The organism is Cedecea sp. B1(4), from assembly GCF_059414925.1.
Window position 1 is genome coordinate 168,951 of record NZ_JCAHMZ010000003.1, and the last position, 56,379, is coordinate 225,329.

Genomic DNA, 56,379 nt, shown 5'->3' on the forward strand with positions numbered 1-56,379 from the left:
TTCCCTGAAACCGACGTGCTGATGTGTACCCGCGGCATTCTGCGCAGCGTGGTCCCGCCTGCCACCAACAAACCTGTTGTGCTGCGCGCCTCCGGCGGCAATTCGATCCTCAGCGAACTATCGCGCGAAAGCGTCGCCGTGACGATGGAGGATGCTTTGCGCCTCAACGCCTGCGCGGTGGCCGCGCAGATTTATATCGGCAGCGAGTATGAGCATCAGTCGATCAACAACATCATCAAGCTGGTGGACGAGGGAACGCGCTACGGCATTCCTACGCTGGCGGTTACCGGCGTGGGCAAAGAAATGGCTCGTGACGCGCGCTACTTCTCGCTGTCTAGCCGTATTGCCGCCGAGCTTGGGGCACAGTTTGTAAAAACCTACTTCGTTGAGGAAGGTTTTGAGAAAGTCGCCGCCAGCTGCCCGGTGCCGATCGTTATCGCCGGAGGTAAAAAACTGCCGGAACAGGAAGCGCTGGAGATGTGCTTTAAGGCGATAGACCAGGGCGCATCCGGTGTGGATATGGGGCGCAACATCTTCCAGTCTGAAGCACCACTGGCGATGCTGCAGGCGGTGAAGAAGGTGGTGCACGAGAAAGCATCTGCCCGCGAAGCCTATCAGTTCTGGCTTGAAGCGAAGCATCAGGGAGGTAAGGCATGAACGTCACGCTAGTGGAGATCAACATTAAGCCAGAGCGGGTCGACGAGTTTCTGGACGTGTTTCGGGCGAATCACGAAGGCGCCATCAAAGAGCCCGGTAACTTACGCTTTGATGTGCTGCAGGACCCGGAGGTTTCAACGCGATTTTATATCTACGAGGCCTATCAGGATGAGGCCGCGGTGCTGGCGCATAAGAAGACCCCGCACTATCTCGCCTGCGTTGAGAAGCTGGATGAGATGATGTCTGAGCCGCGTAAGAAGCAGAGTTTTATTGGGCTGCTGCCGTAGGGAATGCCCCCTCACCCTGGCCCTCTCCCAGTTAGGGAGAGGGTTGGGGTGAGTGTCACTCAGCTTTCCTGCGCCTCTGCCGTTTCATCCTGCGTCACTCTCAGCCTGTAAAGCGCGCGCTTCGCGCACTCAAGCACATGCTCGCACTGCTCAATGGTCATCGTCAGCGGCGGTTCGATCCGAATGGTTTTTGAATTATTCAGCGTCCCGGCCACCAGCACCTGCTGGCGGAACATCTGGCTGGCAAACTCGTAGCCGATGTCGTTGTCGCGGAACTCAATCGCCATTAACAGCCCCTGGCCGCGTGCCTCAACAACCAGATCGGGGAACTCACGGGCCAGCGCCCGGAAGCCATCCAGCAGCAGTTGCCCTTTCTGAGACGCCTGAGCGGGCAGGTTCTCTTCCAGCAGGTAGTGAATGGTCGCCAGCGCCGCAGCACAGGCTAGTGGGTTGCCGCCAAACGTGGTGGTGTGCAGGAACGGGTTATCAAACAGCACGGAAAACACCTCTTCCGTCGCAACCGTGGCACCAATCGGCATCACGCCGCCGCCCAACGCTTTTGCAAGGCAGAGAATGTCCGGCTGCACGTTTTCGTGCTCGCAGGCAAACATCCTGCCGGTGCGGCCCATCCCGGTTTGCACTTCATCCAGAATCAGCAGCACGCCGTACTCGTCGCAAAGTTGACGCACCGCAGGCAAATAGCCTGACGGCGGCAGAATCACCCCGCCTTCGCCTTGGATGGGCTCCAGGATCAGCGCGGCTACATCATCACCGGTTTTACGACATTCGCTGAACTGCGTGCGTAATGCCTCGATATTGCCAAAGGGCACGTGGCGGAATCCCGGCAGCAGCGGCATAAATGGTTTACGGAAAGTGGATTTCGCCGTGGCCGAAAGTGCGCCCAGAGACTTGCCGTGGAACGCGCCGCTGGTAGCAATAAAGGTAAATTTCCCTCGTGGCGACTGGTACGCTTTGGCCAGTTTTATTGCGGCTTCCACGGACTCAGTACCGCTGTTGCTAAAGAAGCTGTATTTGAGTTTACCCGGAGTCAGTGTGGCAAGCGTTTTAGCGAGCATCGCCCTCAGAGGGTCGAGCAATTCCTGGCTGTGCAGGGGCTGCTTTTCAAGTTGATGCTGGACGGCGGAAACAACGACTGGATTACGGTGCCCCACGTTAAAGATGCCGAACCCACCCAGGCAATCGATATACTCTTTGCCCTGGGTGTCGACAAGCGTATTCAGGCTGCTCGCTTGCCACTCTACGGCTCCGTAATCCCCGCCGGCGGTAACGGACTTGCGGTACTCAAGAAAACCCGGATTAACGTGCTGCTGGAAGCTATCAACCACCTCCCGGTTTAGCGCCTTCATCTCCTCATGGCTAAGTGACTTCTTTTCAATAATGTTCAGTGCGTGCGCCGTACAGGCAAGGGCCGAGGCGCTGGAAGGTAACCTGTTCAAAATGTGCTCCTGGGTGTGGCGTATCACGCGATACACAAAATAAGTATTGCAGGGATTGCGCCAGGTAGCGCGCCGTAAGTGAAATCGGGATAAACGCCCGCAGGAGTACATCTGTGCAATAATTAATCACAATAGATTACATTTTGCGTGTTTTAATGCTGAAGGCCGATTGAGTGGGCATGACCTTGCTGAGAAGAGATTCGCACCATTTTGGAGCGACATGTTTCCGTATGGCGCAAAAAGGAAAATAAAGATCGGGCTTATTATTGTTTAGCATTTCTTAATGGTTAATAGATGCTTATTTATTCTGAAATACCGTATAACAATAAATGTCCTTATTCGTAAAGTTTTTAATATGGATTGCCTGTTTAGGCTTTGTTTAAGTTATGATTCGGCGTGAAAATTAACCCACGATATTCGTTATCATCAGGTGGTGGATATTAACTTGACCCGTTAAACACAAGGTGTGCATAGCGTGACTATCAATATAAAGGACATCGACAGCTCTTTATCAGAGCTAAATATTGCCATCCGCGATCATTATAACTGGGCAAATAAGTGCCTGCGCCTCAGCCTGCTGGGCGGTGAACCCGATAAAGAAATCAACGATCTGCATTCCCATCAGCATTGTCGTTTCAGCCGCTGGCTGGGGCAGCGTTTGCAGGGTGTGAGTCTGGACCGGGAGTTGATTCTGCTGATTGATAAGCACCACACCGATATGCACGATGCCGCCCGGGTACTCATGTTATCTATTATCGGCAGACAGGTTAGTGAAGAATTGCTGAATCATTACAATGAAGCGCAGCAAAATTTTATTTCCAGTATCGACCGGTATAAAGAATACCTTTTTTCCTACCGCAATTTGTACGACGCGTTAACCGGCCTGCCGTTACGCCATTTAATGTATCAGGAATTTCCGCTGATACGCTCTCGCTGCGAGCGTGCGGAGCGCAGCCTTTATTTGCTGATCATGGATATTGACCGTTTTAAAACGATCAATGACACCTGGGGACATAACGCCGGAGATGATGTGTTGCGCAGCGTCGCGTCCATTCTTAAAGGGGCTACGCGTAACGAAGAGCGCATTTATCGCTTTGGCGGCGAGGAGTTTATTATGCTGCTGGAAGCGACCAGTCGTGAGCAGGCAGAGCAGGCTGGGCAACGCATTTGCCAGCACTTAGCCAGCCAGCCCATCAGCGTGGACGACCAGGCAATCCGCGTGACGGTAACAGGGGGGCTGACCCTCGTCAGTGCGAATGACTCTCTGCACAGCGCCATTGGTCGGGCAGACAAAGCCATGTATTACGGCAAAAACACGGGCCGCAATCGCTGTATTCTGGCTTTGTCTGACGAAGAAATGGTCACGCTGGAATAATGCGTTACGCGTTCGCCATCCTGTGTTCCCCGTTCACCAGCGCAGCACGATCGAAGCTGCGCTCAATCACCCCGTTGGCCATAAAAGCCGCCCGGTCGGACATATGCGCAATCACGTCGGCATCGTGGCTGACCAGCAGATAGGTCATGCCGTGCTGCTGCTTCAGACGATTGAGCAGGTTGAGGATCTCCGCCTGGACCGACATATCCAGCGCGGAAGTGGGTTCGTCGAGCAGCAGAATTTTGGGGCGAAGCAGCAGCGCACGGGCAATCGCCACGCGCTGACGCTGGCCGCCGGAAAGCTGGTGCGGGTAGCGTTTTGCCGCCTCGGACGGCAGGCCGACCTGCTCTAATGCTTCCGCCACTCGGGCTTCAATCTCGCTTTCACCGTGGATTTTCAGCGGCTCGGCCAGCGTGCGCCAAATCGTGTGGTTGGGGTGCAGCGAGGCATACGGATCCTGAAACACCATCTGCACTTCGCGACGCAGCGCGCCCTGGAAGCGTTTCCCTGCCGCAATGCGGTTGCCCATCAGCTCCACATCCCCCTTCCAGTCACGCTGTAGCCCGGCCAGCACGCGCAGGATGGTAGATTTCCCGCAGCCGGAAGCGCCAATCAGGCTAAATGTCTCGCCCTGCTCAAGAGAGAAACTGGCTCCGGCGACGGCGGTTTTGATCCCGCCTTTGGCGGCAAACTGCACGCTTAGATTATCAACCTTAACGATCGCCATAGGTTTCTCCTGGCTGGAATTCGCTGCGGTTCAGCGTCGGTAGCATCTGCCCGTAGGTGTCGGCATTTGGACGGCAGGTCCAGAGCGTGCGCGTGTAAGGGTGCGTGGCCTGCGGCAGCTCGCTTGCCGCCATTTCATCGACTTTTTGGCCCTGGTACATCACCAGCACGCGGTGACAGTGTTCCGCCACCAGCGGCAGATCGTGGCTGATCAACAGCAGCGCCATTTGCCGCTGTTCGCACTGGGCTACCAGCAGCTCAAGGATTTGGTTGCGCAGGCGGGCGTCGAGCGCCGACGTAGGTTCGTCCGCGATCAGCACTTTGGGATTATTGGCGAGCGCAATGGCGATCATCACGCGCTGGCCCATGCCCCCGGACAGTTCGCCGGGGTAACGCATCAGAACCGCATCCGGCAAACCAACGGATTGCACCAGTTCGCGGCAGCGATCGCGGCGTTCGGCAGTGGACAGCTTCTGGTGCAATCGTAGCGCTTCGTCAATTTGCTGCTGCACGCTTTTGACCGGGTTCAGCGCATAGCGCGGGTCCTGCAGCACCATGGCGATGTCACTGCCGCGCAGCTGGTTCCAGCTCCGGGCATTCATGTCGAGCAGGTCGTGCCCCATCACGCTGAGCTGCTCTGCACTCACTTTACCTGGTTTACGCACCAGCCCCATCAGCGCGCGAGCCGTCATGGATTTGCCTGAGCCGGATTCGCCGACCAGCGCCAGGCGTTCATTGCCCAGCGTGAAGGAGAGGTTGCTGACTACCCGGCTGTCGGGGTAGTCGATATTCAGCCCGGAAACGGTAATTCTGTTAGTCATGTTGCGGCTCCAGCACGTCGCGCAGGCCATCGCCCAGCAGGTTAAACGCCAGGCTGCTCAGCAGAATGGCGGTGCCCGGAATGGCGGCAATCCACCATTGGTCGAAAATGACCTGCATTCCGTCGGCAATCATCGCGCCCCATTCGGACATCGGCGGGCGGGCGCCTAAGCCGAGGAAACCCAGACCGGCGGCGGCAAGAATAATCCCAGCCAGATCCAGCGCCAGGCGCACGATGGCGGAAGGCAGGCACAGCGGCAGAATATGGCCGACCAGCAGCCGCAAGCCTTTGATGCCCATCATTTCTGCGGCCGCAAGATAATCGCTGTGGCGCAGGCGCTGTATTTCACTTCTTGCCTGGCGGGCATAGGCGGGCCAGGTGGTCAAAGCCAGCGCCAGCGCGCCGTTAACCAGCCCTGGGCCGAGCATTGCCACAAAGGCAAAGGCCAAAATCAGGCGGGGCATCGACATGACTACGTCGGTAAAGCGCATCAGGATACGCTCCAGCCAGCCGCCGTAATAGCCGGACAGAATCCCAATCAGCAGCCCAACCGGCAGGGTAATGACGGTCACCAGCAGCACCAGACCCAGCGCCGGGCGAGTGCCGTAGAGCAGGCGAGAAAGCAGGTCGCGGCCATAGCTGTCGGTGCCCAGCAGATGTTGGGCGTTGGGCGCCTGCAGGCGCGCGGCGGCATCCTGCCAGTTGGGATCGAACGGAGCCAGCCACGGCGCAAACAGCGCGATAAGCACCAGCCCGGCAATGATAATCAGCCCGCTAAGGGCAGCCGGGGAGCGCAGCATGCGTCGCAGAAAAAGAGAAGACGGCATCAGCGGATCCTCGGGTCGGTGGCGCGCACCAGTATGTCGGTCAGGTTATTGATCAGCACAAACGACACGCCGATCAGCAGCGTACCGCCCATGATGGCGGTGGTATCCCCGGCAAACAGCGCGGTGGTGAGATAGCGGCCAATACCCGGCCAGGAGAAGACGGTTTCCGTCAGCACCGCACCTTCGAGCATGCTGGTGTAAGCCAGAGCGATCACGGTGAACAGCGTGCCGCGAATGTTGGGCAACACATGGCGCAGCAGAATCGCCATGTCGCCTGCGCCCTTCGCGCGGGCGAGCGTAATGTACTCTTTGTTCATTTCGCTCAGGCAGGCCGTGCGGGTCAGGCGGGTGATGCTGGCGAGAGAATAATAGGCCAGCAGCAGTACCGGCAGAATCAGGTGGTTAATGGCGTTGAGAAACGCGCCTTTATCGCCGGAAAGCCAGGTATCGATCAGCACGAAGCCGGTTTTGGCCTCGACGCTGTACTGGTAAATATCGTCGAGCCGCCCAGGCCCGGCGCTCCACTGCAGACGAGCATAGAAGAGTGCCAGCATCAGCAGACCCAGCCAGAAAATAGGCACGGAGTTGCCCAGCAGGGTAAAAGTGCGCACCACGAGATCCAGCGGCGAACCGGCGAACCGGGCGCAAAGCACACCAAAAAATACGCCAAGTACGCTGCCGACGATAAGCGCCAGGGTGGCGAGTTCCAGGGTGGCGGGGAAAGCTGAAAGCAAATCATGCAGCACCGGCTGGCCTGTTGAGCTGGCTATGCCTAAATCGCCGTGGGCGAGATTGACCAGATAATGCCAGAACTGCACGGGCAGCGACTGATCCAGCCCCAACTGATGGCGAACCTGATCGTAAGTTGACTGGCTGGCGTGGTCGCCGACGATTTGCAGCACTCTGTCCACCGGGGACAGCGCAGACAACGCGAAGGTAATCAGCAGCAGGCCAATCAGGGTCAGAGCAAGGGTAAATATTCCCTGAAGCAGGGTGAGCAGCGGACGCCGCAGGCGCTGCGACGAAGGCGAGACTTCGGACATGGGTAACTCTTTTATGCGCTAATGGTGATTAACCCCCCGACCGGCCTCTTTCACGATGGAAAGGGCGGGGCGAGGGGCCGTTCAGTTATTTCGTGACGTTATCGTAATACACCATATCCGCATTCAGGCCCTGCTGGTAGCCTTTGATGTTATCTCGGACCACAACCTGAGTTTTACCCTGGTCAATAAACACGTACGGGGAGCTACGCTGCAGCTCTTCCTGCAGTTTGGTATAGAGATCTTTGCGCTTGGCCGGATCGGCCTCTGCTACGGCAGCCAGCGTTTGTTTATTCAGCTCCGGGATCTGCCAACCGTTCAGCCCGGCCACGGTGCTGGCTTTGCCGTCGTTATAGGCGAAGGCGCTGGCGTTGGAGTGGGCGTCGAAGTAATCCGGGATCCACAGGCGAATGGCGGCCTGGTGCTGTTTCGCGCGCACACGGGCATACACCTGGCTACCGGCGGCTGGCAGCAGATCAACCTTCACGCCGCCCTGGGCAAAGCTTGCCTGCATCGACTGAGCGATGGTGATAAACGGCGGTTTGTTTTCCACATCCAGCGAGAAATGCGCGTCTTTGATGCCCGCTTTCGCCAGAATTTCTTTCGCTTTCGCCGGGTCAAATTTGAACGGGGTATTTTCCAGCGCGCCCGCGAAGCCGACCGGCAGGAAGCTTTGGTGAACGAAGTACTGGCCTTTCAGCAGATCTTTAGTAATGCCCTGGTAATCCACAAGGTAGCGAGCCGCTTCCCACAGCGCCGGGTTTTTCAGCAGCGGGTTGGCGTTGTTGCCGACGTTAAACACTAAATAGTTCTGCTCGGCTGAAGGAATGCTCAGCACCTTCACGCCCGGCTTGCCTTCCAGCGCGCTGGTCTGGTCAGACCCTAAATCACGGGCGATATCGGCGTCACCCTGCTGAATCAGCAGGCGGCGAGCGGCCGGATCGGGCACATTTTTAATAATAATGTTCTTCACTTTAGGCGCATCGCCCGGAGAAGTCGGGTTGGCATCCAGCACGATAGCCTGATGTGGCTGATAAACGCGCATTTTGAACGGGCCGCTACCGGCAGAGTGCATTTTCAGCCATTCGTTGCCGAAGTCACCTGCTTTCACGTTTGGCTCAACCGCTTTTTCATCCACGATAGATGCGATAGGCGTGGAAAGAATATTCAGCGCAACCGCCGGACTGACGTCCGCGGTCCAGTGCACTTCCAGCGTGTGGTCATCCACTTTCTTCAACTGGCTGGAGATGTTGTCCGGCTGCCAGCCCAGTACGTTCAGGATAAAGGCCGGGGATTTGTTCAGCGTGACCGCGCGGGTGTAGGAGAAGATCACGTCTTCCGGGCGCAGCGGGTTGCCGGAGGCAAATTTAGCGTCCGGGCGCAGCTTGATGGTCAGTTTCTTATTGGCCGCATCGCCTTGCCAGCTGGCTGCCAGAATCGGCACGACTTTGGCCGGGTCCGTGCGGTCTGCCTGCACCAGGCGCTGATAAAGGCTCGGCACGGTCTGAATACTTGAGAGTTCGTTGGCTTCAGCCGGGTCAAGGCTGACGATGTCATCCAGCCCCTGAGCTACCACCAGGGTATCCGGCGGCGTGGCAGCGTGGGAAGCGGCAGACAGCGCCGCCAGCAGCAGTAATGGCAGAACTTTTTTTTGCATGTGTGTACCCTGTAATTGTGTTTTTTATCGACTTTTCTCTGTGTATTTACGTTAGGTGAGTTATCTCAATTCACAAAGTCAAAATTGCGCTTTGCATATAAATATACGATATATCCAATGCGATAAAGTGCTGAGAACCTGACGGCCACTTGCTGTATGGGAGCGTCAATATCGACGATGATGAAGGTTCGGTTAAGCTTCCGTTCACCGTACCTGTTTTCTCCCTCGCCCCTTTGGGGAGAGGGCCGGAGTGAGGGGCGTGGCGTAATGCCACCTGAGACATTCACATGTCCGGTAGCGGAAGATAAAACTGAACGGACCCCGATCCGCCCCAGCACAATCGCTTGTGTTTGTGTTTGTGTTTGTGTTTGTGTTTGTGACGAAGAGGCGAAACAGAAAAAAGGCCAAAAAAAAGCCCCCACGCGCTGGTGAGGGCTTCTCTATTCATCCCCTCTCCCGCATGGGGAGAGGGTCAGGGTGAGGGGAAAAACTACTCGTTAATCCTCGGATGCTGATCCACCAGCAGAGCACGCTTTGCCTGCAGAGTTTCGATTTCCTTATCCAGGTCCTCAATTTTCTGCTCGATATTGTCGTGATGCTCCTGCACGATTTCACGCGCTTCGGCAATATCAGACGCCGCAGGCGTCGCGCCTTTCAGCGGCTTATTGGCGGTCTCTTTCATGGTGATCGCGGTAATCAAGCCGATAATCGCCACCACCATCAGGTAGTAAGCCGGCATCATCAGATTTTGCGTACTTTCGACCAGCCATGCGGCAAGCGTTGGTGTCAGGCCGGCAATCAGCACCGAAATGTTAAAGGCGCTCGCCAGGGCGCTATAGCGGATGTGGGTCGGGAACATCGCCGGTAAGGTCGAGGCCATCACCCCAATAAAGAAGTTCAGCACCACCGCCAGCACCAGCAATCCGGCAAAAATCAGCCCAATGGCGCCGCTGTTAATCAGCATAAAGGCCGGGATAGCGAACGCGAACAGGCCAATACTGCCGAGGAAGACAAACGGGCGACGACCAAAACGGTCGCTCAGCAGGCCGATCATTGGCTGCACGAACAGCATCCCCACCATAATGGCGATGATGATCAGCACCCCGTGCTCTTCCGAGTAATGCAGGTTGTGGGACAGGTAGCTCGGCATGTAGGTCAGCAGCATGTAATAGGTCACGTTGGTTGAAATCACCAGACCAATACAGACCAGCAGACTGCGCCAGTGCTTAGTGGCAATCTCTTTGAACGAGACTTTTGGCCCTTCGGCCAGGCCTTCGCGGTCGCCTTGCTCCATTTTCTCAACGTGCTGCTGGAATGCCGGGGTCTCTTCCAGCGCATGGCGCAGATAAAGCCCGATGATACCTAACGGCAACGCGAGGAAGAACGGAATACGCCAGCCCCAGTCGAGGAAGTTTTCTTCGCCAACGATAGCGGTAATCAGCACAACCACGCCCGCGCCGCAGACGAACCCTGCAATCGAACCGAAGTCCAGCCAGCTGCCCATAAAGCCGCGTTTACGGTCGGGAGAGTATTCGGCCACGAAAATAGACGCCCCGGTATATTCCCCGCCGACCGAGAAGCCCTGGGCCATTTTTGCCAGCAGCAGCAGGATAGGCGCCCAGATGCCGATAGTGGCGTAGGACGGGATAAGCCCGATGGCAAATGTACTGAGTGACATGATGACAATGGTGATAGCCAGGATTTTCTGACGACCGTATTTATCCCCTAACATCCCGAAGAACAGTCCACCTAGCGGGCGAATCAGGAAAGGAACAGAGAAGGTCCCCAGCGCGGCAATCATCTGCACGCTTGGGCTGGCATCCGGGAAGAAGACTTTACCCAGCGCGTAAGCAACAAAACCGTAAACACCGAAATCAAACCATTCCATCGCGTTGCCCAGTGAAGCGGCAGTGATGGCTTTTTTCAGACGCGCATCGTCAATGATAGTGACGTCACTGACCTTGATCGGTCTGACTTTCTTTTTCCTTTTTAACATTCTTTATCCTCGTGTTTTCCTTGCGGGGGTAAAAATTCCCTCTGTAAGTGTAGTGCGCCGCGCAATAAGCGCTGGCGAAAACTGCAGCACTCAGATGAGGCGGCAATAAAGCGAAGTGAAAAGTAATAACCTATTGAAACTATGTGAAATGCAACGCTTAAACTAGTCTCATAAATTATGTGGCTAATACTTAGAACTGTGATCAATATCAAATTTTTTAACTAAAGTAAAATTTCGCTACGCCGAAATAACATGCATACCACCAAAGAATTAACATCTGGATAACCTCTCAAAGGGAGTTGCTATGTCCGCCCATGTGCCGGTCACCCAGCGTGAATACACGCTTGATGACGATACGACCCTGATGTCCACCACCGATCTGAAAAGTTACATTACGCACGCGAACGATACCTTCGTGCAGGTCAGTGGCTACTCGCTACATGAGCTAAGCGGCGCCGCGCACAACCTCGTGCGACATCCCGATATGCCCAAAGCGGCCTTTGCCGATATGTGGTTCACCCTGCAGCAGGGCGAGCCGTGGACGGGCATCGTGAAAAACCGCCGTAAAAACGGTGACCATTATTGGGTACGTGCCAATGCGGTGCCGGTGGTGCGTCACGGCAAAACCACAGGCTATATGTCTATTCGCACCAAAGCCTCGCCGGAAGAGATTGCAGCTGCGGAGCCGCTCTACAAGGCGCTGAACGAAGGCCGCAGCAACAAGACCGTTTATAAAGGCCTGGTACTGCGTAAAGGCTTGTTCGGCAAGCTGCCGACCCTGTCACTGCGCTGGCGTATTCGTGGGCTAATGAGCGGTTTGTTCGTTCTGCTGCTGGCCTCGGCGTTTGCCCTCGGGCAAAGCCCGCTCCAGATGTTAGCTATTGCGGCATTTACCGCCTTAGCTTGTGTATTACTGGAGTGGCAAATTGCTCGCCCGCTGGAAAACGTGGCTCGCCAGGCGCTGGAAGTGGCCACTGGTAACAGCCATCGCGTGAAGCATCTTCAGCGCAGCGATGAAATCGGGGTGATTTTGCGTTCCATTGGCCAGCTTGGGCTGATGTGCCGCTGGCTTATCAACGACGTCAGCAGCCAGGTGGCGAACGTGCGCAGCGGCAGCGAGGCGATGGCGAAAGGGAATGACGATCTGAATGAACGTACCCGCCAAACGGTGGTTAACGTGCAGCAAACGGTGGCGACCATGAACCAGATGGCGGCATCGGTCCAGACCAACTCGGAAACCGCTTCGGCGGCAGACAAACTTTCCAGCTCCGCCAGCGACGCGGCGGCGCAGGGCGGGCAGGCGATGGAAACCGTGGTCACCACCATGGACGACATTGCCGACAGCACCCAGCGCATCGGCTCCATCACCAGCCTGATTAACGACATCGCCTTCCAGACCAATATCCTGGCGCTTAACGCGGCGGTAGAGGCGGCTCGAGCCGGTGAGCAGGGCAAAGGGTTTGCCGTGGTGGCCGGGGAAGTGCGTAACCTGGCGCAGCGTAGCGCCAGTGCGGCCAACGATATCCGCAAGCTGATTGACGCCAGCGCCAGCAAGGTGCAGTCCGGCACGGTGCAAGTGCATGAGGCGGGGCGCACCATGCAGGATATTGTCGCTCAGGTGCAGAACGTCACTCAGCTTCTCGGGCAGATAAGCCACGCCACGTCAGAGCAGGCGGATGGCCTGGCGGACATTACCCGCGCGGTGGCAGAGCTGAACGCGATAACGCAGAAAAACGCTGCGCTGGTGGAAGAGAGCGCGCAGGTCTCGGCGATGGTGAAGCACCGCGCTACTCGCCTGCAGGATGCGGTCACGGTTCTGGGTTAAGGTGTTTCCGGCGGTTAGCCAGCGCTATCCGGCTGGCTCCGCTTATACAGGCGGCGAGGGTGACCAATCTTGCCGTACAGCATTTCGACGCTGAGAAAGCCTTTTTCCACGCAGTGTTCCAGGTAGCGGCGGGCGGTGGTTTTGCTGAGTTTGGTTTCGCTGACCACGTCGTCTACCGAGAAACAGCGCTGAGCTTCGGCTTCGCGAAACAGGCGCTGGACCAGCTCCAGCGTATTCTCCTCGATACCTTTGCTGCCCGCATCCAGCGGGGCGTTGCGCGCCTGCAGCTCATAAAGCTTATCGACGTTCTGCTGATCCACCACTTTCCATTCGCGCTGCTGCTGGCTGAACTGCACGAAGCGTTCCAGTGAGTGGCTCAGGCGCTTCCACGAGACCGGCTTGAGGATGTAGTCAAACGCGCCGCTGCGAATCGCCTGGCTGCAGGTGTCCATATCGCTGGCGGCGGTGATGAAGATCACCGAGCAGGCGTGCTGTTTTAAAAGGTCGCTGCCAAACAGCGTGATGCCTTTCCCGTCCGGCAGATAGTTATCCAGCAGGATAAGCTGCGGCTGCTTTTCCAGCATCAGGCGCTGGGCGGCTGCCAGGCTGTTGGCTATCCCCACCAGGTGCAGGTGGGGGTGCTTATCAATCAGCTCCGCGTGAAGCTCGGCCAGTTCGCTCTCATCCTCCACGATAAGCACGTTAATCATTTCATTTTGCATACTCAAAAGCCTTACGTTGGGCTGAGGTCGCTCCCCGGAACGACAACATCTGGAATAAATACTGAGAACACGGTGCCGCTCGGCAGGTTATCGGAAACCTCCACCGTGCCCTTCGCCAGCGCGACGTAGCTGGCGATAAGATGCAGGCCGAGCCCGTGGTCGCCGTGGGTTTTGGTGGTGACGCCCGGCGTGAAAATATGGTCACGCAGTTCAGGCGCAATGCCGACGCCGTGGTCGGCCACCTCGATGACCAGCTCCCGGTCGTTTATCACGATATAGACTTCCACCGGCTGGTGCTCGCCTTCGGCGCGCTGGGTGGCCTCGATGGCGTTATCCAGCAGGTTACCAATAATCGAAATCAGCTCGGATTCCGGCACGTTGCTCGGCATTCTCGTCATGCTGCAGGCCGGATCGAACGCCAGCGACACGCCTTTCTCACGCGCTCTGGCGTATTTGCCCAATAGCAGACCGCACAGCGTGGCGGAACAGAAGCGCGCGGAGACAAAATCCAGCACTTCCTGTGCGTGCTCGGACTGCGCTTTAATATAGCGTTTGGCGTCATCGTAGCGGGCCATATGCAACAGCCCGGCGAGCGTTGCCATGCGATTAAGCTGCTCGTGCCGCATGATGCGTAGGTTGTCCACGTAGCGTTTCACCTGGCTGAGCTGGAAGCTCAGGCTATCAATATCTTTGCGGTCCCGGAAGGTGATCACCCAGCCCTGCAGCACGCCCTCAAGCTCGATACGAACCCGGCTGGCAAGCACGCTGAGATCGTTAAAGGCGCAGATTTCATCGTGGGTATCTCGCGCCAGCATGACTTCGGGATCGAAGAACGTCACCGGCAGGATCACCTCGGCAATCTGCTTGCCGCGGATCTCGCGTGAAGGCTGTTCCAGGCCCAGCAGTTTCTTCGCCGCCTTGTTGATCACCTCGATCTGCGAGCGGCTGTCGATGGCGATCACGCCTTCGTAGATCGACTCCATCATCGCTTTTTGCTGGCGCACCAGCAGGCTGATCTGCCGCGGCTCCAGCGAGAACATCTGCCTTTTGATACTGCGGGTGAAGTACCAGGAAAAGATAAACAGCGCCAGCAGCAAAATGATCGCCGCCAGCAGGATGTTGATCACCTTGCCGGACGTGACGTCATCGAGGTAGCTCTTCAGGTAGCCCACCGACACAATGCCAATCACCTTGCCGTGCTGGTCGAAGATTGGGGCTTTGCTGCGCAGCGACAGGCCGAGGCCGCCTTTGCGCAGCGTGGTGATGCTTTTGCCCTGCAGCACTTCCTCGTTATCGCCGCCGACCAGCGTTTTGCCCACGCGGTCGGCATGCACGGAATGATAGAGATGAATGCCGTGCTCGTCGCCGATGACGATAAAGCTGGCATCGCTATGCACGACCAGCTTTTGCATAAAGTTGTGTATTGCCGGAATATCTTTTTTTTCCACCGACTCCTGCAGGGTAGGAATTAAGGCAATCTCTTCCGCCTGAATTCTCGCCCGGGTGCTCATTTCCTGATAAAGCTGGCGGCCAACGTCGAAATAGTAATAGGTTCCGAGCATGGCAAAGAGCACGGAAAAAAAGGCAACCAGGTAGATAAACAAGCGTATCTGAAAGGAAACTTTCATAGGCCAGGCGTGTATTCAGTGAGGCAAAACGGCAGCTTAACACCGATGCCCCGCTGGCTGCGCGGCTTTGAACGAAAGTTTGAACGACCTCACGCAACGGCACTTTTCGTTAATTTCAGCCAATTTTTTTGCACTCTCTTAAGGTTTGTCTAAGCCGGGAATAAAAACCATAAAAACCACGAAGAAATAAAAACCATTAACGCCATAGATGCCTTTAAATTAACGGTTTTAATCTGCTACCCCTCACATTACAGGGGTATTTAATCTTTTAGTCTGCCCCGACAAATTAAAAAAAGGGGCTTGATATGAGCACGACCGATGATTCCTACAACATCATTCCTGAATCCATTGATATTAATAAGCCGACGCTTAAAGAGCGCTGGTGGCATATTCTCGACAGCTGGAAAGTGGGGATTATCCCGCTGCCGCTGTTTGTGCTGGCAGGGGCGCTGATCGCCATCGACTGCCTCGGCGGTAAACTGCCGAGCGATATCGTGGTGATGGTGGCGACGCTGGCCTTCTTCGGCTTTGCCTGCGGCGAATTTGGTAAACGCCTGCCGGTGATCGGCAAAATGGGTGCCGCCGCCATCTGCGCCACCTTCATCCCTTCCGCGCTGGTGTACTATGGCCTGCTGCCGGACGTGGTGGTGGAGTCCACCACCAAATTCTATAAATCCACCAACATCCTTTACCTCTACATCTGCTGCATCATCGTCGGCAGCATCATGAGCATGAACCGCACCACGTTGATTCAGGGCTTCCTGCGTATTTTCTTCCCGATGCTGTGTGGCGAAGTCGTGGGCATGATTGTTGGCATGGGCGTTGGCCTGGCGCTGGGCCTTGAGCCGTTCCAGATCTTCTTCTTCCTGATCCTGCCGATCATGGCCGGGGGCGTTGGGGAAGGGGCGATCCCGCTTTCCATCGGCTACGCCACGCTGCTGCATATGGATCAGGGCGTGGCGCTGGGCCGCATTCTGCCTATCGTGATGCTGGGCAGCCTGACGGCGATCGTTATCTCCGGCTGCCTGAATCAGCTGGGAAAACGCTTCCCGCACCTGACCGGCGAAGGTGAACTGATGCCGGGTAAAACCAACGGCGGTGAAAAAGAGCAAACCGCCGCCCTGTTCAACGGCAAAGCAGACGTGACCACTATCGCTTCCGGCGCGCTGCTGGCGGTGCTGCTCTACATGGTGGGTATGCTGCTGCACAAACTGATTGGCCTGCCGGCTCCGGTCGGGATGCTGTTTGTCGCGGTGCTGATCAAGCTTTGCCACGGCGTTTCCCCACGCATGCTGGCGGGCTCGCAGGTGGTTTATAAATTCTTCCAGACTGCCGTGACCTATCCAATTCTGTTTGCCGTGGGCGTCGCCATTACGCCTTGGAATGAGCTGGTTGACGCTTTCACTATTACCAACCTGCTGGTCATCGTCAGTACCGTCAGCGCGCTGGTGGCGACCGGTTTCTTCGTCGGTAAAAAAATCGGTATGCATCCTATCGACGTGGCCATTGTGTCCTGTTGCCAGAGCGGGCAGGGCGGGACCGGCGACGTCGCCATTCTGACCGCCGGTAACCGCATGTCGCTGATGCCGTTCGCCCAGATTGCAACCCGCATTGGCGGGGCGATCAACGTCTCGGTGGCGCTGCTGGTGCTTGGCAACTTTCTTGTCTGACTTTTGATTAACCAGGAACTGTTATGAAACTCGCAAGTTATGTACTTCAGGGCCAGCGGAGCTACGGCGTGGTAACGCCGGAAGGCATCGTTGACCTGGGCCGCCGTTTAGGCTCGCGTTTTGCGGATTTAAAGGCTTTGCTGGCGGCAGACGCGGTGCATGAAGCGCTGGCGTTTGCCGGGCTGAAGGCCGATGTGGCGGCGTCAGACGTTCGCTGGCTGCCGGTCATCGAACGCCCGGAGAAAATTCTGTGCGTCGGCATGAACTACGCTGACAAGCGCAAAGAGTTCGACCAGCACAACCCGGCTCCAACCCTGTTTGTGCGCTTTGCCGACTCCCAGACCGGGCATGACTCCCCGGTGGTGAAACCGCATCACTCCAGCGAGTTCGACTATGAAGGCGAGTTGGCGGTGATCATCGGCAAAGGCGGAGTGAACATTTCTGCGGCGGATGCCCTGAACCACGTCGCGGGCTACAGCTGCTATATGGACGGGTCGGCGCGCGACTGGCAGCACACCTGGTTTACCGCCGGGAAAAACTGGCCGCAGACCGGGGCTTTTGGCCCGTGGATGACCACGTCGGATGAAATTCGCGATCCGCACGATCTGGCGATCCGCACCTGGCTGAATGGGCGCATGGTACAGGAAGACAACACCAGCAGCATGATCCACAAGGTTGCCGAGCTTATCGAATACATCTCGACTTTTACCTCGCTCAGCGCGGGGGACGTGATCATCACCGGTTCTCCCGGTGGCGTCGGCAAAAAGCGCACGCCGCCGCTGTTTATGCAGCCGGGCGACCGCATTGAAGTTGAAATTGAGCGCATTGGCCATCTCAGCAACGTGATCGTTGCGGCCCGCGAGCCTCTGGCTTCCGGGGCGGTGGCGCACTAACGCTATGTTCCAGCCCAACCCCATCGAGTTCAGTACCGTCGATCCGCTGCGGCAGCCGCAGGCGCTGGCCGCCATCCGGGATCTGCTGGGGCGGAACCAGCTCGGGCTGGACGGCGACATTCAGCTGTTCGTCGTCGCCCTTTCAGGGGCAAAAATTGTCGGCTGTGCCGGGCTGGCGTGGCGCACCATCAAATGTGTGGCGGTGGATGAAGCCTGGCGTGGGGATAACCTTAGCGTGCGTTTGCTGGGGGAAATCCAGCATATCGCGATGGAGCACGGGCAGGCGCATTTGTTCCTGTTCACCCGCCCCTACAACCTCGACCGGTTTCGCCAGAGCGGCTTTTGGCCGCTAGTGCAGGTGGATGAGGCTGCGGTGTTGATGGAAAACACGCCCGTCGGCATCAGCCGCTACTGCGCCGGGTTGGAGAAACTGCGGCAACCGGGCAACCGGATCGGCGCCATTGTGATGAACGCTAACCCGTTCACTCTCGGCCACCGCTATCTGGCCGAGCAGGCGGCGCAGCGCTGCGACTGGCTGCATCTGTTTGTGGTGCGCGAGGACGCTTCATTTTTTCCGTTCGAGGAGCGGTGGGAGATGGTTCGCCAGGGAGTGGACCACTTGCCTAACGTGATTGTGCATCCGGGGTCCGACTACCTGATCTCCCGCGCCACCTTTCCGGGCTATTTCCTGAAAGAGAGCGGGCTTATCGACAAAACCTGGAGCGCAATGGACCTGATGATTTTCCGTTACTACGTTGCCCCGGCGCTGGGCGTGACGCACCGCTTTGTCGGCAACGAGCCGTTCTGCGCGGTGACCCGGGAATACAACCAGGCCATGCGCTACTGGCTGGAAGTGCACCGCCACCACAGCGCGGCGTCGATTCAGGTGATCGAGCTGCCGCGAAAATGCCATGCCGCCGGACGAGAGATTTCCGCCTCTGAAGTGCGAGCCTTACTCAAGAGCCAGCAAATGGCCCGCATCCGGGACATTGTCCCGGACAGTACCTTTAGCCATCTCCAGCGGCACTACGCGCGGGATGTGGCCTGAATTTTTTAACCAGGACAAAGCCTTATGAGAATCGTAAAGCAAGCCTTAGCCGGGACGCTGGAGTCCAGCGATCTACTGGTGAGAGTCGCCCCCGCCGAAGGTGAGTTCAGCCTGATGATACACAGCGAAGTACAAAAGCAGTTCGGGGAGCAAATTCGTCGTATGGCGGAGCAGACGCTCGCTCAGCTCGGCGTGAAAGAGGGGATTTTTATTCTGGAAGACAAGGGGGCACTGGACTGCGTGATCCGCGCCCGTTTGCAAAGCGCGGTGCTCCGTGCCGCCGATGCCGAACAGATTGACTGGGGAAAACTACAATGAAAAAACTCCGTCGCAGCATGTTGTTCCTCCCCGGCGCTAACGCCGCCATGCTCTCCACCGCTTTTATTTACCGCCCGGATTCGATCATGTTCGACCTGGAAGACGCCGTGGCGCTGCGTGAGAAAGACACCGCCCGCGTGCTGGTGTTTCACGCTCTGCAGCACCCGATGTACCGCTACATCGAAACCGTGGTTCGTATTAACCCGCTTAACACCCCGTTTGGCCTGGCCGATCTCGAGGCCGTCGTGCGCGCCGGAGTGGACGTGGTGCGCCTGCCAAAAACCGACACGCCGGAAGATATCTTCCTGCTGGAATCTCACCTCGAGCGCATTGAGCGTGAGTGTGGCCGAGAGCCGGGCTCCACCAAACTGATGGCAGCGATTGAATCCGCCGTCGGCGTGATCAACGCCGTCGCCATCGCACGTTCTTCCCCGCGTCTGATTGGTATTGCGCTGGCGGCGTTTGATTACGTGATGGATATGCAAACCGAGCGTGGCGACGGCACGGAGCTGTTCTATGCCCGCTGCGCGGTGCTGCATGCCGCGCGCGCCGCCGGGATTGACGCGTTCGACGTGGTTTGGTCTGACGTGAATAACGAGGCCGGGTTCCTGCGAGAAGTCGAGCTAATCCGCAAAATGGGCTTCAACGGTAAATCGCTGATCAACCCCCGGCAGATTGAGCTGCTGCATAACGCCTACGCGCCAACTCAGGACGAAGTCGATTATGCCCGCCGGGTGATTGCCGCCGCCGACGAAGGGGAGCGCAACGGCCTGGGCGTAGTGTCGCTCAACGGCAAGATGATCGACGCGCCAATCATTAACCATGCGCAGGTGGTGCTTGAGCGCGCCGCGGCTTCCGGCGTGCGCCGTTAAGGACAAAACAATGAGCAATATGACCGAACTTTTACACCTTGAGTATCCGCATCTGGCCCATCTGCGAAGCTTCGACGGGGCGCATCAAACCACGCCGTGGCTGGCGGATGCCGAAGCGAAGAAAGCCCGTAAGCTTTGCGACACGGTGGAGCAGGCGATTGCCCAAAGCGGGCTGAAGGACGGCATGACCATCTCCTTCCACCATGCTTTCCGGGAAGGCGATCGGGTGATTAATCACGTGGTTGCCACGCTGGCTCGCCTTGGATTTAAAGATCTGACGCTGGCCTCTAGTTCGCTGATGACCTGCAACGAAGCGCTGATTGAGCCCATTCGTAACGGCGTGATCACCCGCATTTACACCTCCGGGATGCGCGGCAAGCTGGCGGAAGCGATCTCTCATGGCCTGATGGCCGAGCCGGTACAAATCCACTCCCACGGCGGGCGCGTGAAGCTGCTGCAGGACGGCGAGCTAAAAATCGACGTGGCATTTCTCGGCGTGCCGTGCAGCGACGAATACGGCAATGCCAACGGCACCCACGGGAAATCCTGCTGCGGCTCGCTGGGCTACGCCAAAGTAGACGCCCATTTTGCCCGCAAAGTCGTGCTGTTAACCGAAGAGCTGGTGCCGTTCCCCAATATGCCCGCGAGCCTGATGCAGGATGAGGTGGACTACATCGTTCAGGTCGACACCGTGGGCGATCCGGCCAAAATCAGCGTCGGGGCAGCACGTGTCACCAGCAATCCCCGCGAGCTGATGATTGCCCGCACCGCAGCGGAAGTGATTGAACATTCGGGCTACTTCCGCTCCGGCTTCTCCATGCAGACCGGCTCCGGCGCGGCGGCTACAGCCTGCACGCGCTTTATGGAAGAAAAAATGGAGCGTAATGGCGTCGTCGCTCGCTTTGCCCTCGGGGGGATCACCGGCAGCCTGGTGGATCTCCATGAGAAAGGATTGATCGAAAAACTGCTCGATACCCAGTGCTTTGACGGCCAGGCCGCCGCCTCTCTGGCGCGTAACCCGAACCACGTTGAGATCTCCACCAACGTTTATGCCAACCCCGGAGCGAAGGCCACGAGCTGTGATCGGCTTGATGTGGTGATCCTCAGCGCGTTGGAGATCGATATCGACTTTAACGTCAATGTGATCACCGGATCTGACGGTGTTATGCGCGGCGCATCCGGGGGGCACTGCGACGTGGCGAGCGCGGCAAACCTGACTATCGTGGTTGCTCCGCTGCTGCGCACGCGCATTCCTACCGTTGTTAAACGGGTGACCACGCGCGTTACGCCAGGTGAAAGCATTGATGTGCTGGTGACGGATCACGGCGTGGCGGTTAATCCGGCCCGGCCGGAGATCCGTGAACGGCTTGAGGGCGCGGGGATGAAGATCGTGAGCATAGAAGATCTTTACCAGCGCGCTATTTCCCTGACCGGCGAGCCGAAGCCGATCGAATTTACGTCGCGTATCGTCGGCGTAATCCGCTACCGCGACGGCAGCGTGATCGACGTGGTGCGCCAGGTCAAAGAGGAGTCAGCCCAATGAGTGAAACGCTTGTGGAAGCGGAGGGCATTATCCTTGCAGCCCTGCTTGAGGCGAAAGAGCGGCGGGCGCACCGACAGCAAGAGTGGCTGGTTAAGCATCGGCAGCCGGTGCTTTCCCTGACGCTGGTGACGCCCGGCCCGGTAAAGGACAGCATTCGCTACCGCAACTGCATGGCGGTAGCGCTGCAGGCCTGCGACCAGCTGCTGTGGGGCAACCGCTGGCCGGTGCTCGAGCGGCAGGTACTGTGGCTGCCGACCGGGGCCGAAGCGATGTGGAGCGTGGCGCATTCGGCCAGCGAACTTAAGGCGGCAACTGTCGAGCTGGAGCAAACCCATCCGCTCGGCAGGCTGTGGGATGCGGATGTGATTTGCCCCGACAATGGCCCGGTCGGGCGGACTTCGCTGGATTTGGCGGGCCGGCGCTGCCTGGTGTGCAACGAGCCCGCGCATGCCTGTGCACGCTCCCGCCGCCACCCCATGGATGAAGTGACCGCGCGCGTCGAGAGGCTGATAGATGGCTGGTTTGCCAGGGATTAAATCCAGGACTGCCGCCGCCCCGGATGTGCCAGCCCTGGCGCGGCAGGCGCTGCTGGACGAGGTGTGGCTAACGCCAAAGCCGGGGCTGGTGGATGCCGCCAACAACGGCTCGCACCGGGACATGGATCTGCCGATGTTTCTCGGCAGCATTGCGGCCATTGGCCCCTGGTTCAGCACGTTCCACGCTTTAGGGCGTGAACATGCCGGGCGAGGTGCCAGTGAGATGCTGCGGCTCATCCGTCCGGCGGGCATCGCCTGCGAACAGGCGATGTATCAGGCCACTCAGGGCGTGAATACGCACAAAGGTGGCGTGTTTTCGCTGGGGCTGCTTTCTACCGCCGCTGGCCGTCTGCAGGGGCAGGGCAAAGCGCTAACTGCATCGTCGGTGTGTTCCACCGTGAGCGAGATCTGCAGCGGGATTGTGGAAAGAGAACTGGTCGCGGCCCGGAAGGCTTCTTCCGTTGGCGAAAGGCTTTATCAGCAGTTTGGCCTGACCGGCGCACGCGGCGAGGCGGAAAGCGGATTCCTTACTGTGCGCCAGCATGTGCTGCCTTACTGGCAGACGGAAAGCTGCCCGAAGCGCCGCCTGCTTTCGGCGATGTTGCGCCTGATGGCTGCTAACCCAGACACCAATCTTGTGTCGCGCGGCGGGCTAAACGGACTGCGCTATGTGCAGCGTTACGCTGCGCGCCTGATTCAGCAAGGCTGGCACGAGGACGATCTTCGGCAAATGGATGCCGATCTTATTGCCCGCAACCTCAGTCCCGGCGGGAGCGCGGATCTGCTGGCCGTCAGCGCTGTTTTAGCGGAAATTGCGGCGTGAAGGCAATGCAGCACGAATTTCATGCTAATTAGGCCCGTTTTTGTCTAGTCTGAGGTTTTCACTCTTGATAATAAAAGGAGTACCTCATGGCTCAGACCGCAGAGAAAAACCGTCGCTTTGTGCTGGCGAAGCGCCCGCAGGGAATGCCGACCCGCGAAGATATCCATCTGGAAGAAGTGGCTGTTCCGACGCCGGGGAAAGGTGAAGTGCTGCTACGCACGCTTTTCCTCTCCCTCGACCCGTATATGCGCGGGCGCATGAGCGACGCCAAATCCTACTCGGCGCCGATTGCCATCGGTGAAGTTATCGTGGGGGGAACCGTCAGCCGCGTGGAAAGCTCTCAGCATCCTGATTACCAGCCGGGCGACCTGGTACTGGCCGACTCTGGCTGGCAGGATTATTCACTTTCCAACGGGGAAGGCCTGCAGAAGCTGGAGAAAAACATGTCTCACCCTTCCTGGGCGCTGGGGCTGCTTGGGATGCCGGGCTTTACCGGCTATATGGGTCTGACAGACATCGGTAACCCGCAGCCGGGTGAAACCGTGGTGGTTGCGGCAGCCAGCGGCGCGGTGGGTTCGGTTGTGGGGCAAACGGCTCGCCTGCGCGGGGCGAGAGTTATCGGTATTGCCGGCGGGGAAGATAAGTGCCGCTATGTGAATGACACGCTGAAGTTTGATGAGTGCCTCGATCACCGTGCCAGTGATTTCGCTGAACAGCTCGCCAAAGCCTGCCCGAACAGCATCGACGTCTACTTTGAAAACGTAGGCGGGGCGGTGTTTGACGCCGTCTTCCCGCTGCTGAATACCAAAGCGCGTATCCCTGTTTGTGGCGTGATCAGCCAATATAATGGCAACAACAGCGCCTTTGAGCACGATCGTCTGCCGGAGCTAATGGCGACTATCCTGAAAAAACGTATGCGCGTGGAAGGATTTATCATCAGCCAGGATTACGGGCATCGTTACCCGGAATTCTACAAGCAGATGAGCGAGTGGATCGCCGCCGGAGAGATTGCGTTCCGCGAGGATATCGTGGACGGACTGGAAAACACCGTGGAGGCGTTCCAGGGGCTGCTGGCCGGGAAGAACTTCGGCAAGCTGATTGTGAAGGTGGCGGAATAAGATTGACCCTCACCCCGGGCCTCTCCCTGGATGGGAGAGGGGGGAATCAAGCGTTCTTTGTATGAATTCCCTCTCCCCCGTGGGGAGAGGGTTAGGGTGAGGGGAAGCCACGCTCCCTTAAATGAGAATTTTTTTTATTTCCCTGCTGTACTTGCTAAATGACGGCGGACGTGAGAGATTAGCACCCGGTTTGGAACACAGACCTTATGAAAGCAGTTTTAGTAAAGCAGTCCTCAGTTCAAGCGCTATCTTAGATATCCCTTCTTCTCGAGTCTCCTCCTAAGTGCCCGAATAAGTCCAACTCTGCTGAACAGACCATGTTCGCCGCGTTTAGTGGCTCAAGAAACTGAAAAGGTAATATCTATGTCTAACAAAATGACTGGTTTAGTAAAATGGTTCAACGCTGAGAAAGGTTTCGGCTTCATCTCTCCTACCGATGGCAGCAAAGATGTATTCGTACACTTCTCTGCAATCCAGAGCGACAGCTTCAAAACCCTCGACGAAGGTCAGAAAGTTGAGTTCTCTATCGAGAACGGCGCTAAAGGCCCAGCTGCTGCTAACGTTGTTGCGCTGTAATCCAGCCTGACGTTTCAGAAGTGAAGAAACCCGCTACGGCGGGTTTTTTTGTGCCCGCAGTTTGTAGATGTCCAATATCTTTTGCCCTCTCCTGCCCAATGTTGTGTGTTAAATTGTGATTTTGGTTAACCAATTATCCCTTCCTGATTGACATGCTTGCCGAATTGGCTGAACTTAGACGCTATATCATGCACCTAAAGAGGTGCTTAATCATTGGTGTTTACTGGTCAACCAATTTGAGTTGTGAGGGGATATTATGAAGCAAACCTGGCGCTGGTATGGTCCAAACGATCCGGTTAGTCTGGCCGACGCCCGGCAGGCGGGGGCGACAGGGATCGTCACCGCGCTGCACCATATTCCGAACGGTGAAGTCTGGCCGGTCGAAGAAATACTGAAACGCAAAGCTATGGTGGAGGCCGCCGGGCTGGTCTGGTCGGTAGTGGAAAGCGTGCCTATCCACGAAGAGATCAAAACCCATCGCGGGCAGTACGATTTGTGGATCGACAATTACTGCCAAAGTCTGCGTAACCTGGCGGAATGCGGCATCTACACCGTGTGCTATAACTTTATGCCGGTGCTGGACTGGACGCGCACCGATCTCGAATACCCACTGCCGGACGGCTCCAAAGCGCTGCGCTTTGATCAAATCGAATTCGCCGCGTTTGAGCTGCATATTCTGAAGCGCAAAGGGGCTGAAGCTGACTACAGCGCGGAAGAAATCGAACAGGCAAATCGACGCTTCGCGGAAATGCGAGAGGATGAAAAGGCGCGGCTGACCCGCAACATCATCGCTGGCCTGCCCGGCGCGGAAGAGGGCTACACGCTCGATCGGTTCCGCGCCCAGTTGGACACTTACAAAGATATCGACAAAGCGAAGCTGCGCGAAAACTTTGCCTACTTCCTTGAGGCCATTATTCCCGTTGCGGAGCAGGTTGGCATCAAAATGGCGGTTCACCCGGACGATCCTCCGCGTCCCATCCTTGGCCTGCCGCGCATTGTTTCAACTGTGGAGGATATGCAGTGGATGGTGGATGCGGTGAACAGTCCGGCGAATGGCTTTACGATGTGCACCGGCTCTTACGGCGTGCGGGCCGATAACGACCTGGTCGGCATGATTAAACGCTTTGGGCCTCGTATCTACTTCACGCACCTGCGCTCAACGCTGCGGGAAGAAAACCCTAAAACCTTCCACGAGGCCGCACACCTTTATGGTGACGTGGACATGTATGAAGTGGTGAAAGCCATTGTGGAAGAGGAGCAGCGCCGGAAAGAAGCAGGGCAAAGTGAACTGATTCCGATGCGCCCGGATCACGGCCATCAAATGCTGGATGACCTGAATAAAAAGGTGAATCCAGGCTATTCGGCGATTGGCCGTCTGAAAGGGCTGGCAGAAGTGCGTGGCGTTGAGATGGCCATCCAGCGCGCGTTCTTTGGTAAATAGCCCTCGTCGGGTCAGGGAATGGGTCAACCAGTTATGCTATAGTCCGGCTCATTCCCTACCTGCCGTGAGTAAAGATGAAACCGCAAATTCAGGACAAACCTGCCGCGCAGCCGCAGCGGCCTTATCAGGAAGTTGGCGTGATGCTGCGCGACATGATTGCGCGGCAGCAATATGCCCTGGGGGATCGTCTTCCGCCCGAGCGTGAAATCGCGGCGCTGCTGTCGGTGAGCCGGACCGTGGTGCGCGAAGCGCTGATCATGCTGGAGATTGAAGGGCTGGTGGAAGTCCGCCGTGGGGCGGGTATTTTTGTGGTTGCCATGCCGGATAAACTCGCTAACCCTCCAGTTAGTACAAGCCAGTGCAACGATGCCGGGCCGTTTGAGCTATTGCAGGCGCGCCAGCTGCTGGAAAGCAATATCGCGGAGTTTGCCGCCCAGCAGGCCACACGGGAAGATATTCTGAAAATGCGCCAGGCCTTGCAGATAGAAGAACAGGAACTGGCTGCCGGGGATAACGAAAGCGGCGACAGGCAGTTCCATCTTGCCGTGGCCGAGGCCACCCACAACAGCATGCTGGTGGAGTTGTTTAAACAATCCTGGCAGTGGCGTGAAAACAACCCGATGTGGATCCAGCTGCACAGCCATCTGGAGAATAATCACTATCGGCAAGAGTGGCTCGCCGACCATAAGCAAATCCTTGCGGCGCTGATCAAAAAAGACGCCAAAGCGGCCAAACATGCGATGTGGCAGCATCTGGAAAACGTCAAAAACCGGCTGCTGGAGCTGTCTGACGTCGATGATATTAACTTCGACGGTTATTTGTTCGAGTCCTGGCCGCTGAACGAGCCCGGGCGTTAATTCTCAATAAGGCCAGCTAATTAGCTGGCCTTTTCTGATCTGTTTATCTCACCTGTATATGCTCAGGCGCTTAAACCCTTCACTGTAAATGGCCGCGAAAGCGGCCTTATTTCACACGAGTTGCCGCTGGAGCTGCTCCCCGCTTTGCTGTAAATCCGGCTGCGGGTTGCGGCCTATCAGCACATATTCATACCCCTTACTGCGCCACCAGACGAGGTTAAGGCCACGGCGAACTTCGTGTTTCAGCGTAGGGCTGTCGGCTGCCTTGCTGCGGGAAATACACAGCGCCATCGGCCCGTAGCTGGCGTGCAGGTAGGCCATCTGCGCGATAGAGGTGCTGTCGTAGCGCAGCATCCTCACGCTTTTTAGCTCGGCTTCCGGCAGCTCAACTTCACCTTGCTGAAGCCTGAGGCCGATATCTTGCTGCATACGGTTCAGGCCGTTTTGCAGCGCCTGAGGCGTGACGTTGATGTCCGCCAGCGTTTCGGCGCTGTAGAGCGACATGTACTGCGCAATCAGGTCGCGAATTTCTGGCTCGCCGCTAAGTTTTTGCTCGCCGGGGCGAATAAAGCGCCCGGCCAGTACGCCGACGGCGAGGAAGCTGAGGGAGGCGGCGATCAGGCTGCGGCGGCTAACGCCTTGTGTTTGCGGCTTCATGTTCACCGGCTGATGCAGCAGCACGTTGAGTTTGGCCTGCATTCTATCGACTGGCGCTTCTTCCAAAAGTGGGGCAAAAGCCTGTTCCAGCGGCAGATGGCTTTGCATGAGCGGCTCAACGCGGGCGGCCAGATCGTCATCGTTATTCAACTGCTGCTCAAAGGCGTGGCGTTCATCCTCGCGCATTTCGCCGTCCAGCCAGGCCACGATAGCCTCATCGCTCCACGGAGCGGAGAAGGATTGACGCGTCATTTGAGCTCCTTCTTCATCGTCGGCATCAGGTGCCTGGCCAGCGTCAGGCGCGCGGCGGCCAGGCGGCTCATCACGGTGCCGATGGGAATGGCCAGCGTGTCGGCCGCTTCCTGATAGGTAAAGCCTTCGACATAAACTAAAAACACGGTATTGCGCTGGGCTTCAGGTAGCTCGCTAACCTGCTGCAACAGCGCGTGATACTGATGCTTGTCTTCGGTATTTTCGCTGTCTGCCAGTTGGCTCAGTTCGTCGCTGTCGACAAAGCCCTGGCCCTGGCGAACGCGCAGGGCGCGAATTTCGTTGATCCAGATAGAGTACAAAATCGCAAACAGCCAGCGGTCTATCCGCGTCCCTGACTGAAACTGACTGCAGCGCTCTAAAGCGCGCACGCAGGTGGACTGAACCAAATCTTCAGCCACATCACGATTGCGGGACAGCACCATGCCGTAACGCCAGAGGCGGGCAAGGTGCTGGGCCAGCTGTAAACGAACTTCGTTGACGGTGATTTTTATGCCCTCAGCCTTAGGACTCCGGGTGCCCGTCAATGGCGGCTTTTAAATCGCGATACTCCTCGCAGCCGGTTCCGCAGAGCGTTTTAATGGTCGCTAACTGGGCTTTCGCCAGGTCAGGGCGGCCCTTAATCATCCACGCTTCGCCAAGATATTCGCGCACTTTGGCATAGTGCGGATCCAGGGCGATGGAACGCTGATAATAGCCGATTCCTTCGTCGGTGCGCCCCAATTTTCTTGTGGCGTAGCCCCGGTAGTTCCAGGCTTCACGCGTGTTGGGCTGCTGCAGGGTATCCAGCAGATTTAACGCCTCCTGATACCGGCCTGATTTTGCCAGATGGTAAGCATATTGCGTCTTGTCGCTGTCGCTTAACATGCTGCTTTTTTCCACGGTACAGGTTTTGGTTTTGCTGTCGTACACCTGGCCTGTCGGGCAGTCCGGCGTTTTGGAATCATCGTCGCCCATGGCGCTGGCGGCGGCGGAATAGAAAAGCCCGCTGGCAACCAGGCACAGTAAAGGCAGCAGTTTACGAGTTGAAGGCATGTTCATGGTGTCGTCCTGTAGGTTAGCGAGAGTTGCCTTTGCAGGCGGGGAGCATGCGGCGCAGCGTGCCGTCACGCAGAACATAATGATGAAGCAGGGCGGCGGCGGCATGCGCCCCTGCCAGCAGGATCAGCGCCCAGGCCACATTGTTGTGCAGAATCGCCAGGGTATGGCGCAGCGTCGGATCGATGTTAAACACGTCCGGGACTTCAAAGAGGTTGAAGAACCAGAATGGTTCGCCCTGCGCCCAGCGGAACAGGAAGCCGAGCGTGGCCTGGGTTAGCAGCAGGATGTAAAGCACGCCGTGGGTGGCATGAGCGGCGATGCGAAACGCGCCTGGCATCGGCACTTTCTCCAGCTTTCGCGACGGCGAAAAAGCGGCGCTGATGCGCCAGATTAGCCGGACGACCATCACCGCCCCAAGCAAAATGCCGAACGAAATGTGTAGCGATTGCAGGCCCTTGCGCAGGGGCGTGCCGCGCTCAAGGACTTCCCAGACGTGCGCGCTGGCAAACAGAAATATCACGCAGAAGGCGGTGACCCAGTGGAGGGCCATGCTAAAGGCGTCGTAGCGCTTGCGAGGTAGCGTAGCTTCGGGGGGCAGGTAACTCATGATTGTCTCTTCCTCAGGTTCTTGTAAGGAGTAAACAATCGGGGAGGGGAAATTATTCGGTGAAAACGAAAAAAAAGTCAGGCGCTCCGCAGAGGCCTGACTTGATAAGAGCTGGAGGGCAGCTTAAAGGGCTTTTTCCCACACGGACTGCGGCAGTAAATAAACCGCTTTTTCAGCGTGCTGGCCATCGGTCACGATGTGTTTGATGCCGCTTGCCATCACTGCCAGCGTCACGTCGAAGGCGTTCAGGCTGTCGCCGAAGCCGGCGGTCAGGTTCAGCATTGAGCCGTTCGCCATCAGGTAAACTGTTTTGCCGTTAAGCTGGTACGCGTTGATAAACGGCATCACTTCTTCGGTCGGATATTGCTGCAGATAGCCGCAGTCGATCTCTTCCGCAACGTGGCCCACGTTCAGCACAAACACGCCGTCTTTGGCTTTATCCAGTACCGCTGCGCTGACGACTTTTTTCGCGCCGGTGGCGGTGGCGACAACGTCTGTGGTGGCAATCACGTCATGAATATCAACCACGTGCCAGCCGTCATAGGCGGCCTGCAGGCGGCGGGCCGGATCTAACTCGGCAACCATCACCTGGCCTCCGTAGGCTTTGGCGGCGGCGGCAACGCCCTGGCCCACCAGGCCATAGCCAATCACCAGCACTTTCTTTTCGTGCAGGGTGAGGTGGGTGGTCTGGAAGAAGGTTTGCCAGGCGGTGAGGCCAACCATGTGGCGGTTATGCAGGCCTTCTTTTACCGGCAGATCGTCCCAGTTAAAGATCGGGTAGCCAGGGCGGAGATCCGCGAGGCGGTTGACCCCGGAGCCGGTTGCTTCCAGGCAGGCAACCACGTCGCCAAATTCGCCACGCTGATGCAGCAGCGTGGTGATGTCAGCGCCCATTTCGCACAGATGTGTTGGGCGCCAGGCGATGGCTTTTTCCCACGAGTCGCGCCAGTCGGCGTCATTCATATTGCGCCATGCGCTGGCTTCCGCCCCGGCGGCGACCAGGTAAGCGACAACGTCATCCTGTACGGTGGTTGGGTTGCAGGTGGTGAGGAAGACTTTGGCATTTTTCTTCAGCAGGCCTTCAACCAGCGGGATCATTTTCAGGTCGAGATGCATATTGCAAGCGATGCGAACGTGGCTTAAGTCGGGCAGCGCCTGAACCTGTTTGAGGGTGCGAACCATGTGGCGGGTAGACCACGCAATCTCTTTGTTAAACATCTCGTTCTGGGTGCTCACGTCTTTTCCTTATTAATTGTTTTTACTGGTTTTTATAGAATATATCATCACGTTAACGGACGTCAGAATAGCAAAACAATGGCCGGTTGTTAATCGCTGAACCCGGCGCGGCAGGCGTGACGTCTGCTTACCAATGTTTTGTTTTTTTCCTCGGTTTCTTCTCTATAGTAAAAGCTTCATTCCCTGATAAAAACGAGAAAAACATGATCAAAAAAGCGCTTGTTGTGTTGCTGAGCAGTGCCTTATTGACCCCGATGATAGCGAATGCCGACAGCACGATAGTCTTCCTGCGCCACGGTGAGAAACCGGCTAACAATAGCGGGCAGCTCACCTGCAAAGGGCTGAATCGCGCGCTGCAATTGCCGTCGGTTCTGCTGAGCCAGTACGGCAAACCGGATGCCATCTACGCCGCCGCGCCGAAAGAGAACAAAACCGGCAGCTCTCTGCGCCCGTTAACCACCATCACGCCGACCGCGATCCGCCTTTCTCAGGCCATCGACCTGCATTACCACGCGGAGCAGACGGGCGAGCTGGCAGATGATTTACTGAAAACTCAAAGCAGCGGCCGCCTGACTTTTGTCTCGTGGGAGCACAAAAACCTGGTGATAGCGGCGCAAAAGCTGGTGAAGGCAACCGGCGGCGACCCAACCGTGGTGCCAAAATGGCCGGGTAGCGATTTTGATTCGCTGTACATCATCAAACTGGACGATCAAAAGCGGTTTAAATCTTTCACCCACGGGGCTGAAGGGCTGAATAACGTGCCGGACAGCTGCGCGGGCGCGAGCTGAGCGAAAAGAAAAACCCGTCTGGAAGACGGGTTTTTTATGCACTTAGCAAAAGAGGATTACCACCATACTTCAGCCTGAACGCCAGCCATAAACTCGTTCTTGCTGTTTTCGTTAAAGCGGAAGTTTGACAGCTCGTTGTCCAGAATATTCAGGTATGTGCCGTAGAAACGAATTTCAGGACGCGAGCCGAGCAGGCTTGGGCCAACCTTCAGAGCGTGATAGAGCGTGGTTTTGTAACCCGACTCTTTCAGGTTTACGCCCTGTTCGGTTTTGTTTTTCTGGGTAAACCAGCTCAGCTCCAGGCCGGTCTGGTTCCAGGTATCCCAAATCCACGCCGGGCGAATCACGGCCCGAATGCTGCTGAAGTCGCTGTGGGCGCCGCTCTCATAGCTATAAACATCGCTACCCTGGGAGTAAACCAGCGCGTTAGCCATGATGATCCTGTCCGCGAGGTACATTTCCCCCTGCGAAATCAGACGCCAGGCCACGCCGTCCGTCTGGTCGCCGTAGTAATATCGGCCCGGTGCCATGGAGTTGCTGGCTCCCGAGAAGTTCGCGAAGCTGCTGGCATAAGAGTTATTGGCCACCTGCAGGGTGAACTCGTTGAAGGTGTCGCGGGGCAGATCCTGGCGCACAATGGCCGTCGCCATCCAGGTATCTTTCAGTTTAAAGAAGGAGCCGTTATTTTCGTTGTCCTTCTGGTCGTCAGTTTTATTAGCAAAGGCGTATTTGCCCATCAGCGACAGCGAACCTTTTTCCCACAGCGGAATGTTGCGGTAGCGCAGGTCAACCGAGTTGGTGTTCATCTGCGTGGTGTGGCTGAAGTCGCGGGAATAAACGTCGACGTCGTTGCGGCTGAGGGAGGCGTCAAGCTGGCCGACGCCCAGGTTCCAGTTTTGGATCCCGATGGCCGCCGCCACCTGGGTGGTTAATGATTTCCAGTCGAGCATCTGGATTTCGTACTCAGGCAGCTTGTGCTTCCCGACCCAGAAGTCTGCTTCCGGTGCAAACGGCAGGAAGCCTCTGGTGGTCAGGAAAATATCACTGAACTGCATGATGTTTTCGTTGCCGTTGTTGTCGCCAAACCAGGCGTCGTTATACTGCTCCCCGACGTTACCGTCGTAGGTCACGATGGCGTTGGCGGTTTTGCCGTCCTGGTTGTAGACGCGCTGGTTCAGCGTTAAGTCGAACCAGCCGCTCATTTCGTTACCGAAACGACCCAGCGACCCGGCGGCGTAGGTTTGAGCCGACCCGCGATTGGCCGCTGCCCAGCCGGAACGGAAATAACCTTCGTAGCTAAAGCCAATATCATCTTTAATGTATTTGCTGATGTCTTTCAGGGTAACGTTTTCTACGGTAGTCTTGCCGCCCTCGTTATTGACCACGGCCACTTTTTGCGTGCCTTTCACCGGCGTTGGTGCCGGCTTAGTATCGAGATGATTATTTTCATTCTCGATGTTGTCGGCTACCGGAGAATAAACCGTCTGATTGACCGGTGCCGGGCCAGACTGCTCGTTGTTACCGGCTGGCTGCAGTTGGGCGACCTTGTCTTTATATATGGCCAACTCTTTCTGTGTTTTATTTAATTCTGATTTGTTTTCTGATAATTGCCTTTCAAGTAATTCCAGACGCTGCTCGACCGTTAATTTGGCTGCCATTACGTGGGTTGAGGATAACGCCAGAAGGATGGATGAAGACAATAAGCTAACCTTCAATAAACTTGAATTCATAGAATGTCCCAGAAGTATAATTATTATTTGCCTCCGGTTTTAATAACCGGAGGCGGGTGGAAATTAAATTGCTATCATCGGTTTATTTATTACTGCGCCGCCTGTGCTGCATTTACCTTATTGGCGGCCATAACGAACGGTAAATAAATTAGCGTAGAGATGGCCAGGCATAGCAGCCCGACAATCAACGCCATCCAGTTCCCCCCGGTGCCGAAGAAGGCGATGAGCGGCCCCGGCGTTGTCCACGGTACGGCATAGGCAATGGGTGGAATAATCTCCAGAGTGACGAAGGTGTAGCCCACCAAAGAATTGACGAACGGCACCATGATAAACGGAATGATCAGGATCGGGTTCAGCACGATGGGCAGGCCGAAAATCACCGGTTCGTTGATGTTAAACAGGCCCGGCACGAAGGCCATTTTCGCCAGATCGCGATAGTCGGCACGGCGGGAGGCAATAAAAATAGCCAGCAGCAGGCCGAGCGTCATTCCCGAGCCACCGTAGTTGGCGAAGGCGTCGTTGATGCTCCCCCAGGTGATAGGGTATGGCGCACCCCACGTAGTGCCGTTGGATGCGGCAAAAGAGAGGTTTTCGAGGTTAGCTTCGGAGAAAATAGTCTCGCGAATCGCCGCCGTGGTGTTCGGCCCGTGAATGCCCAGCACCCACAGGAAGTTGGTGACCACGCCAAGCACCAGCACCGCGACGATATTGGTGCCCATGTTTTTCAGCGGGGCCTGAATCAGGGTATAAATCAGTTCGTTCAGGCCATTCGGGGAGATTTTCGTCAGGCAGTAGTTCAGCACCGAGAAGAAGATCATCACGAAGAAGATAGGAATTAAAACTTTAAATGAGCGTGCAACCGCCGGCGGTACGGCGTCTGGCATGGTGATGGTGATCTTCGGGTTGCGCGCCAGGCGGCAGAAGATTTCCCCGGTAATCAGCGCGACAATCACCGCCACAAAAAGCCCCTGTGGCCCCAGATATTGCGTGGTCAGATACGACTGCCCGCCCATCATTTGATAAGGGGTATAGACCACGAAGAACGCGCCGATAGCGGTCAGGCCGCACAGCAAGTCATCCTGCTGATAGCTGATTGCGATATTACGTGAGACCAGGAAGGCAATCATGATCGACATAATATTCACCGACCCGTTCATCACCGGGGAGAATATGTTTTGAGCTTCGGCTAAGTTAGGGAATAACACGCTGAGATGCAGCAGTGAAGCAATAAAACCATCCGGTGAAAGGATGGCAAAGTTAATCAGCACGATCAGCGAGCTGGCCATAACGATAGGGAATGACAAAATAAAAGCATCGCGGATGGCCGAGACGTGTATCTGAGAGTTTAATTTAATCGCAATAGGAACAAGGAGCTTTTCCATACCGCGTTCAAAGGCATTCATTATACTCATGATGCGCCCTTTATCATTAGAGAGATATTGACTGGGAATTTAAGTTTATCGACGAAATATTTTTACAATATTTAGTTGCGTGACGATAAACTAAATCAATGACCCATTGGGTTATTATTTCGGCTGGAAAGAATTAATGGTCGCCAAGTAAATTCAGTGCGGAATCAAGAACTGATTTTCCATCCATTTGTCCGTAATACTTCATGTCGATTACCGCTACCGGAATTTTCCCCTGGGCGATTTCCTCTATTTCACTTTTTTGGAAGCGAACCTGAGGCCCCAGCAGAACAACATCTACTTCATTTCTTTTAATTCTTTCTTTCGCCTCGGCAATCGCCAGTGCATTAATATTGACCAAAATATTTCCCGCTTCGGCGTGATCCTGCATTCTTTTCACCAGCATGCTGGTGGACATCCCAGCGGCACAAACTAATAATATATTCTTCATTTTTACCCTTAACGCTTTGTAGATAATCAACCTGCGGCTAACTTAATGAATATCAATGCCTCCATCTGCCATTTCGATCACAGTTAGTCACCGCCGAGTGGTGCAAAAAACAGAGTGAAAATGAACGTATATTGGACTTTTAATAGGAATGGAAGGGTAATCGCCTGTTTTTAAATGAATTAAGGAGGTTCAAAAGTGGTATACAAAGATGTTGTTAACTTACTAAAAAGTAGGATCAGCAGCCCAACTTATCATATCGGCGACATCCTCCCTTCGGAGAAAGAGCTGGCTGAGTTCTATAATGTGTCACGTAATACCTTGCGTAAGGCATTGAAAGTGCTGGAAGATGAGGCGTTAATTGAGCGCAGGCACGGCTCAGGCACCTATGTGCGAAATAAACATTTTCAGGCTTCGGTTACGCATCTGGACAGCTTCACCGAGATTGCCAGAAGTGAAGGGAAAAAACCGTCCAGCCAGGTGCTGAGATTTGAGCTGCAGCAGGCGTCGGAAGAGATTGCCAGCCGCCTGCAGCTGGCCATCGGCGAACCGGTCTATTACGCCAAACGACTGCGCCACATCGACAACGTGCCGATGCAGCTGGAAGAGACCTGGCTGTCGGTGAACCGCTTCCCCGACCTGACGGTCAACCACATGAAGCGTTCGAAATTTTCCTACATCGAAGATGAATGCGGCGTCAAAATTCACGGCTGCTACGAAGCGTTTCAGCCCATTCTGCCGTCAACCGAGATTGCCAAAATGCTGCACATCAGTACCCGCGACCCGATTATCCGCATGGAAACCCAGTCCGTTGACGCCAGCCATAGCCCGATTGATTACTCGATCCTCTACACCAACGTGTTCGAGTTCCAGGTGAAGTACTTTTTGCCTCGTAAGGCGGGCTAGCCGCTGTGACTGGCCTTGCATTCGCAACGTCGGTCACAGTTCTGCTTTAAAAAGAGGTTCAATAATGTTCATGAAAATGAACCTGTTGCTTCTGAAAGATGAATATCACCGTTAACTCACTGTATATCATGTCTTTTAACAGGTTCAAAAGTTGTTCAATGTGTTATCCCCCTTCTATTGCCTGATGCGCCTCCCATTGATTAAGATTTTCTTCGTTTTCAGAACTGATAATTAAAAATTGAACTCGTCAATTTTTGTATTCCTTTCATCAGGCATGAATATGACCGGTGCGAAATAGTTTCCTCGTTTCAGTGGAAATAAACGATGAGCCGGAAATATGCAGGAGGAATTAGCGTATGAATATCGCCGCATTTGATATCGGTGGTACGGCTTTAAAAATGGGGATCGTCAACTCGCAGGGCGAGATACTGGCAAAAGGCAAAGAGACGATCGACAACAGCGATGGCGAGCAAATTTTACAGGCCATTTTAGCGTGGATTGCCGAGCATCCCGGCTGTGAAGGCGTGGCGATCAGCGCCCCTGGCTATGTCAATCCGCACACCGGCTTTATCGAAATGGGCGGGGCCATCCGCCGCTTCGACAACTTTGCCATCAAAGAATGGCTGGAAGAACGCACGCAGCTGCCCGTTGCCATCGAAAATGACGCCAACTGCGTCCTGCTGGCTGAACGCTGGCAGGGCAAAGCGGCCCAGATGAGCAACTTCCTCGTACTGACCATCGGCACCGGCATCGGCGGAGCGATTTTCTGCAATAACCAACTGGTACACGGCGCGCGCTTCCGGGCGGGAGAATTCGGTTACATGCTGACCGAACGCCCTGGCCCACGCGATGTTCGCCGCTACACCATGAACGATACCTGCACCCTGAGAACCCTGCGCAAAGACTACGCGGAGTATGTCGGCAAGCCGCTTGAGGCCGTCAGCGGGGAAGAGATTTTCGACCGCTTTGATGCCGGCGACGTGGCCTGCCAGCGCATGGTGAATGCGTTCTTCAACGATCTCGGCACCGGCCTTTATAACCTCGTCAATCTGTTCGACCCGGAAAAAATCCTGCTCGGCGGCGGCATTGTGGAACGTCCAGGCTTCCTTGCGCTGCTGCGCGAACATCTGGCCTGGTTCACCATCGACGACTATATCGACACCGTCAGTCACGGCAACGATGCCGGACTCATTGGCGCGGTCTACCATTTTAATCAGCACTATCGGTCGCAGCATGCGATCTCTAAGTAAGGGAGAGAATATGTCTGGATTCAAAGAAGGTTTTCTGTGGGGCGGCGCGGTTGCGGCACACCAGCTGGAAGGTGGTTGGAAAGAGGGTGGCAAAGGCGTTAGCGTTGCGGATGTGATGACGGCCGGCGCCCACGGCGTCCCGCGTGAAATTACCGATGGCGTGCTGCAGGGGAAAAACTACCCTAACCATGAAGCGATCGACTTCTACCACCGCTACAAAGAAGACATCCAGCTGTTTGCCGAGATGGGCTTCAAGTGCTTCCGTACCTCCATCGCCTGGACGCGTATTTTCCCGCTGGGCGACGAGCTGGAGCCGAACGAAGCCGGCCTGCAGTTCTATGACGACCTGTTTGACGAATGCCTGAAGCACGGCATTGAACCGGTGATTACGCTGTCGCACTTCGAAATGCCTTACCATCTGGTCACTGAATACGGCGGCTGGCGCAACCGTAAGCTGATTGATTTCTTCCTGCGCTTCTCGAAAGTGGTCTTCACTCGCTATCAGCACAAAGTGAAGTACTGGATGACCTTCAACGAGATCAACAACCAGGCCAACTACCACGAAGACTTCGCGCCGTTCACCAACTCGGGCCTGAAGTATCAGCCGGGTGAAGATCGCGAGCCGGTGATGTACCAGGCGTCTCACTATGAGCTGGTTGCCAGCGCTCTGGCGGTGCGTGCAGCCCGTGAAATCAACCCTGCGCTGCAGGTTGGCTGCATGATTGCCATGTGCCCAATTTACCCGCTGACCTGTGCGCCAGGCGATATGATGATGGCAATGAATGCGATGCACCGTCGCTACTGGTTCACCGACGTGCATGTGCGCGGCAAGTACCCGCAGCACCTGCTGAACTACTTCGAGCGCCGTGGTTTTGAGCTGGATATTACCAACGAAGATCTCGCGGCGCTGGCCGAAGGCTGCGTCGATTACATCGGCTTCAGCTACTACATGTCGTTTGCGACCAAAGCCAGCGCCGACAACCCGCAGTTCGACTACGACGAATCAAAAAGTCTGGTCTCTAACCCGTACGTGCAAAAATCCGACTGGGGCTGGCAGATTGATCCGGTGGGCCTGCGTTACTCCCTGAACTGGTTCTGGGATCACTATCAGTTGCCGCTGTTTATTGTGGAAAACGGCTTCGGGGCGATTGACGTGGCGCAGGCCGACGGCTTCGTGGACGACCAGTACCGCATCGATTATCTTTCGGCGCACGTCGCAGAAATGAAAAAAGCGGTAGTGGAAGACGGCGTTGACCTGATGGGCTACACCCCGTGGGGCTGTATCGACCTGGTCTCCGCCGGGACGGGCGAAATGAAAAAACGCTACGGCTTTATCTACGTCGATAAAGACAACGAAGGCCACGGCAGCCTGAGCCGCAGCCGTAAGAAATCCTTCCAGTGGTACAAAGATGTGATTGAGAGCAACGGCGAAAAGCTCTGATAACGCCTGTAGCTGACTGACTGAACGCTGGTTTAAACACCAGCGTTTTTCTTTGAATGTCTTTAACCCCTGAACTGAATTCACTCGGCCACCAGATTGACGCTATTTCTGGATTTGTAGAATAAAGCGTTAAGTTAAATTATGGCTAGCACCTTCTGTATTTAGTTTATTTTGTTCTAAAATATTCTTTTACCGTTTAATGACAATCAAAGTACAGCCTGTACTGAAATACCCGTCTGAATGTTTTTTTACTCCACATTTTCTTTATATATATTTAATTTATTAACTAAATAAACTTGTCGTGCATTATATTGACGAAATTGATTGCCTCTGGTGTACTAACCTTGAATTTTGTTTTTTGTTACGGTGATTTATTCACCGAAAAAGTGCTGGCTGAAATTAACCCTGGACACGATCATGAAAAAAATAACACGGCTTATGTTGGCCACCACAGGTTTGCTTGTTTCAATGCTTGGACATGCCGAAGCCACAAAGACAGATGCCAGCGAACACCGTATTCCAGCGATAAAATTGATTAACACGGCTGATAATCACTCTGCGTTTGTAAAAGGTTCAATTCCCTCTCTGGCGAAACTTTCTTCTGAGAATCTCTATTTCAGTAATACCTTTGAAGAGTGGCAGAAAGGGGTGCATCCGGCACCGAAAAAGCAGTATGTGGTTACCCTGAAAGGCAAGCTGAAGTTTAAGGTTAGCGACGGCTCTACGTTCATCATCGAGCCAGGCACCGTGCTGCTTGCGGCGGATACCGCCGGCGAAGGGCACAGCTGGGATATCGTTGATGGGAAGGAGTGGGTACGCGTTTATATCCCGGTGGGAGATGACGATCGCTTCATCACAGATAAATAATTCCTGCACAGATAAAGCGCTAATTTCAGCCCCGTTAACCACACAATGGAACGGGGCTGCCACTCCTAGAAATAGTAGTTTTAATTCTGTTTGGAATATTAATTCGTTCATTGCTTGTCATCTCTTTGTCATTATTTTATGTGGCCAGATCATTATAAATAATGGCTAAAGAAGTCTCTCAGGCTGCCGATAAAAAATCGATAATTCAAAAACACCGTCGCAACCGTTGATGTGATTTCTACCAATTACCTCCTCTTATTGCCTGCGATATAACCATTAAAGCTCAGAGGGATTTATGAACAAACTGAAGAATATGCGTCTTAGTACTATGCTGGGGGCTGGCTTTGCGCTGGTCATCGCTATTGGATTCTTTGTCGCACTATTTGCCAGAATGCAGTTGGTTTCTGTTGGTAATAACCTTAATTATGCCGCCAATGTCCGCCTGGTGAATTTGCTGCTGATCGTAAAGATTAAGGATAATATTACGAACAATGCCCACGATATTCGTGATATGGCGTTGTTCACCACGCTGCCGCATACCGAAGCTGAGAGTCGGGACTACATTACAAAAACCAACCAGGTACTCGAAAAGCGTATCGCGGACAACAACGTCCTCTTAAAACAGCTGGATAAGGCGCTGAGGCTTAAGCATTCTCGCGAGCTGTTCGACAACCTGAACAATGTTCGCCCGGCATACTCCCAGGCGCTTCGCAAGGTGATGAGCGTCAGCGCGGCGGGGCAGTATGATGCCGCCCGCGCGTTAGTCATCAGCGAAGTGGTTGGCCCCCAGGCCAGAGTACTCGATGCGCTCAGCGAGATGATTAGCGATCATTCCGGAAGCACGGTGGGCATGGCCCGTGGCTATGTGGAGGAAGCTCATTTTGCCGGTAACTTGTTGTTGATTATTACGATTATCAGTGCCGTGATTGGCTCTTTGATTGCCTGGAGCATCGGGCGATCGGTGAAAGGCCAGCTTGGCGGCGAGCCCGTTTATGCCGTCTCCGTGGCCAAACAAGTTTCTGAGGGGCAGCTCAATACCGCCGTTGAACTGAAGCAAGGGGACACCAGAAGTCTGCTTGCGGCTATGGATGAGATGCGTAGCCGTCTGCTCGGGGTTGTGCGTGAAGTGCGAGACAGCAGCCATTCTATCTCCGTGGGTGCTAGCGAGATTGCGGCTGGCAGCAGCGATCTCAGCCAACGCACCGAAGAGCAAGCGGCCAGCCTGCAGGAAACGGCCGCTTCGATGGAACAAATGAGCCAGACAATTCAGCAGAATGCTGAGACGGTGCGCACTGCGACCCGCCTGGCCAACTCTGCCAGCGAAACGGCCACGCAAAGCGGGAATGCCGTTAATAATCTGGTGCTGACGATGCGTGAAATTAGCGAAAGCTCACAGAAAATTGGCGACATTATTAGCGTTATTGACGGCATCGCATTCCAGACGAACATTCTGGCGCTGAATGCTGCCGTGGAAGCCGCTCGTGCAGGGGAATCCGGGCGCGGTTTTGCAGTCGTTGCCGGGGAAGTTCGCTCGCTGGCGCAGCGCTCTGCTTCGGCGGCCAGTGAGATCAAAGCCCTGATTGAGGACAGCATGCGTACGGTAACAAAAGGATCGGATATGGTGAGTTCGGCGGGAACGACGATCGATGACCTGGTGCAACAGTCCCACCGCGTGGCCGGGCTTATTTCTGAAATTGGCGTGACGACGGAAGAGCAGGGGCAGGGGATTGCGCAGATCAACGTGGCGATCACTCAACTGGATCAGGTCACGCAGCAGAACGCTGCGCTGGTGGAGGAGTCTGCCAGCGCCGCCGAGAGCCTCAGCGATCAGGCTACTCGGCTGGTGCAGCTGATGAGTATCTTCAATACCGGGCAGGTGATTGCCGCGGCTAACGCCCGCCAGGCTAAGCCCGCACCGGCTTCTCCCACTCGCAGACCAGAGCTTGCCGCGAACGGTGGCAGTTTAGATAACTGGGAGCAGTTCTAAAATCTGCCGTAAGCTGTTTTAAAACTAAGGCCTGAGTTTACTCGGGCCTTACTGTTTTTAGGTTAAATTCACCTCGTTCTGCGAAGTTGATAAAAATAGGTGGGTGGGATATCTTTATTTTTAACATAGTGCCGAACTTATAAATGTTGAGAATATGAAAAGCGAATTATTTAAGTTTACTGAAGAAAATAATAATGGTTATACCTTTAGATGGACAAAAAGACATTATGAGTACTGTGCGGATAATAAGATATTTTTAGGTCACAAAGGCAGGAAGGTTTATAAAGAGAGAAGTTTATTGCGTTTCGTCAAAGGCGATAAAATAAAAATTGATGATAATGTTATCGCCGAAGAGTATTCCACTATGCCGATACGTAATTTTTCCAGCGTGGGCGCGTTTTCATTTCCAAGTTGCCATTTTTCAGGCAATACTGTCATCGGCAGATTCTGCAGTATTGCTGGGAATGTAAAGGTGATGGGTGGCAATCATCCCATGGACAGATTTACCACACATATGCTGACCTACAACGGGGGATTTGATAAATATGCCAGGGCTGAATTTAATCGGGAGTGGGTATTAAAACCGTTTGATACGACGCAAAAAAATCCTGTAATAGGCAACGATGTCTGGATCGGCAATGATGTGGTTTTAAAAGGGGGAATTACCATCGGGGATGGCGCAGTTATTGCTGCAAACGCTGTGGTGACAAAGGATGTGCCTCCTTATGCCGTTGTCGCAGGTGTGCCAGCCAAGGTAATTAAATACCGTTTTAATGCTGATGTAATTAATGAGTTATTACATTTGAAATGGTGGGAATATAACTACCCCGATCTTCCTGATAATAATAAATGTGACGATATCGATTATTTTATTAAAGAGACTGGTGATGGGATTGCCAGTGGAAGATTGAAGGTAAAAGAGTATAAGAAATTCGATCTTTCTAAAGACTTTAAGACGCTTTAATTTTGCGACTGCTCATTATCGTGAGGCTTTATTTTTCGTTTCTGCGATCCTCTGGAAACGTTTATCAATCATTGCCTTTCCCGCTCGATATTACAGGCTGGCATGTTCTTCACCATGCCGGCTTTGAGTGATAAAACAACGGAAATAGGGCTGGCGGGAAGGAAAGAGCCCTTTGTACGGGTCATAAACGTGACTGACCCTGAAAAAATGAAGTTTGATTAATGGTACATTTGATCTCGCTTGTCACAGTCTTATTGATTAAGTGGTTAATTTTAAGGATAAATTATGCCAACAGCGATTGATAAAGCGTTAGACTTCATTGGTGGTATGAACACCTCGGCCTCCGTGCCGCACCCTATGGATGAGAGCACCGCGAAGGGAATGCTTAGGTATCTGAAGCAATTGGGCGTCCCGGCAAGTGCTGCCGACGTTACGGCTCGTGGTGTTCAGGAGGGATGGAACACCGACTTCACGAAAAAAGTCGCCGGTTGGGCGGACAAGGTTGAGTCCGGTAACCGTCTCGTGATTAAAAATCCTGAATACTTTTCTGCCTACATGAAAGAAGAGCTTCGGGCACTGGTGTAAACGAAATCCCCATGACCCGCACAGCAAAAAGGCTGACGATTTCTCGTCAGCCTTTTTTGTCTGGTGGCCCCTGCTGGACTTGAACCAGCGACCAAGCGATTATGAGTCGCCTGCTCTAACCACTGAGCTAAGGGGCCGTGGCGCTGAATTATAATGTAACTGTCGATGGCAATCCAGCGCTTAAATTACATGTGCTGATTTTATAAACAATGGCTAATCAATCCCTTATACTTCCCGCTCGATTCCTTCAGATGAGAAATGTAATGGTTAGCGATATCCTTCAGCCTGACCTTCGGGTCGTGTTTTGCGGCATTAATCCGGGAAAATCATCCGCTCATCTCGGGCTGCCTTTTGCTCATCCTGCCAATCGCTTCTGGAAAGTGCTTCATCTTGCGGGTTTTACGGACCGCCAGCTCAAGCCTGAGGAGGCGCAGCTGTTGCTTTCCTACGGCTGCGGCGTGACGAAACTGGTGGAGCGGCCAACCGTGCAGGCAAACGAAGTGGCGCTGCAGGAGCTGCGTGCTGGCGGGCGAGAGCTGATTACAAAGATGCAGGAGTACCAGCCGGGAGCGCTGGCGATTCTGGGCAAGCAGGCCTTTGAGCAGGCGTTCAGGCAGCGTGGCGCGAAATGGGGCAGACAGGAGATTACCCTCGGTGATACCGAGGTGTGGATTTTGCCTAATCCTAGTGGCTTGAGCCGCATCACGGTGGATAAGCTGACGGAAGCCTATAAAGAGCTGAATGAGTCGCTGACGGCGCGCGGGCGGTAGGTAAGGTGTTGCCGTTTTCCCTCACCCCGGCCCTCACCCCGGCCCTCTCCCAGAGGGAGAGGGGGAATTAAAAGCTGTGTACGGAGAGAGAAGTGAAAAAGAGGTGTCTGCGGAAGGCGGGAGAAACCGCAAATTCAAGGCAAAAAAAAGCTCCCTGGCGGGAGCTTTTCAATTTTTGACACCGATTAATCGTCCAGGAAGCTACGCAGGACTTCAGAGCGGCTTGGGTGGCGCAGTTTGCGCAGCGCCTTCGCTTCGATCTGACGGATACGTTCGCGGGTAACGTCGAACTGTTTACCCACTTCTTCCAGCGTGTGGTCGGTATTCATATCGATACCGAAGCGCATACGCAGGACTTTCGCCTCACGCGCTGTCAGGCCAGCCAGAACATCGTGCGTTGCGGAACGCAGACTTTCGGAGGTGGCAGAATCCAGCGGCAGCTCGAGGGTGGTGTCCTCGATGAAATCACCCAGATGCGAATCTTCATCATCGCCGATTGGCGTTTCCATGGAGATAGGCTCTTTGGCAATTTTCAGCACTTTACGGATTTTGTCTTCCGGCATCAGCATACGTTCGGCTAACTCTTCCGGCGTTGGCTCACGACCCATCTCCTGCAGCATCTGGCGCGAAATACGGTTGAGCTTGTTGATGGTCTCAATCATGTGCACCGGAATACGGATGGTACGCGCCTGGTCGGCGATAGAGCGGGTGATAGCCTGACGGATCCACCAGGTTGCATAAGTCGAGAACTTATAGCCACGGCGGTATTCAAACTTATCCACGGCTTTCATCAGGCCGATGTTGCCTTCCTGAATCAGGTCGAGGAACTGCAGGCCACGGTTGGTGTATTTCTTAGCGATAGAAATAACCAGACGCAAGTTGGCTTCAACCATCTCTTTCTTCGCACGGCGCGCTTTCGCTTCACCAATGGACATGCGACGGTTGATGTCTTTCACCTGCTCGATGGTCAGGCCAGTCTCTTCTTCGATCTGCTGCAGTTTCTGCAGGCTGCGGTGAACGTCTTCGGAGACTTCATGCAGCTTCTCAGACCACGGCTTGTTCATCGCAATGGCCGCGTTGAACCAGGTTTCACTGGTTTCGTTGCCGGTGAACAGCGTGATGAAGTTTTTCTTCGGCATTTTGCACTGCTCAACGCACAGCTTCATGATGATACGTTCTTGGGTACGAACGCGGTCCATCATGACGCGCATGCTGTTGACCAGGTAGTCGAACTGTTTCGGCACCAGGCGGAACTGTTTGAACACTTCAGACAGTTGCAGGATCTCCGCGGCGGCGTCAGCGTGGCTGCGGCCCTTCGCTTTGATGGTGTCGCGAGTCAGTTCGTACTGCTTACGCAGCTCACCAAATTTTTCGCGCGCCAGTTCCGGGTCGATGCTGTTGTCATCGTCGGAGCTGTCGTCGTCAGACTCTTCGTCTTCGTCCTCATCGTCGTCCATCTCTTCCTGAGAGAGTTCGGAGCCGACGTGGGTTGCGGTTGGCGCGAGATCTTCTTCCGCGTTAGGGTCAACAAAGCCGGTGATGAGGTCGGACAGGCGTGCTTCTTCAGCTTCAACGCGATCGTACTGCTCCAGCAGATAGGTGATCGCTTCCGGGTACTCGGCAACCGAGCACTGTACCTGGTTGATACCGTCTTCGATACGCTTCGCGATATCGATCTCACCCTCACGGGTTAACAGTTCAACGGTCCCCATTTCGCGCATGTACATACGCACGGGGTCGGTGGTACGTCCAATTTCGGACTCCACGCTGGACAGCACCTGGGCAGCCGCTTCTTCCGCGTCTTCATCGGTGCTGTTAGAGTTTTCAGCAAGCAAAAGATCATCGGCATCAGGGGCTTCTTCCATCACCTGAATGCCCATGTCGTTGATCATTTGGATGATGTCTTCGATCTGATCGGAGTCGACGATATCTTCCGGCAGATGGTCATTGACCTCGGCATAGGTCAGATAGCCTTGCTCCTTACCACGTTGGACAAGAAGCTTGAGCTGTGACTGCGGGTTTTGCTCCATAAGACGGTATCCACACTTCAGTATTAGGGTTGTGTCGGTAGGCGTTGCCGCCAACAATAACGTACGAGGGCTGATTTATTTTTATGCCGCAGCCCGTCCGTGCGGCGTTCGGGGGTCACCCGATCAATGTTCGGCAGTTAAGCCGCGAATCTATTTTTTGGCGCGTGATTGCGTGATCACGCGAACTTCTTCACGTTCCGCGGGGGTCAGCCCCGTCGTTCTGGAACGTGCCATTAATTCTTCAAACCTCAGCTCCAGCGCCGACTCAAAAAGATGGTCCAGCGAGTCGGTGAACGTTTTTTCAGCAATGTCCTTATCTGCTATATCGTCCCACGCCGAGAGTTTTTCAAGGGTTGTGGCCTCATTTGTGCCACGATATTGTTCCAGTAGCTGCCCGGTGGTCAGCCCCGGATGCGCCAGGCAAGCGTCAACCAGGCCGCTAAACAGCGTTAAACCCGGCAGCTTTGCGGCATCCAGCCCGCTTAGTGGCGGGACCAGCGGAGCCAGTTCCGGATTCTGTACCAATAACCCTATTAGTATACGCATGGTTGTGCGTTTTAGCTGAGGCGCCGGACGAGGTGTTGCCCCCTCGACCTGTTTGGGCATCAGCTTTTCAAGCTGGCTGTCGTCCAGAATACCGAGCTTGTTGCCCAGCTCCTGGCGCAGATAGATACGCAGCGTTTCGCCGGGTACCTGGCTAATCAGCGGCAGAGCCAGCGTGCTTAGCCGTGCTCTTCCGTCTGGCGTACTCAAATCAACCTGCGGTAGCAGGCTGTTAAACAGGAACGTGGAGAGCGGCTGAGCCTGCTCCATCCGCGCTTCAAACGCGTCCTTTCCTTCTTTGCGCACCAGCGTATCCGGGTCTTCACCGTCGGGCAGGAACATAAACCGCAGCTGACGACCGTCCGTCATATAAGGTAGCGCAGTTTCCAGCGCTCGCCATGCCGCGTCTCGACCTGCGCGATCGCCGTCATAACAGCAGACGACATTATCTGTCACCCGGAACAGCAACTGAATATGATCGGCGGTGGTGGAGGTGCCCAGGGAAGCGACGGCGTAGGAAATGTCGTACTGCGCCAGCGCCACCACATCCATATATCCTTCGACTACCAGAAGGCGTGCCGGTTCCGGCTGGCTCTGCTGGGCTTCATACAGGCCATACAGCTGGCGGCCCTTGTGAAAAATGTCGGTTTCCGGGGAGTTCAGGTATTTCGGCAGGGCATCGCCCAGCACGCGTCCACCAAACCCGATGACCCGGCCGCGTTTATCGCGAATCGGGAACATGACCCGCTCGCGAAAACGGTCGTAACTGCGGCCCTGGTCGTTGGTGACCAGCATGCCTGCGTCCGTCAGCGCCTGGCGGTTTTCGCTGTTGCCGCCAAAGCGTTTAAGCGCATTATCCCAGCCGGGTGGCGCATAGCCGATGGCGAAATGGCTAATGACCTCATCGCTCAGGCCACGCTTGCCCAGATACTGGCGCGCCGGTTCTGCGGCGGGCTGCTTCAGGGACTGCTGATAAAAGGCGTTCAGGCCGTCCATCAGTTGATACAGGCTTTGGCGCTGGTGTCGTTCGATCTGGCTTGGGCCATTGCCCGCTTCGTACGGCACTTCAAGGTTGTGCATGGTCGCCAGCTCTTCAACGCTTTCGACAAACTCGAGCTTGTCGTAGTTCATCAGGAAGTCGAGGGCGTTACCGTGTGCGCCACAGCCAAAGCAGTGGTAAAACTGTTTATCACCGTTCACGGTGAAAGAGGGGGTTTTCTCGTTATGGAATGGACAACATGCGTGGTAGTTCTTGCCCTGCTTTTTCAGCTTCACGCGAGCATCGATCAGGTCGACGATGTCGGTGCGAGCGATCAGGTCATTGATAAAAACACGCGGGATTCGTCCAGCCATAGGCCCCATGCTATATCCGTCATCTCTCAGGCGGTGGCCTAAAAGCTCAGGGATATGTCAGTTTATAAACGAGAATAAGCCGCGCATTCCTTTCGGAAGCACGGCCTTATAACTACTACTCAGTCTGATGTTGAGGAGTGAATCCTCAGAAGATTAGTACAGACGAGTGCGGCGTGCGTTTTCGCGAGCCAGTTTCTTCGCGTGGCGTTTCACAGCAGAAGCTTTAGCGCGCTTACGTTCGGTCGTTGGTTTTTCATAGAACTCACGACGACGGACTTCCGCCAGAACGCCTGCTTTCTCGCAGGAACGCTTGAAGCGACGCAGTGCTACGTCGAACGGCTCGTTTTCACGTACTTTAATTACCGGCATGTAACTCTCACCTTTAATAATTCGGTTTGCCGCTGGCATACAGGCCAGCTTAATTCAAAATGGTGCGGAATTTTACTGCAACTCTTGCTGCTTTGTAAAGCACCGAACGACCAGAAACCTGGCTTTTAGGGCCGGTATCTTCCAGGGCCGCAGATTATACACCATTACTCCCGTCCAGGGGCAGCAAAGTTTTACAAAGGAAGCCACCGGGATTAAACTTCGCGCCGGGCCAAAGAGGTAAAACAAGCCATGCGTGTACTGGGAATCGAAACATCCTGTGATGAAACCGGCATCGCCATTTATGACGATGAGAAAGGGTTATTAGCCAACCAATTGTATAGTCAGGTGAAACTTCACGCTGACTACGGCGGCGTGGTGCCGGAGCTGGCCTCCCGCGATCACGTTCGCAAGACCGTGCCGCTTATCCAGGCTGCTCTAAAAGAGGCTGGATTAACCGCCAAAGATATCGACGGCGTGGCGTACACCGCCGGGCCGGGCCTGGTTGGCGCGCTGCTGGTTGGCGCAACCATTGGCCGCTCGCTGGCGTTTGCCTGGGACGTGCCTGCCGTGCCGGTCCACCACATGGAAGGCCACCTGCTGGCGCCGATGCTGGAAGACAATCCTCCCGAGTTCCCGTTCGTCGCGCTACTGGTTTCCGGCGGCCATACCCAATTGATCAGCGTCACCGGCATTGGTAAATATGAACTGCTGGGTGAGTCTATCGATGATGCGGCAGGCGAAGCGTTCGATAAAACCGCTAAGCTGCTGGGGCTTGACTACCCAGGTGGGCCGCTGCTTTCCAAAATGGCGGGCCAGGGTACGCCGGGGCGTTTCACCTTCCCACGTCCGATGACCGACCGCCCGGGCATGGATTTCAGCTTCTCTGGCCTGAAAACCTTCGCGGCAAACACCATTCGTGATAACGACGCTGACGATCAAACTCGCGCGGATATCGCCCGCGCCTTTGAAGATGCGGTGGTGGATACGCTGGCCATTAAATGTAAACGTGCGCTCGAACATACCGGCTTTAAACGTCTGGTGATGGCGGGCGGCGTCAGCGCCAACCGCACTCTGCGCGCTAAACTTGCCGAGATGATGACCAAACGCCGGGGCGAAGTGTTTTATGCGCGGCCGGAGTTTTGCACGGATAATGGCGCCATGATTGCCTATGCCGGGATGATTCGCCTCAAAGCAGGTACTTCCGGCGAGCTGAGCGTTAGCGTTCGCCCGCGCTGGCCGCTGGCAGAGTTACCCGCCGCCTGATAAGCCAATCGGAAAGGAGCGTTTAAACGCTCCTTTTTTGTCTCTGAAACCCTTTCCTGTAAGTCATATCCTGCAACAAACGAAAGCGAAATTAGCCCGGTACTTTCCGCTCAGGATCCGGCACTCTAAGGTGATACCCGACTGAACCTGGAGAACGTTGTGTCCGATATCCTCAGCAAAATTATCGCCGTTAAACATGAAGAAATTGCCGCCGCCAAAAAAGCGATTTCCCTGAGCCAGCTTGCCGAACAGGCTGCTGGACAGAACCACCGTGATTTTGTTGCCGCGCTGCGTCATAAGCGTGATGCAGGCCTGGCGGGCGTGATTGCCGAAGTGAAAAAGGCCAGCCCATCGAAAGGGTTGATTCGTGAGAATTTCAATCCCGCTGAGATAGCCGTTTCTTACCAGCAGGGTGGGGCAGCATGTTTGTCGGTGCTAACCGACGAACAGTTCTTCCAGGGAAGCGCAGCCTATCTGCAGCAGGCGCGAGCTGCCTGCGACCTGCCGGTTTTACGCAAAGATTTTATGATCGATCCGTGGCAGGTTGTGGAAGCCCGGGCGATGGGGGCGGATTGCATCCTGCTTATTGTTTCTGCGCTTGAAGATGGCCAGATGCAGGAGCTTGAGGCGCAGGCCCACGAACTGGGCATGGCAGTGCTGGTAGAGGTGCATGATGCCGATGAGCTGGAACGTTCGCTCCGGTTGACCACGCCGCTTATCGGTGTCAATAACCGTAATTTGCGCACCTTTGAGACCACGATAGAAACCACCATCAGCCTGTTGGCACAGCTGCCGGCGGATCGCATGGTTGTGACCGAGTCAGGTATCGCTACGCGCGAGCATGTTATTCGTCTGCGCGAAGCTAACGTGAATAATTTCCTTGTGGGTGAAGCTTTTATGCGAGCAGAAGAGCCGGGTAAAGAACTGGCCGCGATGTTTTTCCCCGAGCGTTAAACGGCTGAGCGTTTGTTAAACCACGCCTAAAGCCCGCTGATATAGCGGGCTTTTTTATTGATTTTTGCCAGGATTATGTTGATAACTGTCGTGCACTTAAAGTGCATAATAAATGCAATTTATACAATAACGATAATGAGTGGGACAATATGAGCGATAAATGGTTAACAACGCTGATCACTGACGATCCGCAGGCAGGATATGAACTGGCGGTGACGCTGAGCCGTCGGGGAGTCAAAACCGTACAGCCGGACCCGGAAGTGCTGAAAAAGCTGCGTCCGGTCTACGCGAATGATGCCGATGCGCTGATTGCGTCATCTCAGGTCATCGCGATTCATTTCCAGACGATTGCTGCGGCGAATAATTACTGGAAGGCTTAGTGCTTAGCTGATTTACCTAAGAAAAAGGAGTGATTTATCACTCCTTTGTTGTTTCTGCAGGGCTCGAATAATCCTGTCTTATTCAGACTCGTCTTTTTTCTTTTTCTTTTTAAATCGCGCCCAGATTTTCGTTTCCTGGCCTCGCCACAGGCGCTGAATATTGTCGTGATGGCGCATCAGGATCAGGCAGGAGAGCATTGCCACCGGGAAGGTAAACTGCGGTTTGAACCACCAGACATAAAACGGGGCTATCAGCGCGCTGATAATGGCACCGAGGGAAGAATAGCCGCTCAGAAGTACGCTTAGCAGCCAAGTTCCCGCCATCACGCCGGTTAAATCCCAGCCGATAGGTGCGATGGCGCCAAACGCCGTGGCGACGCCTTTACCGCCTTGAAACTTAAAGAATACTGGCCAAATATGGCCCATGCAGGCGGCAATAGCAATCAGGCCAAGCCAGAAGGGCGTCACACCCAAGGCCCAGGCCGCCCAGACCGGCAGCATGCCTTTCAGCACATCAAAAATTAGTACCGCTACGGCCGCACCTTTGCCGCCAATGCGTAACACATTGGTTGCTCCTGGGTTACCGGAGCCGCTCTCGCGTGGATCGGGGAGACCGGCAATGCGGCACACCAGAATGGCGCTAGAAATCGAGCCGCAAAGATACGCGAGGAGAATCATACCAGGCGCGATTGCACTCATAACGCTGTTCCATGTTGAAAGTGTCGAAGTCTTCTTTGCATCTGTGGATAATACGCATATTTCGCCGGAAGTGGTATCCGGCATGACTAAAAACCGGGCAGGGCGTGATGGACATTGTATTTATAGAGCAACTTTCGGTAATCACCACGATCGGTGTTTACGACTGGGAACAAACCATTGAACAGAAGCTGGTGTTCGATATCGAAATGGCCTGGGATAACCGCAAAGCCGCGGGCAGTGACGACGTTAAGGATTGCCTCAGCTATGCGGATGTCAGCGAAGCCGTTTTGCAGCACGTCGGCAGCGGGCGTTTTGCGCTGGTGGAGCGTGTGGCTGAAGAGGTGGCGGAATTGCTGCTGGCCCGCTTTAATTCGCCGTGGATTAGACTGAAGGTGAGTAAGCCTGGTGCCGTCGCGCAGGCCACCAACGTTGGGGTCATCATCGAGCGTGGCAGTAATCTGAAATCAGGCAAATAATCGCCTGAAAGTTAAACCAAACGGCGACCCACTGGTCTTATCAACGTATCTTTTGCGGCAGGCGTCAAACGTGTGCCGTTTTTTGTGTTCGTTTTTCGGGATGAGGGGTAAGTGATGAGCGATTTACCAACGTTAGCGATTGCCGCCATTCTTGGCGTTGTGGAAGGGTTAACGGAGTTTCTACCGGTATCGTCTACCGGGCACATGATCATCGTAGGGCATCTTTTAGGCTTCGAGGGGCAAACGGCGGAAACCTTTGAAGTGGTTATTCAACTGGGTTCTATTCTCGCCGTGGTGGTGATGTTCTGGCGTCGTCTGTTTGGCCTGATTGGTATCCACTTTGGCCGTCCTCCTGAGCATGAAGGGGTAGGTACTGGCCGTCTTTCTCTGATCCACATTTTACTGGGCATGATCCCGGCGGTAGTGCTGGGCCTTGTCCTTCACGATGCCATTAAATCGCTGTTTAACCCTGTTAACGTGATGTATGCCCTTGTGGTTGGTGGCGTGCTGCTGATTGCCGCCGAGTGCCTGAAACCAAAGGTGCCGCGTGCCGTAGGCGTGGACGATATCACCTATCGTCAGGCGTTTATGATTGGCTGCTTCCAGTGTCTGGCGCTTTGGCCGGGGTTCTCTCGTTCCGGGGCAACGATTTCCGGTGGGATGCTGATGGGCGTTAGTCGCTATGCGGCTTCTGAGTTCTCATTCCTGCTGGCGGTGCCAATGATGATGGGGGCGACGGCGCTTGATCTCTACAAGAGCATCGGATTCCTGACGATGGGTGATCTGCCGATGTTTGCCGTGGGCTTTGTCACGGCCTTTATCGTGGCGCTTGTCGCTATCAAAACCTTCCTGCAACTCATCAAGCGTATTTCGTTTATTCCGTTTGCGATTTACCGCTTTATTGTTGCCGCCGTGGTGTTCTTTATCTTCACCTAGTGGCAGCGGCCCTCAGCCTTGCGGCTGGGGGCAATTCGCTTCCTTCCAGGCTGCGACGGCCTGAATTCTCCGCTTCGTTAATTCTTCACGAATCGCCGGGCCGCTGAAGCCTGCTTCGATCACTTCTTTATTGGTTACGCTCTGCGCTGCAATCCAGGCCGCGCGTAGCATTCTGCCCTGCGGATAATCGCTGGCCTCAAAGCCGGTGCGCCCGCGAGCATCTGCTTCGCTGGTTAAGGCGATTTGCTCCACACGCTGCGGCTTGCGCCAGGCGTCAATGGAGTCGAACAGCTTGATCACCGTTTTGGGCTGCAAAATCGGGAAGGTATGGATCAGGTCGTGGAATTCGGCGACCAGTTTAGCCAGATCACGAATCTCGTTTGGTACGCGCAGGCGAGCACAAAGTTGCTCTACAAGCTTAACGCCCGCCGGGCCGTGGCCGTGGTGGCTGGGCCATTTTTCCTTTGGCGTCAGCCCTTTTCCTAGATCGTGACACAGCGTGGCGAAACGCACATCTACCGCCGGGCTAAGCTGCGCGGCAATAGACAGCGTCATCAGCGTATGAATACCGGTGTCGATCTCCGGATGCCATTTGGCCGGTGCGGGGACACCGTAAAGCGCATCGATTTCCGGGAACAGAACTTTCAGGGCACCGCATTCGCGTAGTACGGCAAAAAAGACCTGCGGATTGCGGCTGGTCAGCGCATTTTCCGTCTCTTTCCACACGCGTTCGGCGGTGAGATGCGCAATTTCGCCGTTGTCCGTCATGGAGCGCATCAGGACGAGTGTTTCTGGCGCTATCTGGAAATTAAGATGGGCATAACGTGCAGCAAAACGTGCCACGCGCAGCACACGCAGCGGGTCTTCATTGAAAGCCGGTGAAACATGGCGAAGCAGGCGACGCTCGATATCGGCAAGGCCGTTATACGGGTCGATAAGCTCGCCATTCTCATCCTGGGCAATAGCGTTGATCGTCAGGTCGCGACGCAGGAGATCCTGTTCAAGCGTGACGTCCGGGGCCGAATAGCAGGTAAAGCCGGTATAACCCTGGCCCGATTTCCTTTCGGTACGGGCCAGCGCATACTCTTCGTGGGATTGAGGATGCAGAAACACCGGGAAGTCTTTTCCGACCTGCTCGTAGCCTTCGTCCAGCATTTGCTGAGGCGTCGCCCCAACCACAACCCAGTCTTTATCCTTAACCGGCAGTTTTAATAACCCGTCACGAACCGCACCACCGACAAGATAAATCTTCACGCTCTACACCCCAGGCACCGTTATTGAACCACGAATGGTAAGTGTAGATGCGAGGGGGAATCAACGGCTAATGTGCCGTCGTTAGTTCATCCAGCGGTCTTTCTTCTTGCGGCTTGGGATCATGTGCGGAAGCAGCAGGCCAATCAGCAGGCCAAACCCTGCCACGCCGCCGCCGTACATAAACCATTGCATGATGATGGCACGCTGTTTGTCGTCAAGCTGGACGTTGGCGGCATCCACCTTTTTCTTGGCGACGATAAGCTGGTTTTTGAGCTGCTGATTCTCGTCCTTCAGGCCATTAATCACGGTGTCGCTCTGGGCCACTTTCTGCTGCATTTCAGCGGTACGCTGGTTCCAGGTCGTGTCGATGTTGTTCAGCTTGTCTGTCAGCGTTTTGACCTGGTTTTCCAAATCGGGAACGCGGGTACGCAGGCTTGGGGTGGTGCTTAGCTGCGCGAGGGGGATCCAGGAGGTACGCCCGTTGCTGTCACGTACCTGGCCGTATTTGGTTTCTTCGTTGCTTTGCAGCAGCGTGACTTGTTCCCCTGCGTTGACGGTGCCAACCAGGCGGTAGTTATCGCCCGGGCCGCTGCGGACCCAGGTGTTTAATTCATCAGAGACATAACGTTTTTCTTCGGCATGAGCCACGACGGAAACGCTAAGGGAGAGCAAAGTGAGGCAAATCAGGCGTAATTTCTGCATTATTTCGTCGTTATTTTCATAAAGTGTGGAACGATAGTAGTGGCAACAGTCTGACGGCGCAATCCGTAAACCTGAATGAGAATCATCCTGATGTCAATTTGACCACCCGGCGTTCCCGCCCTACCGCAAATTCGCTACCCGAAGGGGTATTTTGTCGTACTATTACAGACCTAATCGACGCTATTAAGTTCGCCAGGCGATCGCCTGGTGTGACGTAAACCTAAGTAAAGAAGACATGGCCCAGGAAATCGAACTTAAATTCATCGTTAATCCTGCAGCGCTTGATGCGCTGCGCGACAAATTAAATGCCCTGCCGGGCGAGCACAGCGACCCGCGTCAGTTGCTCAATATTTATTATGAAACGGCGGATAACCTGCTGCGCCGCCACGACATGGGGCTGCGTATTCGCGGTGATGCCGGGCAATACGAAATGACGATGAAAATCGCCGGGCGTGTGACCGGCGGGCTGCATCAGCGCCCTGAATATAACGTGGCGCTAAGCAAGCCAGAGCTGGATCTTGCTTTACTGCCAGCAGAAGTTTGGCCGGAAGGGCTGGACGTGGCGACTTTACAGGCCGACGTGAAGCCGCTGTTCAGTACGGATTTTGCGCGCGAAAAGTGGGTAGTTACTCACGGTGAAAGCCGCATTGAATTGGCGTTGGATCTGGGTGAAGTGAAAGCCGGTGAGCACCAGACGTCCATCTGCGAGCTTGAACTTGAGCTGCTGAGCGGTGAGACGGCGGATTTACTGGCACTGGCGGAAAGTCTGGTCACCGAACCTGGCTTGCGTCAGGGCAGCCTCAGCAAGGCGGCACGGGGCTATCACCTGGCCCAGGGCAACGCGGTGCGCGAAGTGAAACCGCTGGGCGTGCTGTATCCGCCGGCTAAAGCCAGCGTTGAGCAGGGGCTGGAAGGTGCTTTGGAGCTGGCGCTCGCCCACTGGCTTTACCATGAAGAATTATGGCTTAACGGCGTGAAAGCGGCTAAACAGCAGGTGATTGATGCTGTGGGCCTGGTGCGCCATGCCCTCGCGCTTTTTGGCGGCATCATTCCAAGAAAAGCGAGCACCCACTTACGTGAGCAGCTGATTGCGCTCGAAGCACGTTTTGCCAGCGACGAAAAAGCTGAAGTGATTATCTATAGCGCGCAAGCGAGCAGCGCTAAGCTGGCGCTGACCCGCTGGCTGGTGGAGCGCCAGTGGCAGCCGTTCATTAATGAGAAAGGCCGCACGAAGCTGGATAGCTCCTTTAAACGTTTCGCGGATACGCACCTTTCCCGCCATGCGGCTGAGCTAAAAGATGCGTTCCAGCGCCCACTGGGGGATGCATACGCAGACCAGCTACCGCGTCTGACGCGTGAAACGGATGCTATCCGCCTGCTGGCCGGGGTGTACAGCGATGCGCAAACCCAGCCGTGGCTGGAAAACTGGCAGGGGTTGCGTCACGCCATTGTTACCCGCCAGCGCATAGAAATTGAGCATTACCGAAACGAAGCGATCTCGCAGGCGCCTTTCTGGCTGCACAGCGGGAAATAATAGACTGGTAACGGATACCCACCATGATGGCGCTGACCCCTTTATTACAGCAGCACCTGCAGGCGTTTTTGCCGCGCCTGCCGCAAGAGATTGACTCCCTGACACTGAGCGAAGAAGCTCGCGCGGTGCTGGCGATAAGTGATTTTGTTGGTGACAGCGTGGTGGCGTATCCCGCCTGGCTGCAAACCCTGCAGCAGGACGCCCCTACGGCTGACGAA

The 56,379-nt window shown here is 55.2% G+C and carries 54 protein-coding genes, 1 tRNA gene and 1 pseudogene (2 of these 56 running past the window's edge); 32 read left to right on the forward strand and 24 right to left on the reverse strand.

Features of this window, described 5'->3' with window-relative positions; genetic code table 11:
• Together lsrF and lsrG are read left to right on the forward strand one after the other, a co-directional pair.
• On the forward strand, positions 1-657 hold the 3' portion of the coding sequence (lsrF, locus tag ACR6JA_RS08295) for a 3-hydroxy-5-phosphonooxypentane-2,4-dione thiolase (protein WP_494493871.1). 234 nt of this gene lie to the left of the window's left edge; 657 of the gene's 891 nt are visible here — the last part of the coding sequence; the start codon falls outside the window, past its left edge; the stop codon is at positions 655-657.
• The gene (lsrG, locus tag ACR6JA_RS08300) at positions 654-944 is read left to right on the forward strand and encodes a (4S)-4-hydroxy-5-phosphonooxypentane-2,3-dione isomerase (protein WP_008460496.1); all 291 of its coding nucleotides are present in this window, start codon (positions 654-656) and stop codon (positions 942-944) included. The genes lsrF and lsrG overlap by 4 nt, the downstream gene beginning before the upstream one ends.
• Positions 945-1,003: 59 nt before the next feature.
• On the opposite strand, the gene ygjG is transcribed toward lsrG, so the two are convergent.
• Positions 1,004-2,401, reverse strand: a complete 1,398-nt coding sequence (ygjG, locus tag ACR6JA_RS08305; protein WP_213714643.1) for a putrescine aminotransferase — start codon at positions 2,399-2,401, stop codon at positions 1,004-1,006.
• A gap of 475 nt (positions 2,402-2,876) precedes the next feature.
• Between ygjG and ACR6JA_RS08310 the strand changes: the two genes are divergently transcribed.
• Positions 2,877-3,776, forward strand: a complete 900-nt coding sequence (locus tag ACR6JA_RS08310; protein WP_213714641.1) for a diguanylate cyclase — start codon at positions 2,877-2,879, stop codon at positions 3,774-3,776.
• A gap of 4 nt (positions 3,777-3,780) precedes the next feature.
• On the opposite strand, the gene ACR6JA_RS08315 is transcribed toward ACR6JA_RS08310, so the two are convergent.
• The 6 genes from ACR6JA_RS08315 to proP form a co-directional block, all read right to left on the reverse strand.
• The gene (locus ACR6JA_RS08315; protein ID WP_166877133.1) at positions 3,781-4,503 is read right to left on the reverse strand and encodes an ABC transporter ATP-binding protein; all 723 of its coding nucleotides are present in this window, start codon (positions 4,501-4,503) and stop codon (positions 3,781-3,783) included.
• Positions 4,490-5,323, reverse strand: coding sequence for an ABC transporter ATP-binding protein (locus ACR6JA_RS08320; RefSeq protein WP_213714639.1), 834 nt, complete (start codon positions 5,321-5,323; stop codon positions 4,490-4,492). The genes ACR6JA_RS08315 and ACR6JA_RS08320 overlap by 14 nt, the downstream gene beginning before the upstream one ends.
• A complete protein-coding gene (locus ACR6JA_RS08325; RefSeq protein ID WP_039299943.1) occupies positions 5,316-6,149 on the reverse strand; it encodes an ABC transporter permease in 834 nt (277 codons plus the stop codon). Before ACR6JA_RS08325 ends, ACR6JA_RS08320 begins: the two co-directional genes overlap by 8 nt.
• The gene (locus tag ACR6JA_RS08330; protein ID WP_273970388.1) at positions 6,149-7,192 is read right to left on the reverse strand and encodes an ABC transporter permease; all 1,044 of its coding nucleotides are present in this window, start codon (positions 7,190-7,192) and stop codon (positions 6,149-6,151) included. Before ACR6JA_RS08330 ends, ACR6JA_RS08325 begins: the two co-directional genes overlap by 1 nt.
• 85 nt (positions 7,193-7,277) lie before the next feature.
• Positions 7,278-8,846, reverse strand: a complete 1,569-nt coding sequence (locus ACR6JA_RS08335; protein WP_008460507.1) for an ABC transporter substrate-binding protein — start codon at positions 8,844-8,846, stop codon at positions 7,278-7,280.
• Positions 8,847-9,336: 490 nt separating this feature from the next.
• Positions 9,337-10,842, reverse strand: coding sequence for a glycine betaine/L-proline transporter ProP (gene proP / locus ACR6JA_RS08340; protein ID WP_008460508.1), 1,506 nt, complete (start codon positions 10,840-10,842; stop codon positions 9,337-9,339).
• A gap of 304 nt (positions 10,843-11,146) precedes the next feature.
• Here proP and ACR6JA_RS08345 point away from each other — a divergent pair, with 304 nt between their 5' ends.
• Positions 11,147-12,667: a methyl-accepting chemotaxis protein gene (locus ACR6JA_RS08345; protein ID WP_494493872.1), complete on the forward strand. Its 1,521-nt coding sequence runs from the start codon at positions 11,147-11,149 to the stop codon at positions 12,665-12,667.
• A 14-nt stretch (positions 12,668-12,681) separates the two neighbouring features.
• Here ACR6JA_RS08345 and ACR6JA_RS08350 read toward each other — a convergent pair whose 3' ends face one another.
• Both ACR6JA_RS08350 and ACR6JA_RS08355 read right to left on the reverse strand, forming a co-directional pair.
• Complete coding sequence (locus tag ACR6JA_RS08350; RefSeq protein ID WP_008460511.1) at positions 12,682-13,389, reverse strand: response regulator; 708 nt, start codon at positions 13,387-13,389, stop codon at positions 12,682-12,684.
• Between the two features lie 11 nt (positions 13,390-13,400).
• On the reverse strand, positions 13,401-15,017 hold the full coding sequence (locus ACR6JA_RS08355) for an ATP-binding protein (protein WP_494493873.1): 1,617 nt from the start codon (positions 15,015-15,017) through the stop codon (positions 13,401-13,403).
• Positions 15,018-15,322: 305 nt separating this feature from the next.
• Between ACR6JA_RS08355 and ACR6JA_RS08360 the strand changes: the two genes are divergently transcribed.
• The 12 genes from ACR6JA_RS08360 (at position 15,323) to uxuR (ending at position 26,712) form a co-directional block, all read left to right on the forward strand.
• Positions 15,323-16,687 (forward strand): 2-hydroxycarboxylate transporter family protein, encoded by a 1,365-nt coding sequence (locus ACR6JA_RS08360; protein ID WP_008460515.1) that lies wholly within the window; start codon positions 15,323-15,325, stop codon positions 16,685-16,687.
• A gap of 23 nt (positions 16,688-16,710) precedes the next feature.
• The gene (locus ACR6JA_RS08365; protein ID WP_008460517.1) at positions 16,711-17,580 is read left to right on the forward strand and encodes a fumarylacetoacetate hydrolase family protein; all 870 of its coding nucleotides are present in this window, start codon (positions 16,711-16,713) and stop codon (positions 17,578-17,580) included.
• A 4-nt stretch (positions 17,581-17,584) separates the two neighbouring features.
• Entirely contained in the window at positions 17,585-18,628 is a 1,044-nt protein-coding gene (citC, locus tag ACR6JA_RS08370) for a [citrate (pro-3S)-lyase] ligase (RefSeq protein ID WP_494493874.1), read from the forward strand.
• Between the two features lie 24 nt (positions 18,629-18,652).
• Complete coding sequence (gene citD, locus ACR6JA_RS08375; RefSeq protein WP_312745611.1) at positions 18,653-18,946, forward strand: citrate lyase acyl carrier protein; 294 nt, start codon at positions 18,653-18,655, stop codon at positions 18,944-18,946.
• Positions 18,943-19,818 carry a citrate (pro-3S)-lyase subunit beta gene (gene citE, locus ACR6JA_RS08380; protein ID WP_494493875.1) on the forward strand — a complete coding sequence of 292 codons (876 nt, stop codon included), beginning with the start codon at positions 18,943-18,945 and terminating at the stop codon, positions 19,816-19,818. The genes citD and citE overlap by 4 nt, the downstream gene beginning before the upstream one ends.
• A gap of 10 nt (positions 19,819-19,828) precedes the next feature.
• The gene (gene citF / locus ACR6JA_RS08385; RefSeq protein WP_494493876.1) at positions 19,829-21,361 is read left to right on the forward strand and encodes a citrate lyase subunit alpha; all 1,533 of its coding nucleotides are present in this window, start codon (positions 19,829-19,831) and stop codon (positions 21,359-21,361) included.
• Entirely contained in the window at positions 21,358-21,897 is a 540-nt protein-coding gene (gene citX / locus ACR6JA_RS08390) for a citrate lyase holo-[acyl-carrier protein] synthase (protein WP_213714630.1), read from the forward strand. Before citF ends, citX begins: the two co-directional genes overlap by 4 nt.
• Positions 21,875-22,720 carry a triphosphoribosyl-dephospho-CoA synthase CitG gene (citG, locus tag ACR6JA_RS08395; RefSeq protein WP_494493877.1) on the forward strand — a complete coding sequence of 282 codons (846 nt, stop codon included), beginning with the start codon at positions 21,875-21,877 and terminating at the stop codon, positions 22,718-22,720. Before citX ends, citG begins: the two co-directional genes overlap by 23 nt.
• An 86-nt stretch (positions 22,721-22,806) precedes the next feature.
• On the forward strand, positions 22,807-23,838 hold the full coding sequence (gene curA, locus ACR6JA_RS08400) for an NADPH-dependent curcumin/dihydrocurcumin reductase (protein WP_494493878.1): 1,032 nt from the start codon (positions 22,807-22,809) through the stop codon (positions 23,836-23,838).
• Between the two features lie 363 nt (positions 23,839-24,201).
• Positions 24,202-24,414, forward strand: a complete 213-nt coding sequence (cspE, locus tag ACR6JA_RS08405; RefSeq protein ID WP_008459989.1) for a transcription antiterminator/RNA stability regulator CspE — start codon at positions 24,202-24,204, stop codon at positions 24,412-24,414.
• Between the two features lie 256 nt (positions 24,415-24,670).
• Positions 24,671-25,855 (forward strand): mannonate dehydratase, encoded by a 1,185-nt coding sequence (gene uxuA, locus ACR6JA_RS08410; protein ID WP_494493879.1) that lies wholly within the window; start codon positions 24,671-24,673, stop codon positions 25,853-25,855.
• A 74-nt stretch (positions 25,856-25,929) separates the two neighbouring features.
• Positions 25,930-26,712: a Uxu operon transcriptional regulator gene (gene uxuR / locus ACR6JA_RS08415; protein WP_213714621.1), complete on the forward strand. Its 783-nt coding sequence runs from the start codon at positions 25,930-25,932 to the stop codon at positions 26,710-26,712.
• A gap of 111 nt (positions 26,713-26,823) precedes the next feature.
• On the opposite strand, the gene ACR6JA_RS08420 is transcribed toward uxuR, so the two are convergent.
• From ACR6JA_RS08420 to ACR6JA_RS08440, 5 genes are all read right to left on the reverse strand, one after another.
• Positions 26,824-27,621 carry an anti-sigma factor family protein gene (locus ACR6JA_RS08420; protein WP_494493880.1) on the reverse strand — a complete coding sequence of 266 codons (798 nt, stop codon included), beginning with the start codon at positions 27,619-27,621 and terminating at the stop codon, positions 26,824-26,826.
• Positions 27,618-28,166 carry an RNA polymerase sigma factor gene (locus tag ACR6JA_RS08425; RefSeq protein ID WP_494493881.1) on the reverse strand — a complete coding sequence of 183 codons (549 nt, stop codon included), beginning with the start codon at positions 28,164-28,166 and terminating at the stop codon, positions 27,618-27,620. Before ACR6JA_RS08425 ends, ACR6JA_RS08420 begins: the two co-directional genes overlap by 4 nt.
• Positions 28,144-28,680 carry a tetratricopeptide repeat protein gene (locus tag ACR6JA_RS08430; RefSeq protein WP_494493882.1) on the reverse strand — a complete coding sequence of 179 codons (537 nt, stop codon included), beginning with the start codon at positions 28,678-28,680 and terminating at the stop codon, positions 28,144-28,146. The genes ACR6JA_RS08425 and ACR6JA_RS08430 overlap by 23 nt, the downstream gene beginning before the upstream one ends.
• Before the next feature lie 16 nt (positions 28,681-28,696).
• Positions 28,697-29,287 carry a cytochrome b gene (locus tag ACR6JA_RS08435; protein WP_213714615.1) on the reverse strand — a complete coding sequence of 197 codons (591 nt, stop codon included), beginning with the start codon at positions 29,285-29,287 and terminating at the stop codon, positions 28,697-28,699.
• Positions 29,288-29,410: 123 nt separating this feature from the next.
• Positions 29,411-30,505 (reverse strand): adenosylhomocysteinase, encoded by a 1,095-nt coding sequence (locus ACR6JA_RS08440; protein WP_494493962.1) that lies wholly within the window; start codon positions 30,503-30,505, stop codon positions 29,411-29,413.
• A 221-nt stretch (positions 30,506-30,726) separates the two neighbouring features.
• On the opposite strand from ACR6JA_RS08440, the gene ACR6JA_RS08445 reads away from it, so the two are divergent.
• Complete coding sequence (locus ACR6JA_RS08445) at positions 30,727-31,311, forward strand: histidine phosphatase family protein (RefSeq protein WP_213714613.1); 585 nt, start codon at positions 30,727-30,729, stop codon at positions 31,309-31,311.
• Between the two features lie 56 nt (positions 31,312-31,367).
• On the opposite strand, the gene ACR6JA_RS08450 is transcribed toward ACR6JA_RS08445, so the two are convergent.
• From ACR6JA_RS08450 to ACR6JA_RS08460, 3 genes are all read right to left on the reverse strand, one after another.
• Complete coding sequence (locus ACR6JA_RS08450; RefSeq protein ID WP_494493883.1) at positions 31,368-33,041, reverse strand: carbohydrate porin; 1,674 nt, start codon at positions 33,039-33,041, stop codon at positions 31,368-31,370.
• An 89-nt stretch (positions 33,042-33,130) separates the two neighbouring features.
• Positions 33,131-34,453 carry a PTS sugar transporter subunit IIC gene (locus ACR6JA_RS08455; protein ID WP_494493884.1) on the reverse strand — a complete coding sequence of 441 codons (1,323 nt, stop codon included), beginning with the start codon at positions 34,451-34,453 and terminating at the stop codon, positions 33,131-33,133.
• Between the two features lie 133 nt (positions 34,454-34,586).
• Positions 34,587-34,901, reverse strand: coding sequence for a PTS sugar transporter subunit IIB (locus ACR6JA_RS08460; RefSeq protein ID WP_494493885.1), 315 nt, complete (start codon positions 34,899-34,901; stop codon positions 34,587-34,589).
• 195 nt (positions 34,902-35,096) lie between these two features.
• On the opposite strand from ACR6JA_RS08460, the gene ACR6JA_RS08465 reads away from it, so the two are divergent.
• The 7 genes and pseudogenes from ACR6JA_RS08465 to ACR6JA_RS08495 all read left to right on the forward strand — a co-directional run bounded on the left by ACR6JA_RS08465 (position 35,097) and on the right by ACR6JA_RS08495 (position 42,898).
• Positions 35,097-35,804, forward strand: coding sequence for a GntR family transcriptional regulator (locus ACR6JA_RS08465; protein ID WP_039289953.1), 708 nt, complete (start codon positions 35,097-35,099; stop codon positions 35,802-35,804).
• A 356-nt stretch (positions 35,805-36,160) separates the two neighbouring features.
• On the forward strand, positions 36,161-37,054 hold the full coding sequence (bglK, locus tag ACR6JA_RS08470) for a beta-glucoside kinase BglK (RefSeq protein ID WP_494493886.1): 894 nt from the start codon (positions 36,161-36,163) through the stop codon (positions 37,052-37,054).
• Positions 37,055-37,064: 10 nt separating this feature from the next.
• Positions 37,065-38,495 carry a 6-phospho-beta-glucosidase gene (locus tag ACR6JA_RS08475; RefSeq protein ID WP_213714605.1) on the forward strand — a complete coding sequence of 477 codons (1,431 nt, stop codon included), beginning with the start codon at positions 37,065-37,067 and terminating at the stop codon, positions 38,493-38,495.
• A 417-nt stretch (positions 38,496-38,912) separates the two neighbouring features.
• Positions 38,913-39,362, forward strand: a complete 450-nt coding sequence (locus ACR6JA_RS08480) for a cupin domain-containing protein (protein ID WP_213714968.1) — start codon at positions 38,913-38,915, stop codon at positions 39,360-39,362.
• A 295-nt stretch (positions 39,363-39,657) separates the two neighbouring features.
• Positions 39,658-41,349 (forward strand): methyl-accepting chemotaxis protein, encoded by a 1,692-nt coding sequence (locus ACR6JA_RS08485; RefSeq protein WP_213714970.1) that lies wholly within the window; start codon positions 39,658-39,660, stop codon positions 41,347-41,349.
• A 154-nt stretch (positions 41,350-41,503) separates the two neighbouring features.
• On the forward strand, positions 41,504-42,313 hold the full coding sequence (locus ACR6JA_RS08490; protein WP_213714972.1) for a CatB-related O-acetyltransferase: 810 nt from the start codon (positions 41,504-41,506) through the stop codon (positions 42,311-42,313).
• Between the two features lie 262 nt (positions 42,314-42,575).
• A pseudogene (locus tag ACR6JA_RS08495) lies at positions 42,576-42,898 on the forward strand (DUF1889 family protein).
• A 61-nt stretch (positions 42,899-42,959) separates the two neighbouring features.
• Here the strand turns inward: ACR6JA_RS08495 and ACR6JA_RS08500 are convergent.
• Positions 42,960-43,035 (reverse strand) — tRNA-Ile (locus ACR6JA_RS08500).
• A 126-nt stretch (positions 43,036-43,161) separates the two neighbouring features.
• On the opposite strand from ACR6JA_RS08500, the gene mug reads away from it, so the two are divergent.
• On the forward strand, positions 43,162-43,668 hold the full coding sequence (gene mug, locus ACR6JA_RS08505) for a G/U mismatch-specific DNA glycosylase (protein WP_213715045.1): 507 nt from the start codon (positions 43,162-43,164) through the stop codon (positions 43,666-43,668).
• 185 nt (positions 43,669-43,853) lie between these two features.
• On the opposite strand, the gene rpoD is transcribed toward mug, so the two are convergent.
• The 3 genes from rpoD to rpsU form a co-directional block, all read right to left on the reverse strand.
• On the reverse strand, positions 43,854-45,698 hold the full coding sequence (gene rpoD, locus ACR6JA_RS08510; RefSeq protein WP_008460031.1) for an RNA polymerase sigma factor RpoD: 1,845 nt from the start codon (positions 45,696-45,698) through the stop codon (positions 43,854-43,856).
• A gap of 150 nt (positions 45,699-45,848) precedes the next feature.
• Complete coding sequence (gene dnaG, locus ACR6JA_RS08515) at positions 45,849-47,594, reverse strand: DNA primase (protein WP_213715047.1); 1,746 nt, start codon at positions 47,592-47,594, stop codon at positions 45,849-45,851.
• 153 nt (positions 47,595-47,747) lie between these two features.
• Positions 47,748-47,963 (reverse strand): 30S ribosomal protein S21, encoded by a 216-nt coding sequence (rpsU, locus tag ACR6JA_RS08520; RefSeq protein ID WP_001144069.1) that lies wholly within the window; start codon positions 47,961-47,963, stop codon positions 47,748-47,750.
• 249 nt (positions 47,964-48,212) lie between these two features.
• Between rpsU and tsaD the strand changes: the two genes are divergently transcribed.
• From tsaD to ACR6JA_RS08535, 3 genes are all read left to right on the forward strand, one after another.
• Entirely contained in the window at positions 48,213-49,226 is a 1,014-nt protein-coding gene (gene tsaD, locus ACR6JA_RS08525; RefSeq protein ID WP_213715050.1) for a tRNA (adenosine(37)-N6)-threonylcarbamoyltransferase complex transferase subunit TsaD, read from the forward strand.
• A 159-nt stretch (positions 49,227-49,385) separates the two neighbouring features.
• Positions 49,386-50,180: an indole-3-glycerol phosphate synthase TrpC gene (gene trpC, locus ACR6JA_RS08530; protein WP_213715052.1), complete on the forward strand. Its 795-nt coding sequence runs from the start codon at positions 49,386-49,388 to the stop codon at positions 50,178-50,180.
• Positions 50,181-50,329: 149 nt separating this feature from the next.
• Positions 50,330-50,560, forward strand: coding sequence for a hexameric tyrosine-coordinated heme protein (locus ACR6JA_RS08535; RefSeq protein WP_213715054.1), 231 nt, complete (start codon positions 50,330-50,332; stop codon positions 50,558-50,560).
• A gap of 78 nt (positions 50,561-50,638) precedes the next feature.
• Here the strand turns inward: ACR6JA_RS08535 and plsY are convergent, their stop codons facing one another.
• The gene (plsY, locus tag ACR6JA_RS08540; protein ID WP_008460038.1) at positions 50,639-51,259 is read right to left on the reverse strand and encodes a glycerol-3-phosphate 1-O-acyltransferase PlsY; all 621 of its coding nucleotides are present in this window, start codon (positions 51,257-51,259) and stop codon (positions 50,639-50,641) included.
• Between the two features lie 107 nt (positions 51,260-51,366).
• Between plsY and folB the strand changes: the two genes are divergently transcribed.
• Together folB and bacA are read left to right on the forward strand one after the other, a co-directional pair.
• Complete coding sequence (gene folB, locus ACR6JA_RS08545) at positions 51,367-51,735, forward strand: bifunctional dihydroneopterin aldolase/7,8-dihydroneopterin epimerase (RefSeq protein WP_213715056.1); 369 nt, start codon at positions 51,367-51,369, stop codon at positions 51,733-51,735.
• A 114-nt stretch (positions 51,736-51,849) separates the two neighbouring features.
• Positions 51,850-52,671: an undecaprenyl-diphosphate phosphatase gene (gene bacA, locus ACR6JA_RS08550; protein WP_213715058.1), complete on the forward strand. Its 822-nt coding sequence runs from the start codon at positions 51,850-51,852 to the stop codon at positions 52,669-52,671.
• A gap of 12 nt (positions 52,672-52,683) precedes the next feature.
• Here the strand turns inward: bacA and ACR6JA_RS08555 are convergent, their stop codons facing one another.
• The gene (locus tag ACR6JA_RS08555; protein ID WP_213715060.1) at positions 52,684-53,925 is read right to left on the reverse strand and encodes a multifunctional CCA addition/repair protein; all 1,242 of its coding nucleotides are present in this window, start codon (positions 53,923-53,925) and stop codon (positions 52,684-52,686) included.
• A gap of 81 nt (positions 53,926-54,006) precedes the next feature.
• Complete coding sequence (locus ACR6JA_RS08560; protein ID WP_008460042.1) at positions 54,007-54,627, reverse strand: TIGR04211 family SH3 domain-containing protein; 621 nt, start codon at positions 54,625-54,627, stop codon at positions 54,007-54,009.
• Between the two features lie 235 nt (positions 54,628-54,862).
• On the opposite strand from ACR6JA_RS08560, the gene ACR6JA_RS08565 reads away from it, so the two are divergent.
• Together ACR6JA_RS08565 and glnE are read left to right on the forward strand one after the other, a co-directional pair.
• Entirely contained in the window at positions 54,863-56,161 is a 1,299-nt protein-coding gene (locus ACR6JA_RS08565; protein ID WP_213715062.1) for a CYTH domain-containing protein, read from the forward strand.
• A gap of 23 nt (positions 56,162-56,184) precedes the next feature.
• Positions 56,185-56,379, forward strand: partial view of a bifunctional [glutamate--ammonia ligase]-adenylyl-L-tyrosine phosphorylase/[glutamate--ammonia-ligase] adenylyltransferase gene (gene glnE / locus ACR6JA_RS08570; protein WP_494493887.1) — the start only. Its footprint extends 2,664 nt past the window's final position; 195 of the gene's 2,859 nt are visible here — the first part of the coding sequence; it begins with the start codon at positions 56,185-56,187; the stop codon falls past the right edge of the window.

Coding starts and splice junctions, on each gene's coding strand:
- citG (WP_494493877.1), top strand. CDS start 21,875: ATGGCTGGTTTGCCAGGGATTAAATCCAGGACTGCCGCCGCCCCGGAT.
- ACR6JA_RS08445 (WP_213714613.1), top strand. CDS start 30,727: ATGATCAAAAAAGCGCTTGTTGTGTTGCTGAGCAGTGCCTTATTGACC.
- ACR6JA_RS08345 (WP_494493872.1), top strand. CDS start 11,147: ATGTCCGCCCATGTGCCGGTCACCCAGCGTGAATACACGCTTGATGAC.
- ACR6JA_RS08455 (WP_494493884.1), bottom strand. CDS start 34,453: ATGAGTATAATGAATGCCTTTGAACGCGGTATGGAAAAGCTCCTTGTT.
- mug (WP_213715045.1), top strand. CDS start 43,162: ATGGTTAGCGATATCCTTCAGCCTGACCTTCGGGTCGTGTTTTGCGGC.
- ACR6JA_RS08560 (WP_008460042.1), bottom strand. CDS start 54,627: ATGCAGAAATTACGCCTGATTTGCCTCACTTTGCTCTCCCTTAGCGTT.
- ACR6JA_RS08565 (WP_213715062.1), top strand. CDS start 54,863: ATGGCCCAGGAAATCGAACTTAAATTCATCGTTAATCCTGCAGCGCTT.
- bglK (WP_494493886.1), top strand. CDS start 36,161: ATGAATATCGCCGCATTTGATATCGGTGGTACGGCTTTAAAAATGGGG.
- ACR6JA_RS08355 (WP_494493873.1), bottom strand. CDS start 15,017: ATGAAAGTTTCCTTTCAGATACGCTTGTTTATCTACCTGGTTGCCTTT.
- citX (WP_213714630.1), top strand. CDS start 21,358: ATGAGTGAAACGCTTGTGGAAGCGGAGGGCATTATCCTTGCAGCCCTG.
- ACR6JA_RS08325 (WP_039299943.1), bottom strand. CDS start 6,149: ATGCCGTCTTCTCTTTTTCTGCGACGCATGCTGCGCTCCCCGGCTGCC.
- ACR6JA_RS08420 (WP_494493880.1), bottom strand. CDS start 27,621: ATGACGCGTCAATCCTTCTCCGCTCCGTGGAGCGATGAGGCTATCGTG.
- rpsU (WP_001144069.1), bottom strand. CDS start 47,963: ATGCCGGTAATTAAAGTACGTGAAAACGAGCCGTTCGACGTAGCACTG.
- folB (WP_213715056.1), top strand. CDS start 51,367: ATGGACATTGTATTTATAGAGCAACTTTCGGTAATCACCACGATCGGT.
- ACR6JA_RS08475 (WP_213714605.1), top strand. CDS start 37,065: ATGTCTGGATTCAAAGAAGGTTTTCTGTGGGGCGGCGCGGTTGCGGCA.
- citE (WP_494493875.1), top strand. CDS start 18,943: ATGAAAAAACTCCGTCGCAGCATGTTGTTCCTCCCCGGCGCTAACGCC.
- uxuR (WP_213714621.1), top strand. CDS start 25,930: ATGAAACCGCAAATTCAGGACAAACCTGCCGCGCAGCCGCAGCGGCCT.
- citF (WP_494493876.1), top strand. CDS start 19,829: ATGAGCAATATGACCGAACTTTTACACCTTGAGTATCCGCATCTGGCC.
- ACR6JA_RS08330 (WP_273970388.1), bottom strand. CDS start 7,192: ATGTCCGAAGTCTCGCCTTCGTCGCAGCGCCTGCGGCGTCCGCTGCTC.
- uxuA (WP_494493879.1), top strand. CDS start 24,671: ATGAAGCAAACCTGGCGCTGGTATGGTCCAAACGATCCGGTTAGTCTG.
- citC (WP_494493874.1), top strand. CDS start 17,585: ATGTTCCAGCCCAACCCCATCGAGTTCAGTACCGTCGATCCGCTGCGG.
- ACR6JA_RS08320 (WP_213714639.1), bottom strand. CDS start 5,323: ATGACTAACAGAATTACCGTTTCCGGGCTGAATATCGACTACCCCGAC.
- ACR6JA_RS08440 (WP_494493962.1), bottom strand. CDS start 30,505: ATGTTTAACAAAGAGATTGCGTGGTCTACCCGCCACATGGTTCGCACC.
- rpoD (WP_008460031.1), bottom strand. CDS start 45,698: ATGGAGCAAAACCCGCAGTCACAGCTCAAGCTTCTTGTCCAACGTGGT.
- tsaD (WP_213715050.1), top strand. CDS start 48,213: ATGCGTGTACTGGGAATCGAAACATCCTGTGATGAAACCGGCATCGCC.
- ACR6JA_RS08315 (WP_166877133.1), bottom strand. CDS start 4,503: ATGGCGATCGTTAAGGTTGATAATCTAAGCGTGCAGTTTGCCGCCAAA.
- ACR6JA_RS08335 (WP_008460507.1), bottom strand. CDS start 8,846: ATGCAAAAAAAAGTTCTGCCATTACTGCTGCTGGCGGCGCTGTCTGCC.
- cspE (WP_008459989.1), top strand. CDS start 24,202: ATGTCTAACAAAATGACTGGTTTAGTAAAATGGTTCAACGCTGAGAAA.
- bacA (WP_213715058.1), top strand. CDS start 51,850: ATGAGCGATTTACCAACGTTAGCGATTGCCGCCATTCTTGGCGTTGTG.
- dnaG (WP_213715047.1), bottom strand. CDS start 47,594: ATGGCTGGACGAATCCCGCGTGTTTTTATCAATGACCTGATCGCTCGC.
- curA (WP_494493878.1), top strand. CDS start 22,807: ATGGCTCAGACCGCAGAGAAAAACCGTCGCTTTGTGCTGGCGAAGCGC.
- ACR6JA_RS08490 (WP_213714972.1), top strand. CDS start 41,504: ATGAAAAGCGAATTATTTAAGTTTACTGAAGAAAATAATAATGGTTAT.
- ACR6JA_RS08450 (WP_494493883.1), bottom strand. CDS start 33,041: ATGAATTCAAGTTTATTGAAGGTTAGCTTATTGTCTTCATCCATCCTT.
- lsrG (WP_008460496.1), top strand. CDS start 654: ATGAACGTCACGCTAGTGGAGATCAACATTAAGCCAGAGCGGGTCGAC.
- ACR6JA_RS08435 (WP_213714615.1), bottom strand. CDS start 29,287: ATGAGTTACCTGCCCCCCGAAGCTACGCTACCTCGCAAGCGCTACGAC.
- plsY (WP_008460038.1), bottom strand. CDS start 51,259: ATGAGTGCAATCGCGCCTGGTATGATTCTCCTCGCGTATCTTTGCGGC.
- ACR6JA_RS08535 (WP_213715054.1), top strand. CDS start 50,330: ATGAGCGATAAATGGTTAACAACGCTGATCACTGACGATCCGCAGGCA.
- ACR6JA_RS08480 (WP_213714968.1), top strand. CDS start 38,913: ATGAAAAAAATAACACGGCTTATGTTGGCCACCACAGGTTTGCTTGTT.
- proP (WP_008460508.1), bottom strand. CDS start 10,842: ATGTTAAAAAGGAAAAAGAAAGTCAGACCGATCAAGGTCAGTGACGTC.
- ACR6JA_RS08350 (WP_008460511.1), bottom strand. CDS start 13,389: ATGCAAAATGAAATGATTAACGTGCTTATCGTGGAGGATGAGAGCGAA.
- ACR6JA_RS08485 (WP_213714970.1), top strand. CDS start 39,658: ATGAACAAACTGAAGAATATGCGTCTTAGTACTATGCTGGGGGCTGGC.
- ACR6JA_RS08460 (WP_494493885.1), bottom strand. CDS start 34,901: ATGAAGAATATATTATTAGTTTGTGCCGCTGGGATGTCCACCAGCATG.
- ACR6JA_RS08360 (WP_008460515.1), top strand. CDS start 15,323: ATGAGCACGACCGATGATTCCTACAACATCATTCCTGAATCCATTGAT.
- citD (WP_312745611.1), top strand. CDS start 18,653: ATGAGAATCGTAAAGCAAGCCTTAGCCGGGACGCTGGAGTCCAGCGAT.
- ACR6JA_RS08430 (WP_494493882.1), bottom strand. CDS start 28,680: ATGAACATGCCTTCAACTCGTAAACTGCTGCCTTTACTGTGCCTGGTT.
- ACR6JA_RS08365 (WP_008460517.1), top strand. CDS start 16,711: ATGAAACTCGCAAGTTATGTACTTCAGGGCCAGCGGAGCTACGGCGTG.